This is a genomic window from Methyloversatilis sp. XJ19-13, assembly GCF_024580155.1.
Taxonomy (GTDB): Bacteria; Pseudomonadota; Gammaproteobacteria; order Burkholderiales; family Rhodocyclaceae; genus Methyloversatilis.
Genome location: NZ_JANINH010000018.1, coordinates 1 through 56161, shown reverse-complemented (window position 1 = coordinate 56161; position 56161 = coordinate 1). Strand labels below are relative to the sequence as shown.

Here is a 56161-nt window from a genome sequence, read left to right as displayed (position 1 = left end):
CTCAACCTTCGACCCCGCTGCCTTCGACATCGCCGAAGTCGATCGACGACTCGCAAAGATCAAACTCTGACCGTCAACACGGTGTCGGTCGGACGCTTACGAAGAACGTGGTGGGTTGATTTCACCACGCCAGCAGGTGAGCGCATTAGACACACTACTGGGACTCGGGACCGGCAACAGGCGCAGGAGTACCACGACAAGCTGAGGGCTGAAGCATGGCGTGTGGATAAGCTGGGCGAGCGTCCCGCATACACATGGGATGACGCGGGTTACAAGTTCTTGACCGAAACCCAGCACAAAGCCACTCACCACGAGGATAAGGTGAAGCTCGTTTGGTTACAGCAGTTCCTGCGCGGTAAGCCGCTCGCGGAGATTGATCGGGAGTTGATCGTTTCGATTGGTGCAAAGAAGTTACAGGAGTCCAGCCCTGCTACCGCCAATCGATATCTGGCCCTCATCCGCTCAATCCTGCGCAAGGCGATGAACGATTGGGAATGGATCGATCGTGCTCCGTTCGTGCGCCTCTACAAGGAGGCAAAGCGGCGGGTGCGCTGGATAACTCCGGAACAGGCAGAAAAGCTGCTCGGCGAGCTACCAGAGCACCAGCGGGACATCGTTGTCTTTGCCCTCTCGAGCGGACTCCGGCAGTCCAATGTATTGCGGCTTGAGTGGTCACAGGTCGATCTGACGCGCGGTGTGGCTTGGATTCATCCGGATCAGGCCAAAGCACGCAAGGCGATCCATGTGCCACTGAATTCGCAGGCTGTCGCAGTGCTGAACAGGCAGGCCGGCAAGCATCGCGAGCGCGTCTTTACGTTCAGGGGCAAGCCGATCCGTTGGGCGAATACGCACGCATGGCGTGAAGCATTGAAGCGGGCGGGTATCGAGGAATTCCGCTGGCACGATCTGCGACACACTTGGGCGAGCTGGCTGACACAGCACGGCACACCGTCGAACGTATTGCAGGAGCTTGGGGGTTGGGAGTCTGAATCGATGGTGCGGCGGTATGCGCACCTCGCTCCGGCGCAGTTGCTGGAGCACTCGGAGAAGCTCGCGGGCCTCATTTCTGGCGCGACGGCGGCACAGCTGAAATAAAAAGGGGCTAGCCTTACGGCTAACCCCTTGATATTTGGTGGGTTGTGAGTGGCTCGAACACTCGACCTACGGATTAAGAGTCCGCTGCTCTACCAACTGAGCTAACAACCCGAAACCGGTTCGCAATATCTGTATTTCGGCCCACCGTGTGGTGGGTCGGGCGAGACTCGAACTCGCGACCAACGGATTAAAAGTCCGCTGCTCTACCGACTGAGCTACCGACCCTCGCCTTGCGAAGAGGGCGGATTATAGGAAGCGGGTTTTGATGCGTCAAGGCTTTCCGGCTTCGGCGACGCGCGGGCCCGTTCCGGCTACTCGCGCATCAGCCACCACATGGAGGCCTTCATGGTCAGCGCCGAGCCGGCGATGATGGCGAGCAGCGCGATCGCGGAGCCGAGCGCCAGTGTCGATACGCCGGTGATGCCCTGGCCCACGCTGCAGCCGGAGGCCAGCACGCCGCCGATGGCCATCAGTGCGCCGCCGATGCCGTGGCGCACCAGATCGGCGCTGCTGCGGAACCACTCGATGCGGAATTTCCCTGCCAGGACGGCGTACAGGAAGGCGCCGACGATGACGCCGACCAGCGCCATGACGCCGAAGTTGAGCAGGGCGGTGTTGGTCGGGTCGAGCAGGTAGCGCGCGCTGTCGGCCATCGGGCCGACGAAGGTGTAGGACTGCGCTTCGACGCGGCTGGGCAGCACGTCGGCGAATTCGGCCCACTCCTTCCATGCCGCGGCGCGCGGGCCGGCGGTGAGCCACCAGCCGGCCAGCACGGCCAGACCGAAGCCGATGCCGCCGGCGATGTTGTCCCGGTCGCGCCGGAACTCGGCATTCGCGAAGGCCCAGACGGCGAGCACGCCGGCGATCAGCCAGGCCAGCGCGCGGTTCAGCGTGGCGGCGTCGCCGCCGACGGTGCCGGCGATGACCGAGCCGAGCGCCTGCGAGTCGATGCCGCGCGCATCGAGCGACATCGTGAAGCTGCCCATCCAGCCGAAGGCCAGCGCGTAGAACTCGGTGAAGATCATCAGGTAGGCGAACAGCGCACCGACCGCCAGCACGAACACCGACTTGAGATTGCCGCCGCCGATGCGCACCAGTGTCTTGTTGCCGCAGCCGCTGGCCAGCGTCATGCCAACGCCGAACAGCAGGCCGCCTACCAGATAGCGCAGCCAGGCGAACTGCGGGCTGCGGTACGGCGGATAGGTCGTGATCAGGTCGATGATGCCGGCCGACTCCATGCCGACCAGGCCGGCCATTGCGGTGGCGATGGCGAGCATCCACGAGCGCATGCGGCCGAGGTCGCCGATGTTGATCCAGTCGGACACCGCGCCCATGGTGCAGAAATTGGTGCGCGAGGTCAGCGCGCCGAGCGCGATCGACAGCCCCAGCACGGCGGCCAGCGTTTCGGTGTGGATGTTGAGGTCCATCGTGTTCGGGTCCGGTTGTCGGCCCCTCGCACGGGGGCTTTATCTGTACTGTGTCGGGTCCGCGATGCCCGCGGCGGCGAAGCCTTCACGGCGCAGCCTGCACGAATCGCACACGCCGCAGGCACGGCCGGCGTCGTCGGCCTGGTAGCACGACACGGTAAGACCGTAATCGACACCCAGATCTGCGCCAGCGCGGATGATACCCGCCTTGGTCAATGCAATCAGCGGTGCGTGCACGGTCAGTCGGGCGCCTTCCACCGCCGCCTTCGTGGCCAGATTGGCCATCGCTTCGAAAGCCTTGATGTATTCCGGCCGGCAGTCGGGGTAGCCGGAGTAGTCGACCGCGTTCACGCCGCAGTGGATGTCCTGCGCGCCGAGCACTTCGGCCCAGGCCAGCGCCAGCGACAGCATGATGGTGTTGCGCGCCGGCACATAGGTGACCGGGATGCCGGGCGCCACGCCGTCGACCGGCACGTCGATCGCGCTGTCAGTCAGCGCCGAGCCGCCGAAGGCACGCAGGTCGAGCGTCAGCGTGCGATGGCTGGCAGCGCCCAGCGCCTTCGCCACGCGCGCGGCGGCCACCAGTTCGGCCCGGTGGCGCTGGCCGTAATCGACCGACAGGCAGTGGCAGTCGTGCCCCTGCGCACGCGCCATCGCCAGCACGGTGGCCGAGTCAAGGCCGCCGGACAGCAGCACGACCGCCGGCCGCGAAGAAACCGTACTGCCCATTGCGTGCGCCCCTTCCTACTTCTTCTTCGGCGGCGGAGCCAGTTGCTTCAGGCGCTGACGCGCGACGTCGGCTGCCGGCGTACTGCCGTATTCGGCCACCACGGTGTCCAGCGTCTTCTTCGCGCCCTTGGTGTCGCCCTGGACCTGCTGCGTGTTGGCCAGACCGAGCAGGGCCTCCGGTGCGCGCACGTCGGACGGCCACTGTGCGTGCACTGCCTGGTACAGCTCGGCGGCACGCGGATAATTCTTGGCCTGGAAGCCCGAACTGGCGGCCCAATAGTGCGCCGCAGGCTGGAAGCTGCTCTGCGGCCAGGCGACGATGAAGGCTTCGAACGCGGCTTGCGCGTCGGTAAACTTGCCGCCCTTGAGCAGATTGAGCGCGGCTTCGTAGTCGCGCCCCTCGGCCGCCGGATCTGCGGCCGGTGCCGCTGCAGCTGCGGCGGCAGGAGCGGCTTCGAGCGCTCGCAGGCGGTTGTCCAGATCGAGGTAGAAATCCTTCTGCCGCTTGGTGGCGGCTTCCAGTTCGTAGGTCAGCACCTCGTTCTGGCCGCGCAGCTTGGCGATTTCGGCGCGCAGGGCTTCGATCTGGTTGGTCAGGTCGAGCTGCACGCGCTGCGACTGTTCAACCTGCGCATCGAGCTTGCCCAGCCGGGCCGTCGTTTCCAGCTTGAGCGCTTCGATCCGCTGACGCGCCACGTCGTCATCGAACAGCGCCCACGCCGGGGCGCTGCCGATGGACAACATGGCCAGCGCCGTCGCGATGCCGCGACGGGCCAGCATCAGAACTCACCCGAATAGAGCATTTCCGAGCGGCGGTTCTCGGCATAGGCGGCTTCGTCGCTGCCTTCCATGCGCGGCTTTTCTTCGCCCAGGCTGACCGACTCGATCTGCGCTTCCTGCACGCCCAGCAGCATCAGCGCGCGCTTGACCGCTTCGGCACGCTTCTGGCCGAGAGCCAGGTTGTATTCGCGCGAACCGCGTTCGTCGGTATTGCCCTGGATCAGCATCTTCAGCTTCGGGTTGGCAGCCAGCACCTTGGCGTGCGCCGAAATCAGGCTGGCGTAGCTGTCCTTGATGGCGTAGCTGTCGTAGTCGAAGTAGATGATGCGCTTGGACAGCGGGCTGTTCGGGTCCTTCAGCGACGCCATCAGCGCCTCTTCCGGCGTCATGGTCTTGCCGCTGACGGCGGGCGGGGCGACCGGCGTGCCGCTCGGGCCGGCGGCGGGGGCGACCGGCGTCTTGCTTTCGGTCGGGGCGGCGGGCTGCTCCGGACCGGATGACGAGCAGCCGGCGAGCAGCGCGAGGGTCAGGGTGGCGATGGCGATCTTGCTGGCGGACGTTTGCATGGCGGGGGCCTTTCTTGTGGTCGGAACGGGGAGTGTGACGTGAATCAAAGGTTTGATCTGTGCGGTGTCAGGGTTGATTGAACGGTCCCCAGGCCGGTTCGCGGACGTCGCCGCCGGCCTGCCCGGACAGTTTCTGTTTCACGCGCCCGTCGGACGACACCGCGGACAGCACACCGCGCCCGCCCACTTCGGACGCATAGAGGATGGTGCGGCTGTTGGGCGCGAAGGACGGCGATTCGTCGCGCGACGAATCGGTCAGGATCTGGATCTGCCGGCTGGCCAGGTCCATCACCGTGACCTGGAACCGGCCGCCGTTGCGCGACACGTAGGCGAGCATCTTGCCGTCCGGCGACAGCCGGGGCGACACGTTGTAGCTGCCTTCGAAGGTAACGCGCTCGGCGGTGCCGCCGGTGGCCGCGACGCGGTAGATCTGCGGGCTGCCGCCGCGGTCGGACGTGAAATAGAGGTACTGGCCGTCGGGTGAGAACTGCGGCTCGGTGTCGATGGTGGACGAGCCAGCGATGCGGGTCAGCCCGCTGCCGTCGGCGTTGATGGTGTAGATCTGCGAACTGCCATCCTTGGTCAGCACCACGGCCAGCCGCTTGCCGTCGGGTGACCAGGCGGGCGCCGAATTCGAGCCCTTGAAATTGGCCACGACGGTCTGCGCGCCGGTCGCCAGCGAGTGCACGTAGATGATGGGCTTCTTGGCCTGGAACGACACATAGGCCAGGCGCGTGCCGTCCGGCGACCAGGCGGGCGAAATGATGGGCTCGCTCGAGCGCAGCGCGGTGCGAGGGTTCTGCCCGTCGGCGTCGTCCACCTTCAGTTCGTAGCTCTTGCCGGTCTTGACCACGTAGGCGATGCGGGTCGAATAGATGCCGCGCTCGCCGGTCAGCTTTTCATGGATGAAGTCGGCAATGCGATGGCCTGTCTCGCGCACGGTCGAGGCACCGAACAGGAAAATCATGCCGTCCGGCTTGTTCTGCCGCGCGATGTCGTAGAGGCGCATGCGCACTTCGTAGCGTCCGCCCGGTGCCGGCAGGATGCTGGCCAGCGCCAGCGCGTCGGCGCCGCGGTCCTTCCACTGGTTCAGGTCGATGGCCGCGTTCTCCGGCACCGGCGTGGTGCCCGAATCGACCAGCTTGAACAGGCCGCTGCGCTCCAGATCGGCGCGCACGACGCCGGTCAGCGCCTGCGGCAGCAGGCCGTCGCCGGCAAAATTGGCGATCGCGACCGGAATGCGGTTCGCACCGGCGCCGGTGATTTCGACCGTGAGCTGCGCCTGGGCGGCGGTTGCTGCCAGCAGCAGCGTGGTGGCCATCAGTCTGAATATCTTGAACATCTGATCCTTTCGATGAGAGGTGGTGCGGCGGCGGCTACTGTCCCAGCGGCCGGAACACCAGATCCAGGTTGCGCACGAAGACCGACGGATCGTCCGGCTTCGGCAGCGGTGACGACTTCACGATGGCACGCAGTATCGCGTCATCGAGCGCCGGATTTCCGGTTGATCTTTTCATGCGCGGTTCGCCGACCACCGAACCGTCCGGCAGCAGCGCGATGGCGACCAGCGCTTCCGGGTTGCCGGTGGCGCCCGGCGGCAGCACGATGTTGCCGCGTATCTTGGCGCTGATCTTGTCGCCCCATGCGCTTGCAGCGTTCCTGCGCGCGCCTTCCGCGGCGGCCTGCGCGATCAGGTCCGCTTCACGCGATGCCTCGCGCTTGGCCTGTTCGGCGCTCTCGCGGGCCATGGCTTCCTTGAACATTTTGTCCTGCGCTTCGATCTCGCGCCGCATGTCCGGTGGCGCCGGCTGGGGTTCGGGCTTCTTCTCGACCGGTTTCGGTTCGGGCTTCGGCTTCGGCTCCGGCTTGGGTTCGGGCTTCGGCTCAACCTTGGGAACCGGTTTCGGCTTCGGAGGTTCCTTGAACGCAATGTCCGGCTTGGCCGGCGGCGGAGGCGGGGGCGGCTCGACCACCGGTTCCGGCCGCTTCTCGACCACCGGTTCGGGCGGCGGCGGCGGACGCACCGGCGCTGCCACAGTCGGCATGCTGCTGATCAGCTCCACCTGCACCGCCGCCGGCTTGCTGGTCTGCCAGCGCACGCTGTAGAACAGGAACAGTCCGAGCAGCAGATGCATGCCGGCGGCCAGCACGGCAGACTGCCATTTGCCGGGTTCCGGGCGTTTGAGTGCGTGCTCGCGCATCAGCGGGCCGGTTTCGCAGTCTGGCCGGTGTGCACCAGCAGGCCGATGCGGGTGATGCCGTTGCCTTGCAGCGTGTCCATCACCTTCAGTATTTCTTCGTAGCGTGCCGCCTTGTCGCCGGCCACCACCACGGCGCGGTCGGGTCTGGCGCCCTGCAGGTCGCGGATGCGCGTGACCAGTGCATCGCGCGTGATGGTCTCTTCCTTGCCGCCCTGGTCACGGTCGCGCAGCGCCAGCTTGCCGTCGGCCTTCACGATGACTTCGATCGGCTGCGCCGGTGGCTGCGACGCCTGACCGACGCTGGGCAGTTCGATGCTGCCGGTGGGCGTGGCCTGCGGCGCCACCATGAAGATGACGAGCAGCACCAGCATCACGTCGATGTACGGCACGACGTTGATCTGGTTCATCAGGCGGCGCTGTCTTCTCATTGCGCCTTACCGGGGCCCTGGCGCTGCAGGATGTTGGAAAACTCTTCCATGAAGCTTTCCCAGCGGATGGAAATGCGGTCGATGTCGTGCGCGAAGCGGTTGTAGGCGACCACTGCCGGAATTGCCGCGAACAGGCCGATCGCGGTCGCCACCAGCGCCTCGGCGATGCCCGGTGCGACCTGGGCCAGCGTCGCCTGACCGACGTTCGACAGGCCGCGGAAGGCGTTCATGATGCCCCACACGGTGCCGAACAGGCCGATGTAGGGGCTGACCGAGCCGGTCGAGGCGAGAAAGGCGAGATGCGATTCGAGTTCGTCGACCTCGCGCTGGTAGGTCGCGCGCATGGCGCGCCGGGCGCCATCGACTGCGGTGGCGGTGTCGATGTTCTGCCGCCCCCTGAGCTTGGTGAATTCGCGGTAGCCGGCTTCGAAGATGCGTTCCATGCCGCCCGCGTTGTGGCGGTCGTTGGCCGCGCTCTGGAACAGCGCGTTCAGGTCGCCGCCGGACCAGAATTCCAGCTCGAATTTGTCGGTGCGGCTGCGTGCGCCGCGGATGGCGAAGGATTTGCGGAAAATCCAGTACCAGCTCATGAACGATATGCCGATCAGCAGCGCCATCACCAGCTTGACCAGCAAGCTGGCGTTCATGATGAGCGAAATGATCGAGAGGTCTTCTGATAGGTTCATGGTCAGTTCGTGAGCGGGGGCAGAAGAGGAAGCGTGGATGAAGGGACGAGCCGCGCGCGCAGTGCAGGCGGGATCGACACCGGACGGCCGCGCGCCGGATCGATGCAGATCACCCGCACCAGACCGTCGAACAGCAGCGTGTCGCCGCGGTACAGCCGCTGCGCGAATTCGATGGCGACCCGGCTGACGCCGGCGATCGTGCTGCGCACTTCGAGCGCGTCATTGAAATGCGCCGGCTTCAGGTATTCGCCGCTGACCGAGCGCACGACGAAGCCGTGGCCTTGCGCGGTCATGTCGACCTGATCGAAGCCGAGCGCGCGCAGCCATTCGGTGCGGGCTCGTTCCAGAAAGCGGAAGTAATTTGCGTAGTAGACGACGCCGTAACTGTCTGTGTCTTCGTAGTAGACGCGCACCGGCCACGAAAAACCGTCGGCGTGCGGGCCGTCATCGTGCTGCGCGGATGGAGTCATGGGCCGCGATTTTACCCGAGCGGCCGGCCCGGCTTGCTGCAAGGCATCAAAAAGCCTCGCAAGGGGATGTAACAGGCGGCTGGGTGGCGTGGAGGCGGGCAAGCGGCAGGGTTCAGCGACGGGTGGTCACGACCAGCGCGATGCCACCCAGCGTGGCGGCCGATGCCAGCGCCAGCCGCGCGGTCAGCGGCTCGGCCAGCAGCAGCGCGCCACCGAGCGCGGCGATCACCGGCACGCTCAGCTGCACCGTGGCGGCCTGCGTCGCCGTCAGCCCGCGCAGCGCGCTGTACCAGATGGCGTAGCCAACGCCCGATGCCAGCGCGCCGGACAGCACGGCGTACAACACGCCCGCCGGATCAATCCGGGCGTCGGCCGCCGACACCATCGACAAGCCGATCGCCAGCGGCACGGCGCGCACGAAATTGCCGGCCGTCATGGTCAGCGGCGTGCCGCGAGCCTGCCGCCCGCGCAGCGAATAGACGGCCCAGGCCATTCCGGCCAGCGCCATCAGCAGCGCCGCATCGACCGGCGGCGCACTGACGCCGGGGGCCAGCAGCACGCCCAGCCCGCCCAGTGCGACGCCGAAGCCGGCGATCTGCAGCGGACGGAAGCGCTCGCCCTTGAACAGTCCGGCGGCAATCATGCTCACCTGCACCGTGCCGAACAGCAACAGCGCACCGGTGCCGGTCGACAGCGCGCGATAGGCGAAGGAGAACGCGGCGGCATAGATGAACAGCGCACACGCACCCGGCCAGTCGCCGGCCAGCCGGCTGCCCGACTGGCGGCGCACCAGCGCCCACAGCACCAGCGCACCCGCGGCCAGGCGGATCAGCGTGAAGCTGGCGGCATCAATCGCCGTATCGGCCAGCGCCAGCCGGTTCAGCACCGAATTGGCGGCGAAGGCGCACATCGCCAGCGCGGTCAGCGCGGCGATGCGGCCGGCAGAATGCGGCGCGGTCAAGACCGGTGCGACGGCAAGCCGGTCTTACGGACGGCGCAGCTGCGTCAGGTCGCGCACCGCGCCGGTATCGGCGCTGGTGGTCATCAGTGCGTACGCCTGCAGCGCCTGCGACACCACGCGGTCGCGCTGCTTCGGCGTCCATGCGTCGGCGCCGCGCGCTTCTTCGGCCGCCCGGCGATGCGCCAGTTCGTCGTCCGCGATGACCAGATGGATGGTGCGGTTCGGAATGTCGATCTCGATCACGTCACCGTCCTTCACCAGCGCAATCAGGCCGCCCTGCGCCGCTTCCGGCGAGGCATGGCCGATCGACAGGCCGGAGGTGCCGCCCGAGAAGCGGCCGTCGGTCAGCAGCGCGCACGCCTTGCCCAGATCTTTCGATTTCAGATAGGTCGTCGGGTAAAGCATTTCCTGCATGCCGGGGCCGCCCTTCGGTCCTTCATAGCGGATCACGACCACTTCGCCCGGCTTCACCTCGTCGCCGAGGATGCCGGTCACCGCGTCGTCCTGGCTTTCGTACACCCGGGCGGTGCCCGAGAACTTCAGGATCGAGTCATCGACGCCGGCCGTCTTCACGATGCAGCCGCGCTCGGCGATGTTGCCGTACAGCACGGCGAGACCGCCGTCCTGGCTGAAGGCATGCGCCTTGTTGCGGATGACGCCGTTTTCGCGGTCGAGGTCGAGCGTCGGGTAGCGGCGGTCCTGCGAGAACGCGACCTGGGTCGGGATGCCGCCGGGCGCGGCACGGTAGAAGGTGCGCACCGCTTCGTCTTCGGTGCGCACGATGTCGTACTTGTCGAGTGCTTCGCCCAAGGTGGCGCTGTGCACCGTCGGCAGGTCGCGGTGGATCAGGCCGGCGCGGTCCAGCTCGCCGAGGATGGCCATGATGCCGCCGGCGCGATGCACGTCTTCCATATGCACGTCGGACTTGGCCGGCGCGACCTTGGACAGGCAGGGCACGCCGCGCGAAATGCGATCGATGTCGGCCATCGTGAAATCGACACCGGCTTCGTGCGCCGCGGCCAGCAGGTGCAGCACGGTGTTGGTCGAGCCGCCCATCGACACGTCGAGCGTCATCGCGTTCTCGAATGCCTTGAAGCTGGCGATCGAGCGCGGCAGCACCGATTCGTCGTCGTTCTCGTAATACTTTCGGCACAGCTCCACCGCCAGCTGGCCGGCGCGCAGGAACAGCGCCTTGCGGTCGGCGTGCGTGGCCAGCGTCGAGCCGTTGCCCGGCAGCGACAGGCCGAGCGCCTCGGTCAGGCAGTTCATCGAATTGGCGGTGAACATGCCGGAGCACGATCCGCAGGTCGGACAGGCACTGCGCTCGTAGGCGTCGGACTCCTCGTCCGAGCAGTTGCTGTCGGCGCCCTTGACCATGGCATCGACCAGATCGACCGCGATGATCTTCATGCCGCCCGGGTTGGGCAGCACGACCTTGCCCGCCTCCATCGGCCCGCCGGATACGAACACGGTCGGGATGTTCAGGCGCAGCGCGGCCATCAGCATGCCCGGGGTGATCTTGTCGCAGTTCGAAATGCACACCAGCGCGTCGGCGCAGTGCGCGTTCGCCATGTACTCGACGCTGTCGGCGATCAGTTCGCGGCTGGGCAGCGAATACAGCATGCCGCCGTGGCCCATCGCGATGCCGTCGTCGACCGCGATGGTGTTGAATTCCTTCGCCACGCCGCCGGCCTTCTCGATCTCGCGGGCGACCATCTGGCCAAGATCCTTCAGATGCACATGGCCCGGCACGAACTGCGTGAAGCTGTTCGAAATGGCGATGATGGGCTTGCCGAAATCGCCGTCCTTCATGCCGGTGGCGCGCCACAGCGCGCGGGCGCCGGCCATGTTGCGGCCGTGGGTGGAAGTACGTGAGCGGTAGGCGGGCATGGCGGCTCCTGCTGGAAATCGGGTAAAAACGGGATTCTATCCGTCCCCCGGCCTGCCGGCCCGCATGTTGATGACCCGACCGCGCGTGCTGTTCGTGACCCGCAGCCGCTACTGGCGCGCCGGCAACGGCGAGGCCACCCGTACGCGCACCTTGGTCGAGGCGCTTGCCGGCGTGTGCGAACTGACGGTTTTCTTCCTCGAAGCCGCCGATTCCGACGCGTCAGCCGCGGTGGCGGCCAGCCCGCACCGCTACCGGCTGGCGCATGGCGGTCGCGAAAAGCCCGCGCGTGAAGCGCTGCTGGCAGCCGTGCGACAGCTGTGCGGGCAGACCCGGCCCGACGTCGTGCTGCTGTCGCGTCTGCAACTGGATTTCCTGCGCGAGGCGGTGCCCGCCGGCACCCGCTTGGTGATCGACACCCACGATCTGGTCAGCGACAACGCGGCGTCGCGCCGGCAGCTGGGCGTGGCGGTCGACGAGCCGCTCGATTTCGAGCGCGAGATCGCCTTCCTGCGCCGCTATGACCGGGTGCTGCTGATCCAGCCCGACGATCATGCGAGGGTCGCCGCCGTGCTCGGCGAACGGGCGCTGTGCGTGCCGCATCCGGTCGAGCTGCCGGCGCAGCCGGTGCGCCCGGCGTCACGCGTGCTCGGCTGTGCGGCCAGTCATTCACCGGCCAATCGACATGGTGTGCAGTGGTTCTTCGGCGAGGTATGGCCGCAACTGGCCACTCACCGGGTCGATCTGCAGCTGGCCGGCCCGCTGTCGGCGCTGCTGCCGCAGCCTCTGCCCGCGGGGGTGCGTGCATGCGGTGTCGTGCCGGCGTCCGATGCGCTGTGGGCCGGCGTCGATGTGGCGATCAATCCGGTGCGCTGGGGCTCCGGCCTGAAGATCAAGACGGTCGAGGCACTGGCATCGGGCCTGCCGCTGGTCACCACGCGCGAAGGCGCGCGCGGCATTGAACATCTCGCCGGCGAGGCCTTCCTGCTGGCCGACGATCCCGCCGCCTTCGCCGGCGCCTGCCTGCGGCTGCTCGATGACGTGGACGCGCGTCGCGCGATGTCGGCCGCGGCGCGCCGCTGGGCCGGTGCGAACCTGTCCCCGGCGGTGTGTTTCGGGCCGTTCTTCAGCTGGCTGTCGGGAAATTCATGAATCTGCGCCGGCGGTCGCGCGGCGGCCGGCAGAGCCGGAACCCGGTCTGCGGTCTACAGTCAGGAGTGCGTATGCGACATGTTCAGCGCGGCCTGCGCGTCGCGCGTCAGTCGCATACCGAACCGACCGCCTGACAAGAAAAGGAGATTCGCCATGTCACATCCCGCACTGTCGACTTACCGTTTCGCCGAAGGCACCTGCATCGCCCAGGCCACGCCGCCCGAGGCGGCCCGCGTGTCGCTGGACAGCCCCGCGACCGCCGTCATGACCGATCTGGTGAAGGTGCGCGCCGCCTGCATCGGCCCGCAGGTCTCGCTCGACGCGGCCGAGCAGCGGATGCGCGAAAGCGGCGTCCGCATGCTGTTCGTCATCAGCGACATGCCCTGCGTGGATGGCATCGTCACGCTGTCCGACCTGCAGGGCAGCAAGCCGATCCGGTTGATACAGGCGCAGGGTCTGACCCGTACCGAGCTGACGGTGAAGCATGTGATGCAGGCGCTGAGTGACATCGACGCGGTGGATTTCGAGGCGCTCGGGCGCGCCACCGTAGGCAGCGTCGTGGCGGCGCTGCAGCACTACGGTCATGCCTACCTGCTGGCGGTCGAGGCCGCGACGCGCGGCGCACCACCGCGCATCCGCGGCATTTTTTCGGCGGCGCAGGTCGAGCGCCAGCTCGGCGCGCCGTTGAATTCGGTCGAGGTCGCGGCCACGTTCGCTGAAATCGCGACTGCACTGCGCGGCTGACGACACGGCGCTGGTCGCCGCACTACCGGGGCGGATAACCTGAGGTTATCGAATCATTGGTTGTTCGCCTCTTGAGTTATATGCGACGAACTCGCTATAAAGCAGACTGTTCAACGAATCCGATCATTGCCATGGCCACCGTCGCTCCCGAAAAAGTCCTCAGCGTGCATCACTGGAACGACACGCTGTTCAGCTTCAAGACCACGCGGGACCCGAGCCTGCGTTTCCGCAATGGTCATTTCGTCATGATCGGACTGGACACCGGCGGCAAGCCGCTGCTGCGCGCCTACAGCATCGCCAGCGCCAACTACGAGGAGCATCTGGAGTTCTTCAGCATCAAGGTGCCGGACGGTCCGCTGACGTCGCGCCTGCAGCATCTGAAGGAAGGCGATGAGATCCTGGTCGGGCGCAAGCCGACCGGCACGCTGGTGCTCGACGACCTCAAGCCCGGCAGACATCTTTACCTGTTCGGCACCGGCACCGGGCTGGCGCCCTTCCTGAGCCTGATCCGCGATCCGGAAGCCTACGAGCGCTTCGACAAGGTGATCCTGTTCCATGGTGTGCGCCATGTGAACGAACTGGCCTATCAGGACTACATCGAGCGCGAGTTGCCGGACGACGAATTCCTCGGCGAGTACGTGCGCGACAAGCTGCTGTACTACCCGAGTGTCACGCGCGAGCCCTATCGCAACCGCGGCCGGCTGACCGATCTGATCATCAGCAACAAGATGACCGACGACCTCGGTCTGCCGCCGCTGAATCCGGACACCGACCGCGCGATGATCTGTGGCAGCCCGAGCATGAACAAGGACACCGCCGACCTGCTCGACGCGCGCGGCTTCGTCGTGTCGCCGGGTGTCGGCGAACCGGGCGACTACGTGATCGAACGGGCTTTCGTCGAGCGCTGATCAGCCACGCTGGGCGTCCAGCCAGGCCGGAAACCGCTGCTGCCAGGCGATCGGCAATCGCGCCGCGAGCGTGCCCTGATGTCCGGCATGCCAGCGGCGCAGCCAGTCGGTGACGCCGGCAACCGCCGGTTCGATCACCCGTCCGTCCGGCGTGTGTGGCGCCGACAGCCAGCCGTAGCTCGCCTGCGTGCCGCTGGCCAGCCGCACGCTGCACAGCGTTTCCCGAAAGCGCAGCAAACCTGACGTGTGCAGCGCCAGCTGCACCGGCCACCAGCCACCCGCTTCGGCCATGTCCGCCGGCCAGGGCTGGCCGTCCGGCGCGCCGGCCAATTCGACCAGCAGGTCGCGCCGGAACATGCAGGCCGCCAGCGGTGGCGCGACCCACTGACTCAGCCCGGTCGCGAACGGCGGAATCTGCTGCACCGCCTGTGTCCACGCGCCGCTCTGCGCGAACGCGTTCTGATGCACCAGTTCGCCGCCCGGCGTGATGAGCCGGACGTCGCTGCAGGTCACGCCGACCAGTGCGCCGTACTGGCGATAGAACAGATGGCGTTCGACGAAATCGCGGTCCAGGCGGTCACCCACCGGCAGGAACACGATGGATTCACCCGATGCCGCGCGCGCCGCCGCGACGAGGCGCGTCAGGGCGTCCGCCCCATCCGGGCCGTCGTCGTAGCGGCGGAGGTCTGCGCCGTCGGGCATTGCGGGATAGGACAGCGCGGCGGGCAGCAGCACCTCGCAGGCCGGATACCGCTGGTCGAGTGCGGAGGTGACGCTCGCCGATACGCCGGCGGCGTCGCCGCCACCGATCAGCGCGATGCTGATGCGCGCCGCCGCGACGCCGCGGTCGCCGGTCGGCATGCGCTGCAGCTTTTCCCAGCGCCGGAAGTAGCTGCGGGCACGCGCGTGGTGTGCCGGTTCGAGATCGGCCATGTCCACCCACTGGTCGAGAAAGTGCAGCTGGCGCGGCGTGCGGTCGCGCAGGTCGATGCGCGGCGCATAGCGGCCGTTGCGCAGGCTGCCGAACTCGTTGGCCGAATGGATGCGATAGATGCCCAGGCTCTGGCGCAGGTAGTGAACGCAGCCGCTCCTGATCAGCGCCGCCGGGCACAGCGCACCGTCGGCACCGCGCGGAAACGCCCAGGCCGGAATCGCGGCCAGGCACTCGGTGACCAGCGTGCGCCCGAACACCAGCCCGGTCGGCACCGAGAACGGAAAGAACATCGGCCGGCCGTCGAGGTCGTAGATGTCGTCCAGCTTGTCGATGCCGACGATCTGGAACCAGGTGTCGAGCGCCGATTCGCCGGTGCGTTCGTCGCGCAGGATGAGGTCGTGGCAGAGGAACAGCCGCTCGGTGTCGATCGCCTTCGACGCGATCCAGGCGGCCACGCCCGCCAGCTTGTCCGGCAGGCACAGGTCGTCGGAATCGAGCAGGCACACCAGTTCGCCGGTGGCGGCGCGCACGCCGGCATCGAAGGCGGCCGTCTGGCCACGGTTGGGCTGCTGCACCACCTTCACCTGCGGATGGTCGCGATAGCGCGCCAGCACGGCGAGCGAATCGTCGGTCGACCCGTCATCCACGACGACCACCTCGACCTTGTCGGCCGGATAGCGCTGCGCCAGCGCACTGTCGATCGCCTGACCGACGAACTGCGCGTAGTTGTAATTGCAGATGACGATGGAAAAGGAGGGCGTGCGGGACGGCGTGCTCATCGGTGCGGCTCCAGCAGGGTTTCGCAGCGATCGGCGACTGCCCGGATCGTCTGCTGCTGCTCGTACCCGGTGTGACGCTGCGCGAAGGCGCGCGCGGCCCGACCGAGATCTGCGTTCGAGAGGGCTTTCCTGAACAGCGTCGTAATGGCCGCCGCGGCATCCGGCATCACCACGGCGGCGACACCGAGGGTTTCGAGACGCTTGGCGGTCATGACCTGTTCCATCTGTGACGGCAGCACGACCAGCGGTTTGCCGGCCAGCAACATGGCCGACACCGTGCCGTTGCCGCCATGGCAGACCGCCAGGTCGCAGTCGCGCCGGGCGGTTTCCATGTCCAGCGGCTCGACGCTGACGCGCATCGATGCGCGCGAAAACGTGGCGACGGTCTGCGCCGAGGCGCCCGGCACATGGGCCAACACGCGCGCCGGCAATTTCGCCAGCGCGCCCAGCGCTGCATCGATCGCCGGATAACCGGGTTTCAGATAGGCAAACACGCGCGCGCCGCTGCCCTCCGGCCAGATGGCGTCGCTGCCCTGACCGAGGCTGAACAGCGGTCCGAGCCAGTGCGCGCCCGAGTGATCGGGGTAATGATCGAGTTCGGCAAAGCCCAGCATCAGCGAGGCATCGCAGGCGGTCAGTTCCGACAGGCTTGCCAGCGGTGGCGCGTCCAGCGCGAACAGCACCTCGTTCGCGGTTTTCCACACGTGCGCCTCCGAATCGGCGACACGCTTCATGTTTTCCGGCTGCCACCAGCGGAACGGCGGCATCGGCCGGCCGCCTGGTGGAATGCAGAAGCCGTCGCCCAGATTGACGCGCGGGGTGTCCAGCCCGCGGGTCGCGAGCAGCGCCGTCGGCGCGTGATCCATCACCAGCAGGTCGGGCAGCACGAGGTCGATCATCGCGCGCCAGGCCCGCGCGACACCGGTCAGTGCGCGCGTGTTCAGGAAGCCGAAGCGCATCAGCAGTTCGGCATGACTGATCGGTGGCGGCAGCCCGGTGACCTGGCCGATCCACAGCGGCGCCTGCAGCCAGCGCAGGTGGTGCCGGTGCAGCAGCGCTTCCGCACCCAGCAGGTCGCGCACGGCGAACACCGGTTCGTGCCCGCGATCGCGCAGCGCCAGCGCGATCGGCAGCAGCCGCGACAGGTGACCGTAGTCACCGCCCAGTTCCCAGCAGAAAAGAATGCGCGCCATGGCTGCGATGGTAGCGGCTGCCCAAACAACAACGGCACCCGCAGGTGCCGTTGTGTGAAGGCTGTCGTGAAATCAGCCGGGTTTGCGTCGTCGCGCCGCGGCCAGTCCGGCCAGCGCGAGTCCGGCCAGTGCGAGGGTCGCCGGTTCGGGCACCGTGTTGTCGACCGCTCGTTGAGTGATGGAGAACGGCGTGGCTGCGCCCGATGGGTCAAACGATTTATACGTCGTGTCATCGAACGAGAAGTTGTTGGGGTCGCCGCTACGTGCGATCGCCTGGCCGGGACTGCAGCCGACACCGGGGATCAGGATGGGTTCTTCATCGTCCCCCGTCGCGGCTGCGAGCTGGGGTTGCTGCTCGACGACGTTCGCGAACTGGACTTCACCGCCGTACCCTTCTTGTACGAACTCACCGCCGTACGAGCAGTTTGTACCGCCCAGCATGTTTCCCGACACCGTGGCGATGATGTCGTACTGCAGCGTGAAGTCGCCCGAGCGGATGCCCAGATCGGCCGAGAAGTCCTGCGAGTTCTGCGAGATGCCAGCCAATGCAGAAGGTGGGCATTCGATGTAGCTGTCGAGCTGACCGCTGCCGGCGTCGGTACACGTGATGGTGCCGGTCGAAGCCAGATCGAGACGGATGTCTTCGCGCGTCAGCTCCGTGCCGTCGATGCGGATGACCAGCTCGAGCCGGGCGCTGCCGGTCTGGCCGATGAATGCGTTGTAGAACGCCAGTTCGGTGTTGTCGACGCGGAAGTCAAAGTTGACGGCCTGGGTGCCGGTGACATCCACCAGCGTGCTGTAGCTGACCCGGCTCCATGCGGTGAAGATGCCTTCGCCCGAGGAACGTGCGCCGAAACTGGCCTGACCGTTGCTCTCGTAGCCGTAGGTATGGAAGAACACGGAATTGCCGCCCGGAGTGTCTTTCCACAGGTAGTAATCAACGTTGTTGCCGCTCTGCGATTCCGTTGTCTCCGCGCCGCCGCCGAGGCTGTAACGCGCGTCGACCGAGATCGGGTTGGCCTGCGCCTGCAGGGACAGCGCGCTGAAGGCTGCACCGATTGCCAGGGCGATGGTTTTTGCATTGGGAAGTCCGGCTTCCATGGGCTACTCCGGTGTGGTTGAGGTGTGGAGTCCCCTAAGCAAAAACAAGGCCCAAAAAAACTTATAAAATAATCAATGGCTTGGTTGGTGGTTATTACCAAAGTGTTAAAAAATCTGACGAAGTTACATTAATAGCGTACTAATTAGTGGCGCAAAACATGTTTGCGGTGAAAAGTGCTGCACCGCATAGTCGTGGGCCCGCGCGCCAGTCTGTTCGCGCAGCGCGGCGTCGGCCAGCAGTTCGCGGCAGTGGCGCGCAAAGCCGTCCGCATCGTCGGCCACACGGAAGCGGCGGCCGGCGTCGTCATCCAGTCCGCGCGCGCCTTCGGTCGTCGTGACCAGAGGCACGCCATGGCCGAGCGCCTCGACGTTCTTGATCTTGAGACCGGAGCCCCAGCGCACCGGATTGATGGCGACGTCCACGCTGCCCCAGAGGGCGGTGTAATCCGCAACGAAGCCGTGTGCGATGGCGGTCACCCCGGCGGGCGGTGCCCAGACCCGGCACACCGACCCCCACACATGCAGTTCGGCCGTCACGCCCTCCAGCGCTGGCCAGACCTCATGGGCGAACCAGTCCAGTGCGTCGACATTGCCTTGCCAGCCGCTGGCGACAAAGCCCAGCACGCGGCCCTGTGCCCGCACCGGCTGGCGGGCGAACATCACCGGGTGCGGCACGCACAGCGCCCGCGGCCCGATGGCGGTCGCCACGCGACGTGCATCATCCTGCTGGATCAGCAGTACGTGATCGTAGCGGGCCAGCCGCGCCATCTCCTCGTCGAACGACATATCGACGCCGCCCCAGGGCTCGAGCCCCGCGCGCGCGCGCGACGCCACGTTGTCGCTGACCAGATCATGCGTGTCCAGGATGCGCAGCACGCCGGGCGGCAGCGCGTCTGCCAGAAAGTCGAGCCGTAGCTTGGCAAGGATGCAGGCATGGGCGTCGATCGCGCCGACCAGGTCGGTCAGCTGCGCACTTGCGGCCGGCGGCTCCGCATCGGCGCAGGGATGCAGCGTGGCGGACACGCGCAGGGCTGCGAGCCGCTTGTGGTCGGCCTCGCCGACCGGCGCGAGGCAGAACAGGTGCAGGTCGAACAACTGGCCGAGCATCCATGCCAGCGCCAGATTGCGCGTGCGTTCGCCGCCGCCCAGACGCCAGAACGGGTCGTGGGTGACGAACAGCACCACCCGGCGCTCGCTCATGCCCGGCCGCCGGGCGCGTGACAGGGCGCGTGCGGCGCCCGTATGCTCTGCGCCTGCTTCATGTCATTGCCGGATGAGTCGGACACCATGGAAAACCCCTGCGCGCGGTCGGAACGGACGCGCGATTCTTGCACAGGCTTGTCGCCATGAGCCGCGTGCTGATGGCGTGGGAGCTCGGCGCCAACATGGGCCACCTCGACCGCATGCTGCTGACGGCGCGCGTCCTGCGTCGGCGCGGTCACGAGGTGGTGTTCGCGCTGAAGGATCTGTCGCGTGCGCATGGCCGCGTGGTCGGCGAGGGATTTACAGTCATGCAGTCGCCGATCTGGCTGCCGCGCATGGCCAGACCGCCCGGTCTGGTCAATTTTTCGGCGGTGCTGGCGTCGGCCGGCTGGCTTGATCCGGGCGGGCTGGCGGGGTTGCTGTCCGGCTGGCGCACGCTGTTCGACCTGTGTCGGCCTGATCTGCTGGTGTGCGATCACGCGCCGACCGCGATGCTGGCGGCGCGCGCCTGCCCCTTTCCGGTGGCCGCTGTCGGCAACGGTTTCGAAGTGCCGGCCTTCGGCGACGTGTTCCCGGCGCTGCATTACTGGGATGCGGCCGATACCGCGGCCTGCGCCGGCAGCGACGCCACCGTGCTGCGTGCGGTCAACGCCGCGCTCGCCGCGCTGGGCCAGCCTGCGCTGCCCAGGCTCACCGCCTTGTTTGCCGACGTGCTGTGCATCGTGGCTTCGCTGCCGGAGCTGGCGCATTACCCGGCCTATCCGGATAGCGTGGTGCGGGTCGGCCCGAGTTTCGTCGACGACGCCGGCGCGCAGCCGCAGTGGCCAAAGGTTGAAGGTGAAGGAGGCGGCGAGGGCATCCGCGTGTTCGCCTATCTGTCGCCCGAGCATGCCGATTTCGCGGCGCTGATGGCGGCTCTGCGCCAGCCCGGGCTGCGCAGTGTGGTGCATGCGAAAGGGCTGTCGGCCGCGACGGCGCGCGAACTTGGCGCGCCCAACATCCGATTCGAGCCGGCGCCGGTGCGCATGGACCTGGCCACCGCGCAGGCGCGCATCGTGCTGTCGCACGCCAGCGTCGGCACCGTCAGCGCAGCCGCACTGGCAGGCTGCGTGCAACTGGTGCTGCCCAATCACATGGAGCAGTACATGGTGGGTCGCCGCGTGGTCGAAGCCGGCATCGGGCTGATGGTCGAGCCGGGCAGCCGCGGCACCGACTACCCGGCGCTGCTGCGCAGGCTGATCGACGACGCCGCATTCTCCGTGGCCGCGATGGCGCTGGCCGGGCGCCATGCCGGCGTGCGACCTGAGCATACCGGGGTACAGGTCGTCGACGCGCTGGAGCGTTGCCTCGCGCACGGCGCGGCATGAACGGCAGCGGAACCCCTGCCGCGGCGGGCGTCCAAGGCGCATGACGCCCGCTCACGCAGACCTTCCGCTGCGACGCCTCCTGCTCAAGCTGCCGCTGCTCGCCGCCCTGCCGGCGCTGGCGCACGGCCCGGAATTCGACCCGGTCGTGCGCGGCACGCCCCTCGTGCTGCCGCGCGACCATGGTGCGCACCCGCGCCACCGCATCGAGTGGTGGTACATCACCGGCTGGCTGGAGCGCGATGGCGCAGCGCCGGTCGGCTTCCAGCTCACCTTCTTCCGCGTGCGCCAGCCGGCGCACGACGCCAGTGCAAGCCGTTTCGCACCGGGCCAGATCCTGTTTGCGCATGCCGCGGTGTCGGACGCCGCACGCGGCCGCCTGCTGCATGCGCAGAAGATTGCGCGCGCCGGCTTCGGCCTGGCCGAGGCGTCGATGAGCGATCTGGACGTGCACATCGACGACTGGAGCCTGCGTCGCGACCCTGCGCCGGAGCATCTGACGGCGCGCATCGCGGCGGCCGATTTCGGCTATGCACTCGATTTCACGCCGACCCAGCCGGTGCTGTGGCAGGGCGACGCCGGTTTCAGCCAGAAGGCGGCCGACCCGGCGCACGCCAGTCACTATCTGAGCTGGCCGCAGCTTGCGGTCGCCGGCACGCTGGACATCGGTCGGCGTCGGCAGCGCGTGCGCGGCCGCGCCTGGCTGGACCATGAGTGGTCGAGCGCGCTGATGCCTGACGGTGCCACCGGCTGGGACTGGCTGGGGCTCAATCTGGACGACGGCGGCGCCCTGATGGTGTTCCGCATGCGCGATGGCGAGGGCCGCGCGATGTGGGCATCGGCGACGCTGCGCGACGCGCGGGGCGAGCGGCAGTTCGCGCCGGCCGACATCGAATTCAGCGTGCGGCGCACCTGGCTCAGCCCGCGCACCGCCGGCCGCTATCCGGTCGCGATGACCATCCGCGTCGGTGAGCGCCGGTTCGACCTGCAGCCGCTGATGGACGACCAGGAACTGGACAGTCGCGCCAGCAGCGGCGCCATCTACTGGGAAGGCGCGGTCAGCGCAACGGAGGTGGGTCATCCGGTCGGACGCGGCTATCTGGAGCTGACCGGCTACGCGGGCGCGCTGCGCCTCTGATGCGGGCGGCGACGGCGCTCAGAGCCGCCGCGCAATCGTCACCGCGAACGCCGACCCGCTGCCCACCAGACCACACCAGCTACGCATCAGCCAGCCGTCGGGCAGGTCACCATGCCCCAGCGCTTCGTCGCGATGCGCGCATTCATCGGCCTGACACTCGACCAGCAGCGCGCGCAAGGCCGGGTGGCTGCCGTCGTCCGGCAGACGGTCGATCTGCTGCTGGTAATGACGGTCGACAAAGGTTTCCACTGCGCCGATGGTGCCGAACACCGCGCGCGCGCCGAACAGCGCCGGCAACGCGCCGGTCAGGAAGCCGGCGACACGCCAGCCGGGCAGCAGCACGCTGCGCCGCAACGGTGGCAGCAGCGCCGAAATCCGGTCCAGGTGCTGCTGCTCGGTCACCCCATGGCGCTGCGCGAATTCGCGCACGAGCGGATCGCGCGACACGGCGAGGATGCCGCGGTAGATCCACACCGCACCGGTCTCACCCGCATGGTCCGAGCGCAGTTCGCCGATCAGGTCGTCCGGCACGCCCGGCGTGTCGAGCGCGCGCGCGACGCGCTGCATCGAAGGGCGCACGCGCAGGAAGCCCCGGTAGGCGACTTCGAGCACGCTGGCCACGCCCGGCAGCGCGCCGGCGCGGGCCAGCCAGCGCCAGCCGGGCAGGGCCGCCCACAGTGCGATGAAGGCGCGTGCACCGCTGAGCACTTCGCCGTCGTCGCGCCGCACGTGAAAGCGTGCCAGATAGTCGGCCCGCTCGCCGGTGACCGGCAGGGCGAGCCTGCGGTCGCTGACGTCGACCCAGTGCAGTGGCCGCAGCGGCCGCAAGCCCCGGTAGACGCCGACTTCGCGCCGGCACAGCGGGCAGTCGCCGTCGTACAGCACGGTCAGGCCGGTGGAGGATTCGATGTCGGGCGTGGTCATGGCGAGCAAAGGAAGGGAAAAAAGGCACGGCGAAGGCGCAACGAGGACAACAAGCACGCCGCTCAGACGCGGCGGAACCGCAATTGTTCAACCCGGCTGCGGCACGGTCTCTGCCGACCTTTCGTGCTAACGTCACGCCCCGCCCCCGGACCGACAACCCGTACAGCATCATGGAAGCCTTCATCGTGTCGACCGGCGTGGTCGCACTGGCCGAAATCGGCGACAAGACCCAGTTGCTGGCCTTCATTCTGGCCGCACGCTTCAGGAAGCCCCTGCCCATCATCGCCGGCATCCTGTGCGCGACGCTCGTCAACCACGGTCTGGCGGGCGCGCTGGGCGGCTGGATCACCTCGGTGCTGAGCCCGGAGGTGTTGCGCTGGGTGCTCGGCCTGTCCTTCATCGGCATGGCCATCTGGACGCTGATTCCGGACAAGATCGAGGATGAGGAAACGAAGGTCGCGGCGCGCCTCGGCGTGTTCGGGGCCACGCTGGTCACCTTCTTCCTGGCCGAAATGGGCGACAAGACGCAGATCGCCACCATCGCCATGGCGGCGCACTACGCCAGTCCGCTGCTGGTCGTCATGGGAACCACGCTGGGCATGCTGATCGCCGATGTGCCGGCGGTGTTTGTCGGTGACCGTTTCGGCGCGAAGATTCCGATGAAGCTGGTGCATGGCATTGCCGCCGCGATCTTCGCCGCACTCGGTCTGCTGACCCTGCTCGGTGTCGACCGGCTGCTCGGGTAGCGCCCTGTCCAGCCGCCCACCCGCGTTCAAGCACGCGTGAATCTGGCCGATTGCCGCAACATCGGCGCATCCTCCGTGGCGCAAGCTTCTAGCCGTGTACCGCATTGCCGACGAGCCGCATTGGAGGCAACTGGCTTGGAGGCAACGGGCGCATGGCGCAGATGATCGACGCGCTGAGCGCCATGCTGCGCCGATCGATAGTTGCCGCAGGACCCTGAGCACCTGACTGGAGAAGCCCGTTCAGGAGCCAGTCTCGGGGGCAGGGTACAGACCGAGTTCGGCAAGTCTTTCAAGCACCTGCTTTTTCTGTTCGCCGTCGGGTAGCGCCATCAGGCACGCGCGGGCGTCTTCCACAAAAACGGCTGGCGCGCTGCGATCCACCTCCGCGAGGCGTTCCAGGGCGTCGACCAGTTCGACTGCAGGCTCCGCAACGGCCTGGGTACTGCGCGTCACCTGCAGCAATACGCTCACCGATTCGCTCAACGCAGCCAGCGCCTCATCACGCCCGCCACGTTCGCGGGCCACATCTCCCACGTTGTTCAGCGACACCGACAGGTCGCGCAGCGATTCCGGCGTCGCACCCAGCCTCTCCACCAGTTGCCGCCTCAGGTCCAGACTTTCCCGATACACCGCCTCGGCCTGCGACCAGTCGCCCTGTGCCTGCGCCACCGCCCCCACGTTGTTCAGCGACACCGACATGTCGCGCAGCGATTCCGGCGTAGTACCCAGCGTCTCCACCCGTTGCCGGCGTATCGCCAGGCTTTCCCGATACACCGCTTCGGCCTGCGACCAGTCTCCCTGTGCCTGCGCCACCGCCCCCACCTTATCCAGCGACACCGACAGGTCGCGCAGCGACTCCGGCGTCGCACCCAGCCTCTCCACCAGTTGCCGCGCGAGGCCCAGACTTTCCCGATACCCCGCCTCGGCCTCCGCCCAGTCGCCCCGCGCCCGCGCCACATCCCCCCCCTTCTGCAGCGACACCGACAGGTCGCGCAGCGAGTCCGGCGTCGCACCCAGCCTCTCCACCAGTTGCCGCGCGAGGCCCAGACTTTCCCGATACACCGCCTCGGCCTGCGACCAGTCGCCCTGCGCCCGCGCCACCGCCCCCACCTTATTCAGCGACACCGACAAGTCGCGCAGCGATTCCGGCGTAGTACCCAGCCTCTCCACCAGTTGCCGCGCGAGGCCCAGGCTTTCCCGATACACCGCCTCGGCCTGCGACCAGTCACCCTGCGCCCGCGCCACATCCCCCACCTTATCCAGCGACACCAACAGGTCGCGCAGCGATTCCGGCGTAGTACCCAGCCTCTCCACCAGTTGCCGTGCGAGGCCCATACTTTCCCGATACACCGCCTCGGCCTGCGACCAGTCGCCCTGTGCCTGCGCCACCGCCCCCACCTTATCCAGCGACACCGACAGGTCGCGCAGCGATTCCGGCGTCGCACCCAGCCTCTCCACCAGTTGCCGCGCGAGGCCCAGACTTTCCCGATACACCGCCTCGGCCTGCGACCAGTCGCCCTGCGCCCGCGCCACCGCCCCCACCTGAGCCAGCGACACCGACACGTCGCGCAGCGATTCCGGCGTAGTACCCAGCCTCTCCACCAGGTGCCGCGCGAGGCCCAGTCTTTCCCGATACACCGCTTCGGCCTGCGACCAGTCTCCCTGCGCCCGCGCCGCATCCCCCACCCTATCCAGCGACACCGACAGGTCGCGCAGCGATTCAGGCGTATCCGACCGACTGCGAACGCGCGTCACGTCCAGAGCCTGTTGCGCAACACGGCGCGCGCTGGGCACACGACCGTGCGCCAGCAGTGCATCGATGGCCGCCGACGACAGCGGCAGGTACACCCGCTCAACCTCTCCTCCGGCACGCGCCAACGCGTCGGCCCAAGCCTGTTCTTCCTGCAGGGGTTCTTCCGGGCGAATATCGAGCATGGTCGGGACCCGCCCCGTTTCGCGTGTCGGCTCCGGCGCCGGCTGCCCGGAAGCGCTTAGCCGGATGTCGAAACTGATCGCCCGCACATGCCACAGATCGGGGGCAATGCGCCGGGCCGTCGCTTTGTAACCATGGGGCAGCAGCAGCAGCAGAGCCGATTTCATGCGGGTTTCGAGCAGATGGCGGCGTTCGTTCAGCCGCGCCATGAAGCGGGAACGTGCGTCGTTCCACAGCGGGTCTGCCGGGTAAGCGAGCAGCGTCAGCGCCACCGGCGCGTATCCAACGAGCCCGGATTCTATGGAACCAGCGAGGTAGTCCAGCCACGCCTCGGGGCGAGCCTCGAAGTCGGCACCCGCGTCCACTCTCGTGAGGTCCACACCTTCGACCGCGAGTCTGCGCGACAGCCAGTCCAGCAAGGCATGCGCCGGGCCGATGTCAGCGAACAGGAATACGATGGAAAAGCGGTCGCGCTCCCATTCCAGGTGACGCAGAAGCGCCACCGCGCTGGCTTCGTCGATGCCGTCCGGAAGCAGTTCGCCGGCAGCCGCCATATCAGGTCGCGGCGCTATCGACCACGTCGCGGATCAGCGGGTGCACGTCATACCAGTCGCTGCCGTTGCGGTAATTCATGACCAGCCGGTTGTCCAGAAAGTGGGCCAGCAGCGGTAAATCCTCTTCCTTCTGCAGGCAGGTGTCATGCGTGTCCGCTATCCGCTTCAACCACTGTTTCTGGTCTTCCGGTATCGGCAGCATTTCATTGCGCGCGACGTTCTCGACGTGCCGGACGCTGGCGGGCGGCAAGGGCAGATCGGCGTCGTCCTGCACCGCCGGCAGGCACTGCCTGAGCAGCCGGAAGTATTCGCGCAGGTCGCCGCCCGAACTGAGCGCCAGCCTGTCCAGCGTGTCCTGCGTGTACACCCGATCCCAGGACGGATAACGCTTCTGCACGATGTCGCGCATGGTGGCGAGGCCCGCCGGATCCGGCTCTCGACTGCGGTCCTGGAACACATGCGTGCTCACGAGCCGACGTACGACGGCGCCGCCCATCAGGCTGCCCGCGCCGGACGCGAGCACCGACAGGTAGGGCGGCACGGTGTAGACCACGTGCAGCATCGGGATGCGCAGATGTTCGGCATGAGCGAAAAACAGATTGCGCACGCTTTCGAACACCTCCATCGATTCCGAACCGACTCCGCGTATGCGCTCGATGGAATCGACGATGAGCACGACCTTGCGGTCCTTGTCGTTCAATTGCTCCCGGATGAAGCCGATGGCATCCCGGAAATAGGCGTGTGCATCGCCCACCAGTTGCGCGATATGGCCGCGCGCGGCCTGCTGTATGCGCTGCTTGAAATCCGGGTCGTTCTTCAGCGACGCCTTGATCTGAGCTACATCGCCGACCGGCAGGCTGATTTCCTCGAACTCGACCTTGGTATCGAGGAAGCCGACCAGACGCTCCCAGTAGGAACGATGCGCGGGCGACTTGCCGAATCGCGGATCGGCTTCGATGCTTTCGGACAGCGCGCCTGCCATTGAAATCAGGAAATCGCTGATTTCAATGTTCTTGCTCAGCAGGACGTATTCCGCCATGTCGACGTAGAAGGCGACGATGCCCAGATCGGTCAGCCGGCGTTGCAGCCGCCTCAGTTCCGTGCTTTTGCCGGTGCCGCGCTGGCCGGTGAACAGGCAGACACCACCGCCTTCCTGCCAGTCGATTTCGGTGGCAATCTCCTCCACCGGGTCTGCGCCGGACGGGCCGGTACCATTGACTTCTTTCACATAGACCGGGTCGCCGGGCTCCAGAACGCGATCAGCCAGGGCGTTATAAAGGGTCTTCAATTCGGAACGCGTGGTGCTCGATAGCGGCATGCGGCCGGAACTCCTGTGTGCAGTCGTTGCAAGATGTGATGATGATCGCACCTGAAAAGCAAGAGTACAAACGTCGGAAACCGTGCACTTGCGCGCTGTTTGCTATCGCGCGGCCCTCGGAGCTCGCAAGTGAGGACGTCTCTCGCGGCTCAAGGGGTGCGCCTGACAAGGACGCCACCCACAGATCGCCCGGTCCCCTCCGCAAGGGCGATTGCGTCCTTGCACGCCCACGCGCAGCATGCGTCCAATCCACTGCCTGCGGAACTCCCGTGAAATCCACCATTGCCGTTGCGCTGTTTGTCTTCGCCATGCCCACCGCCCACGCCCTCGAATTGCTGGTACCGGCCTACTTCTATCCGGTGGATGATGGCGTCACCTATTGGCAGACGCTGACCGAGGCCGCGCCGGACGTGGCCATCACCGCCATCCTGAACCCCGACAGCGGCCCCGGTGCGGCCTTTGACAGCGACTACGCAGCGGTAGCGAATGCCTTTCAGGCGGCCGGCGGTCGCCTGATCGGCTATGTGTACACTGGCTACGGCGCGCGCAGCGAAGCGCTGGTGAAGGCCGAGATCGACCGCTACTACGCACAGTACGGCGTGGACGGCATCTTTCTCGACGAGGTGTCGAATCTCGCGCAGCACCTTGGCTACTACCAGTCGCTGCACGCCTACATCAAGGGTGGCTTCGAAAGGAACCACATCGTTGCCAATCCGGGCACGCAGACGCCCGAAGCCTGGCTGGCGACGGCCGACGTGCTGGTCACCTTCGAAAGCCCGGCTGCCGAATACGCCGGCTACGCGCCGGACCCGTGGACCGCGGCGCAGGACGCCACGCGTTTCGCGCATCTGGTCTACGACGTGGCGGATGCCGACGCGATGCGCACCATCATCGACACGGCGCGGGCGCACAACGTCGGCCACGTTTACGTCACGGACGACCGCGGCGACAACCCTTGGGACACGCTGCCGACCTACTGGGGAGCCGAAGCCGCCTACGCCGCGGCGGTGCCGGAACCATCGGCATGGGCCGGCTTCGTCGCCGGGCTCGCGCTGCTCGTCGCACGCCTGCGCCGGCGCCCGCGCTGACGCTGGACAGGCACCCGCAGCGCAGCCGACAATGTCGTCATGAGCATTTCCGGCGCCATCCCGTGCCACTGACACCGACCCGTCGCTGGGTCGTCCGGCAGCGCGCCGCCCGCTGGCGCCCCTCTCCGCACATCGCATGGCACTCACTATCGATGCGGAGATTTCATGAACATCCAGTTCCGACCCAAGCTGTTTGACACGCTGCGCGGCTATGACCGCGGGCAGTTTTCCGGCGACCTCTCGGCCGGCATTACGGTTGGCGTGCTCGCGCTGCCGCTGGCCATGGCGTTCGCAATCGCCAGCGGCATGTCGCCGACCGCCGGCATCTGGACCGCCATCGTCGCCGGCTTCCTGATTTCCGCGCTGGGCGGCTCGCGGGTGCAGATCGGCGGCCCGACCGGCGCCTTCATCCCCATCATCTACGCCATCGTCGTCGACTACGGCGTGCAGAACCTGCTGATCGCCACGATGATGTCCGGCGTCATGCTGCTCGCCATGGGCGCGTTCCGGCTCGGCAGCATGATCCGCTTCATCCCGCTGTCGGTCGTCATCGGCTTCACCAACGGCATCGCGGTGGTCATCTTCATATCGCAGATCAAGGACTTCCTCGGTCTGCGTGTCGACAGCCTGCCGGGCGAGTTCTTCGGCAAGATGGAAGCGCTGTACCAGGCGCTGCCGACGCTCGACAGTGCCACGCTCGCGCTGTCGTGCGCGTCGCTCGCGGTGCTGCTGGGCTGGAACCGGCTGGCGAAGCAGGTGGCGTGGATGCGACGCCTGCCCGGCCCGCTGGCGGTGCTGGTCATCGCGACCGCGGTGAATGCCTTCATCCAGTTGCCGGTCGACACGATAGGCAGCCGCTTCGGCGGCATTCCACGCGAGCTGCCGGACATCGGCCTGCCGGCGCTGTCGTTCGGCCTGCTCGGCAAGCTGATCGCACCCGCACTGACCATCGCGCTGCTGGGTGCCATCGAATCGCTGCTGTCGGCGCGCATCGCCGACAGCCAGATCGACGACCGCCACGACCCGAACCAGGAACTGATGGCGCAGGGCATCGCCAATATCGCCGCGCCGCTGTTCGGCGGCTTCGCCGCCACCGGCGCCATTGCGCGCACCGCGACCAATGTGCGCACTGGCGGCCGCACGCCGGTGGCCGGCATCATCCACGCCAGCGTGCTGCTGACCATCGTGCTGGCGCTGGCGCCGCTGGCCAGCCACATTCCGCTCGCCACGCTGTCGGCCATCGTCGTCGTCGTGGCGGTCAACATGGGCGAATGGCACGCCTTCGCGCCGAAGGAACTGGCGCGCTACTCGACCGCCTACCGCACCATCCTGCTGGCCACCTTCTTCGTCACCGTGGTGTTCGACCTGACGCTGGCGGTCGAACTGGGCATGGCGCTGGCCAGCCTGTTCTTCATCTACCGCATGTCCGACCTGACGCGCATCGAGCGCCTGCCGCTGGAAGACTTCTACGGCGTCGAGGCGCTTGCCCGGCCCGATGGCACGCCGCGCATCCTGGCCTACCGGCTGACCGGCTCGCTGTTCTTCGGCGCCGCCAACAAGCTGGAAAACCTGCTGCTGATGCAGGACGGCCACCCGGACGCGGTCATCCTCGACCTGGAAAAGGTGATCAGCATCGACACGACCGGACTGGACATCCTGCAGACGCTGCAGCGCAACCTGGCCCGGCGCGGCGCCACGCTCATCCTGTGCGACCTGAACGAACAGCCGGGTTCGCTGATCCGCCGCTCCGGCTTCGCCGACCGGCTGGGCGAGGAGAACATCGCCGGCAACATCACCGACGCCCTGCTGCGGGCGCAGACGGTGCGCCCGCGCGAGCCGGGGGTGTCCTACGTCTGACGGCGCGTGCGCTCGGATCGGGCTGGCCGGCAAGCGGTCTGTCGCGCGTGGGACAGAGCTTCGTGACCGGGGCGTCCGTCGTTGATCGACNTGTCCTACGTCTGACGGCGCGTGCGCTCGGATCGGGCTGGCCGGCAAGCGGTCTGTCGCGCGTGGGACAGAGCTTCGTGACCGGGGCGTCCGTCGTTGATCGACATCCTTGTCTGGGGGGCGTGCTGTTGGGCATCGCTGCGCTCACCCCAACCTACGGTCTTGCGACGACGACGAGCAAAAGCAGAACGAGGGGGGCACGTAGGTTGGGGTGAGCGCAGCGATGCCCAACAACTGCAAAGCCCGCACCCCCATGTCGCTGATGACGGGCTTCACCATGGAGGGCGTGCCGCCCGATACGTCAATCGACGTATTGGCGCGCGACGCTCCGTTCGCACAATGGACAGTCGATTCCATTCTGCCAGCGAGGATTTCATGCATCACGGAGACATTTCGAGCAGCAAGGACACGGTTGGCGTCGCGGTCGTCAATTACAAGATGCCGCGCCTGCATACCAAGGCGGAAGTACTGGACAACGCACGCAAGATCGGCGAAATGCTGATCGGCATGAAGGCCGGCCTGCCTGGTCTCGATCTGGTCATCTTCCCGGAATACAGCACGCACGGGATCATGTACGACTCGAAGGAAATGTATGACACGGCGACCACCGTGCCCGGCGACGAGACGGCGATCTTTGCCGACGCCTGCCGCAAGGCCAAGGTGTGGGGCGTGTTTTCGCTGACCGGCGAACAGCACGAGGAACACCCGAACAAGGCGCCGTACAACACGCTCATCCTGATGAACGATCAGGGCGAGGTGGTGCAGAAGTACCGCAAGATCATGCCCTGGGTGCCGATCGAGGGCTGGTACCCGGGCGACTGCACCTATGTGTCCGAAGGCCCCAAGGGTCTGAAGGTCAGCCTGATCATCTGCGACGACGGCAACTACCCGGAAATCTGGCGCGACTGCGCGATGAAGGGCGCCGAACTGATCGTGCGCTGCCAGGGCTACATGTATCCGGCCAAGGAACAGCAGATCATGATTTCGAAGGCCATGGCCTTCGCCAACAACGTCTATGTCGCGGTATCGAACGCGGCCGGCTTCGATGGCGTGTACTCCTACTTCGGCCACTCGGCCATCATCGGATTCGATGGCCGCACGCTGGGCGAATGCGGTGAAGAAGAGATGGGTCTGCAGTACGCCGCACTGTCCAAGAGCCTGATCCGCGACTTCCGCAAGAACGGGCAGTCGGAGAATCACCTGTTCAAGCTGCTGCACCGCGGCTACACCGGCCTGATCAATTCGCGCGACGGCGACAAGGGTGTGGCGGCCTGCCCGTACGACTTCTACTCGAAGTGGATCAATGATCCGGAAGGTACGCGCAAGGCGGTCGAAGCCTTCACGCGCGACACCGTCGGCACGGAGGAATGTCCGATCGAAGGGCTGCCCAATCCGGCCACTGTCGGCCACAAGTGATCGCGCCCGCGACCGCCGACCTGCGGCAGGCGGTCGGCGTGGCGGGCGCAGACCCGCTGGCAGACTGGCGAGTCGCAGGTGAGCCTTACTACACGGCCGCCAGCGATGAGGTTGGGGCCTTCGAGGCGGCGCATGCGCGCCACCTGCCGGTCATGCTCAAGGGTCCGACCGGCTGCGGCAAGACGCGCTTCGTCGAGTACATGGCGTGGAAGCTCGGTCTGCCGCTGATCACGGTCGCCTGCCACGAAGACCTGACCGCCGGCGACCTGATCGGACGTTTCCTGCTCGATGCCTCGGGTACGCGCTGGCAGGACGGCCCGCTGACGCGCGCGGTACGCTTCGGCGCGATCTGCTATCTCGACGAAGTCGTCGAAGCGCGTGCCGACACCACGGTGCTGATCCATCCGCTGACCGACGCTCGGCGCCAGCTGCCGCTGGCCGCCACCGGCGAACTGCTGCACGCGCACCCCGATTTCCGGCTGGTCGTGTCGTACAACCCGGGCTATCACGGGCTGCACAAGACGCTCAAGCCGTCGACCCGACAGCGCTTCACCGCGCTCGAATTCGGCTATCCGGACGCCGATCACGAGTGCGCCATCGTCATGCACGAAAGCGGCATCGACGAAGCCACCGCGCGCCAGCTGGTGGCGCTCGCCGAGCGCACGCGCCGGCTGGCTGGTGACGGACTGGACGAGGGCGCCAGCACGCGCATGCTGATCCACGCTGGCGCGCTGATCGCGCAGGGCCTGTCGGCGCGCTCTGCCTGCCGGCAGGCGGTTGCCGGCCCGCTGACCGACGACCGCGAAGTCGCGGCGGCGCTGATCGCGGCCATCGATGCCTGTTTCGCCTGACCCCGCCGGTGCGCGCGCGCTGTCGCTGTATCTGCGCGCGCTGTGGGATGTGGCGCCCCGGCTGACCACGTTGCCGGCCGCCAACGACGCGGCGCGCACGATACTGGGCATCGAAGGCAGCCGGCCGGTGCTGCATCTGCCGGCGCTCGGCGACGCGGCGCTGCAGCGCGCCCGCGCTGCGCATGCGGCCGCCCACCTGAGTTTCGGGGGGGCGCCGTTCGAGCGCGCCCGATTGAAGCCGGTGCAGCGCGCCCTGCTCGAAATACTGGAAGACGCGCGCGTCGAATGGCTGGCCATGCAGGCGCTGCCCGGTCTGCGCCGGCTGTGGGCGCCGCACCACGTTGCCGACGCGAGCTGGGGCAATGGCGCCGAAGCGCTGCTGGCGCGTCTGTCGCGCTGCCTGTTCGACCCGGCGCACGAGGATGGCCACGCCTGGATGGCGAAGGTGCGCGGGCTGTTCTTCACGCCGCACGGTGCGCTGGCGCTCGCAACACCGGCGCAGTTGCGTGACGTCGCGTCGAGGCTGGGCAACGACGTCGGCCAGATGCGGCTGCGCCTGAACCCGGGTGGCTGGCAGGTCGAACCTGTCGATTATCGCGATGACAATCACCATCTGTGGATGCGCGACGAACAACTGCCGCCGTCAGCGACGCCCCTCGAGCAGGAACTGCCCGACGCGAACGGTGCGTCGGGCGATGACGACGCCGACATGAGCTTCGAACGTCCGCCGCCGCAGGGCACGCCGGACAGCGATGCCGGCGACGCGGCGGCGAGCGTGCTGCAGATCGAATCGTCGCTGCGTACCGTGACCTATCCGGAGTGGGATCGCCTGATCGGCCGCGCCCGGCCGGACTGGTGCACCGTGATCGAGGCGCGTGCACCCCGGTCGGACGCCGCAGCCGTGCGCGCCGGACTGGAGCGACACCTCGCCCGCACGGTGCGCCTGCTGCAGGCGGCGGCCGTGTCGGATCGCCGGCCGACACAGGGGCGCAGCAAGGACGGCGATCTGCTGCACACCGGCGCGCTGATTGATGCCGGCATCGCGTTGCGCGCCGGACACGACCCGGAGCGCCGGCTGTACCGCGACAGCGCGGCCCGCGTCGAGGTGATCGACGTGCTGCTGTTGATCGATACGTCGGCGTCAACCGCGCTGGCGCTGCCGTCAGGCCGCACGGTGCTGGAGGCGCTGCGCGAGGCGGCGTTGCTCGCCGCCGCGGCACTGGAGGCCACCGGACATCGCTGCACCGTTCAAGCCTTCGCATCCGACACGCGCCACAGAGTGCGCGTGCAGCGCGTCAAGGATCGCGAGGAAAAGGCCTGCGCAGACACGGTGCTGGCGCGCGCCGGCGGTCTGGTCAGCGCCGGCTCGACCCGCATGGGCGCGGCACTGCGCCACGCCATGGCACAGCTGCCGGCACGGTCGCGCAGTCTCATCCTGCTGCTGACCGACGGCGAGCCGCACGACGTCGACATCCATGATCCGCGCTACCTGACCGAAGACCTGGCGCATGCACTGGCCGACGCGCGTCGCGCGGGCATCGCGGTCGCCTGCCTGCACAGCGCGCCCGACGGCGTCTCGTCGGCGTTGCGCCGGGTGTTCCCACCCGGCAGTTACGTGGCGCTGCCCGGCTCCGGACATCTGCCGCACCTGCTCATCCGCCAACTGCAGACCGCAAGCGGCAAGTTCTGACCTTGCACTTTGAATCTCATTCGTTGGCCGCCTGGAAGTGGTCGATGAACACGCGCAGCCGTGCCGGCATCTGTGCGCGGCTCGGAAAATACAGATGGAAGGCGGACAGCGGCATTTCGAAGCGTTCGAGCACGCGCACCAGCCGGCCGCCGGCCAGATCGGCGGCGACCAGCGATTCGAGTGATTGCGCCAGCCCGAAGCCGCGGCAGGCGAGATCGATTTCGGCCTCCGCGTCATTGACGATGAAGCGGCCGCCAACTTCGACTTCCAGCGTGCGGTCGTCGCGCTGGAACACCCAGCGCGCCGTGCGCCCGCTCGACAGGTAGCGATAGCGCACGCACTCGTGTGCGGCGAGGTCTTCCGGCGTGCGCGGTGCCGGGCGCCGGGCGAGGTAATCCGGTGCGGCGACGGTGATCATGCGTTGTGCCCCGCCGATGCGTACCGCCACCATGTCGGCTTCGATGCTTTCGCCCAGCCGCATGCCGGCGTCGAAGCGCGCGGCGACGATGTCGGCCAGCCCGTCGTCGAGCGCGAATTCGAGCCCGACCTCGGGGTGGTGCACCGCGAAGCTGGCCAGATGCGGCGCGATCAGCAGGCCGTAGGCGACGCGCGGCATGTTGATGCGCACGGTGCCCGTGGCCTGGCCGCGGGATTGCGCCAGCAGTTCGAGTGCGCTGCCCAGTTCGTCGAGGCCCACGCGCACGCCGTCGTAGAAGCGTTCGCCCTCCTCGGTCAGCGCGACGCGGCGCGTGGTGCGGGTGAGCAGGCGCACGCCCAGCCGCTGTTCCAGCCCGCGCACCGACTGCGACAGCGCCGACGCCGACACGCCCAGTTCGGCCGCCGCGCGCGAAAAGCTGGCATGCCGTGCGACGCATTCGAAGGCCGTAAGCGCGGGCAGGATGGCGGCGTCGATCTTTAAGTCTTGCTTCATAGGTCTTGCAAGATTAACCAGTCGACCTAATAAAACAAAGCGGATACCGTGCAGTCCATTGCATACCGCTGCGTCATTCGCGTGCGTCTGCGGCGCAGCGTTGCCGCTGCTGCTGCCTTTCCCGGAGGATTCCCATGGCAAAGATCAACCTCAATGGCCGCGACGTCGCGGTCGACCTGCCCGACGACACGCCGCTGCTGTGGGCGCTGCGCGACGGCCTCGACATGACCGGCACCAAGTACGGCTGCGGCATCGCCATGTGCGGCGCCTGTACGGTGCATGTCGATGGCCAGCCCACGCGCTCCTGTGTCACGCCGCTGTCGGCCTTAGCCGGCAAGAAGATCACCACCATCGAGGCGGTCGGCGAAGCGAAGGTCGGTGCCGCTGTGCAGGCCGCCTGGCAGAAGCTGGACGTGGTGCAGTGCGGCTACTGCCAGTCCGGCCAGATCATGTCGGCCACTGCGCTGCTGGCGACCAATCCGAAGCCGAGCGACGCCGACATCGACGCCGCGATGAGCGGCAACGTGTGTCGCTGCGCCACCTATGTCCGCATCCGTGCGGCCATCCACGAAGCCGCCAAGACACTGGCTTGAGGAGCGCACCCATGAATTTCAGGATCGAAAATGCATTCCAGACGACCCGTCGCGGTTTTCTGAAGGGCGGCGCCGGCCTGGCGCTGGCCATCGTCACGCCGGTCATGGCCGGATCGAATTCGAACGCGCCGGCTGCAGGTCCAGGTCTGGCCGGCAGCACCATGGTCGACGGCGAGTTCTCGCCCAGTGCCTTCATCCGCATCGGCACTGACGGCATGGTGACCATCGTGTCCAAGCACCTCGAAATGGGTCAGGGCGTCTATACGGGGCTGGCCACGCTGGTGGCCGAAGAGCTGGACGCCGACTGGTCGAAGGTGAAGGTCGAAGGCGCGCCGGCCGATGCCAAACGCTACAACAACCTGTTCTGGGGTCCGGCACAGGGCACCGGCGGCAGCACCGCGATCGCCAATTCGTTCGAACAGATGCGCCGCGCCGGTGCCACCGCGCGCGCCATGCTGGTGGCGGCGGCCGCCGAGCAGTGGAAAGTGCCGGCCAGCCAGATCAGCGTGAAGGCGAGCGTCGTGTCGCACGCGGCCAGCGGCAGGAAGGCCGGCTTCGGCGAACTGGCGGAAGCAGCCGGCCGGCAGGCGGTGCCGGCCGAGGTGAAGCTGAAGGACGCGAAGGACTTCACGCTGATCGGTCGCTCGGCACCGCGCGTCGACAGCGTATCCAAGACCACCGGCCGCGCCATCTTCACGCAGGACGTGAAGCTGCCCGGCATGCTGACCGCCGTGGTCGCCCACCCGCCGCGCTTCGGCGGCAGGGTTGCGTCGGTCGACGACAAGGCGGCGCGTGCCATCGCGGGCGTGACCGACGTGGTCACGATTCCGAATGGCGTGGCCGTGCTGGCGAAGGATTTCTGGAGCGCCAAGAAGGGCCGCGACGCGCTGAAGATCGAGTGGGACGAATCCGCCGCCTACCGCGGGAGCAGCGACGCCATCGTCGCCCGCTACCGCGAACTGGCGCAGACACCCGGTCTGGCCGCGCGCAAGGACGGCGACGCCGAAGCGGCGCTGGGTGCCGCCGGCAAGGTGATCGAGGCGGAATTCGCCTTCCCCTTCCTGGCCCATGCGTCGATGGAGCCGTTGAACTGCGTCATGAAGCTCGACGCCTCCGGCTGCGAGGTGTGGAACGGCGAACAGCTGCACACCGGCGACCAGTTCGCGCTGGCGAAGATGTTCGGCCTGAAGCTCGAGCAGGTGAAGCTCAACATGGTGTATGCCGGTGGCAGTTTCGGCCGGCGCGCCAATCCGCAGTCCGACTACCTGCTCGAAACCGCGCAGATCGTGCAGGCCATCAAGGGCCGGGCACCGGTCAAGCTGGTGTGGACGCGCGAAGATGACACACGCGGCGGCTACTACCGGCCGATCTACCTGCACCGGGTGCGCGCCGCGCTCGACGCGAAAGGCATGCCGGTCGCCTGGCAGCAGCGCATCGTCGGCCAGTCGATCGCCGCCGGTTCGCCGTTCGAAGGCATGCTGGTCAAGGAAGGCATCGACATGCTGTCGGTCGAGGGCGCGTCCACGCTGCCGTATGCCATTCCCAATCTGAATGTCGACCTGCACACCACCAATGGCGAAGTGAAGGTGCCGGTGCAGTGGTGGCGTTCGGTCGGTTCGACCCACACCGGTTTCGCGACCGAAGTGTTCATCGACGAACTGGCCGGCGCCGCCGGCAAGGACCCGGTGGCTTACCGCATGGCACTGCTCGACAAGCATCCGCGCCATGCCGGCGTGCTCAGGCTGGCGGCCGAGAAGGCCGGCTGGAACAAGCCGCTGGCGCCCTCGAAGGACGGCGCGAAGCGCGGCCGCGGCGTGGCGGTGCATGAATCGTTCAACAGCTTCGTCGCCCAGGTGGTCGAGGTGACGGTGCAGAAGGACGGCACGTTCAAGGTCGACCGCGTGGTGTGCGCGATCGATTGCGGCATCGCGGTCAATCCGGACGTGATCGAGGCGCAGATGGAAGGCGGCATCGGCTACGCGCTGGCGGCCGCACTGACCGGCTCGATCACGCTGAAGGACGGCGTGGTCGAACAGTCGAACTTCAACGACTACCCGGTGCTGCGCATCAACGAAATGCCGAAGGTCGAGGTGCACATCATGAAGTCGGCCGCCAAGCCCACCGGCGTCGGCGAGCCGGGTGTGCCGCCGCTGGCGCCGGCGCTGGTGAATGCACTGCACGCCGCAACCGGCAAGCGCATCCGCACGCTGCCGATCGGCGAGCAGTTGCAGACGGCATAGGCAGAAGGAGTCGGGTGCGGCGTGGGGTGTTGGGCATCGCTGCGCTCACCCCAACCTACGTTGCATTTCGCACTGTTCAGCCCGTAGGTTGGGGTGAGCGCAGCGATGCCCAACATCACGACCAACGAGAAAGCGCACGACACGCAGGTTGGGGTGAGCGCAGCGATGCCCAACACCACGACCCACGGCAAGACGCACGAAACGTAGGTTGGGGTGAGCGCAGCGATGCCCAACATCACCCCCGACAGGAAAGCTCCGGATAAGCCATGGACAGTCTCGATCTCGAAGTTCTGACCCGCGCGCGCGACTGGCTGCGTGCCGGTCACCGCGTCATGCTGGCCACCGTGGTGCGCACCTGGGGTTCGTCGCCGCGCCCGCCCGGCGCGCTGCTGGCACTGCGCGACGACGGCCGTGCGGTGGGTTCGGTGTCCGGCGGCTGCATCGAGGACGACCTCATGTTCCGGCTGCGGCGCGACGGCCTGCCGAGCGCGGCGCACGTCGTGAGCTACGGCGTCACCGCCGACGAGGCGCGCCGCTTCGGTCTGCCCTGCGGTGGCACGCTGCAGCTGGTGCTGGAACCGCTGATCGAAGCCGCAGCGCTCGACGAACTGCTGACCCGACTGGGACGCGGCGATCTGCTGACGCGCCGGCTCGATCTGGCCAGCGGTCGCGCCACGCTGCACGCCGGTCACGCCGACCAGGCGCTGCATTTCGACGGCCAGACGCTGATCAGCGTGTTCGGCCCGCGCTACCGGCTATTGCTGATCGGCGCCGGCCAGCTGTCGGCCAGTCTGGCGCGCATCGCGCAGTCGCTCGATTTCGCGGTCACCGTGTGCGATCCGCGTGAGGAATACAGCGACGAGTGGGCCGTGCCCGGCAGCACGCTGTCGCGCGACATGCCGGACGATCTGGTGATCGCCATGCAGCCGGATGCCCGCATGGCGGTCATCGCGCTGACGCACGATCCGAAGCTGGATGACCTGGCACTGATGGAGGCGCTGAAGACGCCCGCCTTCTATGTCGCCGCCCTGGGCTCGCGCCGCAACAACGACGCGCGGCGCGAGCGGCTGAAGGAATTCGACGTCAGCGACGCGCAACTCGATCGTCTGCGCGGCCCGGCCGGTCTGTACATCGGCAGCCGCACGCCAGCCGAAATCGCGGTGTCAATCGCGGCCGAACTGGTGGCGATGAAGAACGGCGCTGCCGCCGACACATTACTGAACGTGCGCGACGCCAAGTCCGCACTCGACATCGCCGCCGACACGCTCACGTCGTGCGCGGCGGGTCGAGATTGAGTTCCGCTCCGATGGGTGCGCGCAGGCCCGGTATCCGGCCGCCCGTCGCGACGCTCTCCCCTCCGCTGCGCGCCTGGCTGGCTGACGCGCCGTGGCCCGGGCGTGCCCGTCGGACGCGGAACATCTTCTGATGCAGGGCATCCTGCTCGCCGCCGGCTACGGCCGACGCTTCGACCCGACTGGCCAGACCAGCAAGCTGCTGGCGCGCCTGCCGGACGGTCAGATCGTTGCCGCGCAGGCAGCGCGCACGCTGTGCGCGGCGCTGCCCGGCAGCATTGCGGTGATCCGGCCGGGTCAGACCGATCTGGCCGCGCAACTGCGCGACGCCGGCTGTCACATTCTCGAAAGCAGTGAAGCCGAAGGTGGCATGGGCAGCGCGCTGGCGCATGCGGTGCGCGACACGCGGGGCGCCGCTGGATGGCTGGTCGCGCTGGCCGACATGCCGTGGGTGCCCGCCGCGGCCATCCGCGCCGTGGCCGCCGCCATCGACACCCCGGATCGCATCGCTGCTGCGTCATTCGATGGCCAACGCGGCCACCCGGTCGCCTTCGGTGCGCATTGGGCGCCGGAACTGGCCGCCCTCAGCGGCGACCGCGGCGCCCGCGACCTGCTGCGCGGCACCGACCTGTGGCTGATCGACACCGGCACACCCGACGTGCTGCGCGACATCGACCTTCCCGTCCAGCTTCTCCGCTGACAGCGCACGCGCGTGATACCCGTGTGACGATGCCCTTGAGGTATTCCGACCGTCGTTGCCGGCGCGCCCGGGCCCGCAAAGGTTCATAATCGCGGTACTCGTTTCGTCAGGTATGCGCGATGCCGAACGTCGATTCGTCCGAAGCCCCTGCCGGTGATCCCGGTACATCGCTGACCGAGCAGATGCGCTGGCTGCATGCCCGGGTGCGTCATCATCATCCGCAGGTGCACCGCATCGCCATCGCCTTGTACGACAGCCGGCACGACACGCTGAAGACCTATGTCGACAGCAGCGACGTGGCCGACCGACTGGCCCTGTACGAGCGCCCGCTGGCCGACGTCCCTTCGCTGTTCGAGCTGGCGCACAACCATTCCGCGCGCGTGATTGACGACATGGTGAAGTTGCAGCCGCCGCACGGCGAACACACCTTGTGGCTGCTGGCGCATGGCTATCGCAGCAGCTATACGGTGCCGCTCTACCTGTCGGCGAAGCTGCTCGGCTTCCTGTTCTTCGATTCGCGCAGACAGGGCCTCTTCGACAGCCGCTTGCTGCATGAGCTGCAGATCTACGTGCAGTGGTGCCGGCTGTCGGTGTTCAACATGTTCAACCTGTCGCTGGCGGTCGCAGGGCTCGCCACGAGCGCGGGCGCAAGGGCGCACCTGCGCGACATCGAAACCGGTCGTCACCTCGACCGCATGTCGAGCTACAGCCGCCTCATCGCGAAAGCCGTCGCGCCGCAGTTCGGGCGCGATGACGAATTCATCGAACACGTGTATCTGTTTTCCCCTCTGCATGACGTCGGCAAGGTGGGTGTCGCCGACAACTTGCTGCTGAAGCCCGGGCGGTTGACCGACGAACAGCGCCTCGCCATGCAGGAACATGTCGCTCTGGGTGAGCGGCTCATCGAAGAAATGATGCTGGAGGGTGGCATTGTCTCAACGCCGTATTTCCAGGTGCTGAAGAACATCGTTCGCTTCCACCACGAATTCCTGGATGGCAGCGGCTACCCGCAACACGTGGCGGGAGATGCGGTGCCGCTGGAAGCGCGCATCGTTGCGACCGCCGACATATTCGACGCGCTGACGTCAATACGCCCTTACCGCACGCCGTGCAGCAACGACGAAGCCCTGCTCGAACTGAAGCGCATGGCCGACGCCGGACAGATCGATCCGCGCTGCGTATCGGCACTCGCCCGCTCGCGTGGCAGCGTGACGAGCATCCAGCAGAAATTCGGCCTGACCGCCTGACGGGACGCAGGCCCTACTGCGAGCCCGTCTCGATCCAGCCTTCGCAGGCCGGTCGGTCGACACTGCGCACCTGCATCCAGCGCTTGAGCGCGCCACCCCGCTCGCGCGGCCAGCGGGTTTCGCGGTAGTCGAGCACCGTGAACACTTCCTTGTCGCCCTGGCGGCCGCGCAGCGCCCGGATCTGTTCGCGGTTGTAGGCGCAGACCGATGCCTGCATCTGCTGGATCGACCGGGTGAGGCTGTGACGTTGCTGCACCGTTTCGCTGCCGGTTTCCGGCTGCGGAAACAGCGGCACCTTGACCGTGATGACGCCGTCGATGCCCTCGAACGGCAGCGTCACGGTGTCGCCGACGGCGGAGTTTGCGGCCTGGGCGGCTGTCAAGCAGGCGAGTGCAGCGAGGGCAAGCAGGTGTTTCGGGGTCATCGGTCGTCGGCTCGGCTGGGTACGGCGCCGATGGTACCCAACATTCAGCCGCCGCCCTGTGCCCGCGCAAGTTCGAGCATGTCGCGCGCCTCAACCGAGTCCGGCTGCGCCATCAACCAGCCGCGGCAGTGGCGCGCCAGTTCGTCCCAGCGCCCCTCATGCTCGAACTGCACCGCCTGAAGGAAAGGCGCGCGCGTGGCATCCGCTTCGGCCCAGAACGGCGTCTGATCGGGCAGGCGGGGCTTGATGCCGGCCGCCAGTACCTCGGGTACCCAGTCGGCCGGGATGGCAAAGAACATGCTCTTGTCCGGACTGAGCTTGTAGAAGGTCAGGATGCCGATGAGCCGTCCCTCGTGGTCGAACAGCCCGCCGCCTGACGCGCCGGCGGCAAAGGCGGCGCTGCCGCGCAGCACGCGGCTGCCCTCCATCACATACAGCTGCTTCACCTCCCCCACGTCGTAGGCGAATCGCCCGGCGGTGAAGCCGAGGCTGAACACCACGTCGCGCTTGCTGACCTGGCTGGACGGAATCAGCGGCGCGGCGCGCGTGCCGATCTGGTCGGATTTGAGGATGCACAGGTCGCGCCGGTAATCGGCCGCGACCAGATCGACGGTGAGCGCCTCGCCGGTCTGCACCACGACGCCATGCGTCGCGTCGCCGAGCACATGGCAGCTGGTCGCCAGCAGACCCGAGCCGACCATGACCGCCGATCCGCTCGAGGTACCGCGCGCACTTTTCGCGTACAGCTGGAACACCGTGCGGGCCGCGCCCGGCACGCGTTCGTACAGGGCGTCGTTCGACACCGTCGCGTCATCGGCCGGGGCCCATGCACACAGCGCGCTGAGACAGACTGCTGCAGACAATCGCTTCATGGAGCCCCCGGGAGTGTCTGGATCGGATCACAAGCGCTTGGTGTCGCCAATCGGTCAACGGTTCCGTTGCCGCCCTCGCTGCGAACAGTCGTTTACCATCAGCCGATGGACGCAACGCCGATGACCGCTTCGATGGCACCTCTCTTACCGCAGCATGCCCCGGCCGGCTGGCAGGCCCGCATCGCGCTCGACTACCGCTTCTCCGGCGGCCGCAGCGTGCTCGCGCGGCGCGAACACGTCGGTCCGCTGCGTGTGCAGAAGGCGCTCTATCCGGAAGGCGACGCGGTGTGCCACACCCTGCTGCTGCATCCGCCGGGCGGCATCGCCGGTGGTGACGCGCTGCAGACGGACATCGCCGCCGCCGACGGCGCGCATGCGCTGATAACCACGCCGGGCGCGACCAAGTGGTATCGCAGCGCCGGGCCGCTGGCGCAGTCCGGCCTGTCGATGCACATCGGCGCCGGTGCCTGCGTCGAATGGCTGCCGCAGGAAGCCATCGTGTTCGACGGCGCGCGGGCGCACATCGCCAGCCGCATCGAGCTCGACGCTGGCGCGCATTTCATCGGTCTGGATCTCTACTGCCTCGGCCGCACGGCCAGCGGCGAGCGCTTTTCCCGCGGCGAACTGAAGCTCGACACGCGCATCACGCGTGCCGGCAGGACGCTGTGGCTGGAACAGGCGCGGCTGGATGGCGATTCGCCGCTGCTGCAGTCGGCCGCCGGACTGGCCGGTGCGCCGGTGTTCGGTACGCTGCTGTGTGCAGGATTCGACGCCGACGACGCCTTGCTGGCGGCCTGCCGTGCACTGCCCTGCGCCCGGGGTGAGGGCGGCGTCACCCGCTTGCCCGGCCTGCTGGTGGCGCGTTACCGCGGGGCCTGCAGCCAGTCGGCACGGGCATGGTTCGTGCATCTGTGGTCGTTGGTGCGACCGGCAATGACCGGGCGAGCGGCGCAGCCGCCCCGGATCTGGGCGACCTGAAGGTCGATGGACAAGCTGTTCGACACACCTGAAAGCGGAAGAAAAGAACAACGATGGAACTGACGCCACGCGAAAAAGACAAGCTGCTCATCTTCACCGCGGCCCTGCTCGCCGAACGCCGCCGTGCGCGCGGACTGAAGCTGAACTACCCGGAAGCGGTGGCGCTGATCACCGCCGCCATCATGGAAGGCGCGCGCGACGGACGCAGCGTCGCCGAACTGATGAGCTTCGGCACCACCCTGCTCGGCCGTGACGACGTCATGGAGGGCGTGCCGGAAATGATTCCGGACATACAGGTGGAGGCCACATTCCCCGACGGCACCAAGCTGGTGACCGTCCACCAACCCATACAGTGAGGCGCTTCGGTGAGCGATGAGGAAGTCGAACTGGCCCGTCGTCTGGCGCGCTTCAAGCTGAGCGTGCGGCGAACGCTCGGCGTGTCGGTCAATCTCGACGCGCTGCTGGTCGACCTCGATTACCGCACCCGAACCCTGTCCGAGATCGAAGAACTGACCGACGACGAAGAACTGCTGGTGAACCTGCTGCTGGTGCGCGACCTGCTGTCGAAGAAGCACGACAGCGCAGACGACGAAGCGGGCACCAAGCCCGTGCGCGATTACCGTTTTGGTGCGCGCTCGGGGTGAGGCGACGGATGCACAAGCCTTGTGTCGCGGCCAGCACGCCGTCGTTGTTGGGCATCGCTGAGCTCACCCCAACCTACGAAACCCGTCGCGTACGGCGAGAACCCGTAGGTTGGGGTGAGCGCAGCGATGCCCAACATCCCCGCCTGCAAAACCGCACGACAGATATGAAGCCAGTCAGGAACAACACATGATTCCCGGACAGATGCAGGTCGCCGACGGCGACATCGAACTCAACGCCGGCCGCGCGACGATCACGCTCGACGTGCGCAACACCGGCGACCGGCCGGTACAGGTCGGTTCGCACTACCACTTTGCCGAAACCAACGACGGGCTCGATTTCGATCGGGCCGCGGCGCGTGGTTTCCGGCTGGACATCGCAGCCGGGACCGCGGTGCGTTTCGAACCCGGCCAGCTGCGCACCGTGCAGCTGGTCGCACTGGCCGGCGACCGCCGGGTTTTCGGATTTCAGGGCCGCGTTCAGGGCCCGCTTGACCCCCTTGGAGACAGGACATGACCAGAACGACAGTGGTGCTTGTGGCGCTGTGGAGCAGTGCGGCCTCGGCACACGATGGCGAATATCACGGCAGCCTGCTTGCCACGCTGATGCATCTGGTCAGCCAGCCCGACCATGTTGCGATGATTGCCGCTGCGGCCATCCTCGGCGGCGTCGGTGCGCTGGTGATGCGCCAGCGTGCCCGTGCGGCGCGCCCCATGTTCGGCAAGCCGTGAGCCGGTGATCGCGTTCCGATGAGCACACGGATCAGCCGGCAGGCCTATGCGGAAATGTTCGGCCCGACCACCGGTGACCGCGTCCGGCTGGCCGACACCGGACTGTGGATCGAGGTCGAACGCGACTACACGATCTACGGCGAAGAGGTGAAGTTCGGCGGCGGCAAGGTGATCCGCGACGGCATGGGCCAGAGCCAGCGCCTCAGCGCCGACGTGATGGATACCGTCATCACCAACGCGCTGATCGTCGACCACTGGGGCATCGTGAAGGCCGACATCGGCCTGAAGAACGGCTTCATCGCGGCGATCGGCAAGGCCGGCAATCCGGACATCCAGCCCGGTGTCGGCATCGTCATCGGCCCGGGCACCGAAATCATCGCCGGCGAAGGCATGATCGTCACCGCCGGCGGCATCGACAGCCACATCCACTTCATCTGTCCGCAGCAGATCGAGGAGGCGCTGATGTCCGGCGTCACGACGATGCTGGGCGGCGGCACCGGACCGGCCACCGGCACCTATGCCACCACGTGCACGCCGGGTCCGTGGCACATCCACTCGATGCTGGCAGCGGCCGAAGCGTTTCCGATGAACCTCGGCTTTCTCGGCAAGGGCAATGCCTCGCTGCCCGGCCCGCTACGCGAACAGGTCGAAGCGGGCGTGATCGGGCTCAAGCTGCACGAGGACTGGGGCACCACGCCGGCCGCCATCGACAATTGCCTGTCGGTGGCCGAGGACATGGACGTGCAGGTCGCCATCCATACCGACACGCTGAACGAATCCGGCTTCGTCGAAACCACCATCGCCGCGTTCAAGGACCGCACCATCCACACCTTCCACACCGAAGGCGCGGGCGGCGGTCACGCGCCGGACATCCTGCGCGCGGCGTCGATGCCGAACGTGCTGCCGTCATCGACCAACCCGACGATGCCCTATACGGTCAACACCATCGACGAGCATCTCGACATGCTGATGGTGTGCCACCACCTCGACGCCGCCATCGCCGAAGACGTCGCCTTCGCCGAAAGCCGCATCCGGCGCGAGACGATTGCCGCCGAAGACATCCTGCACGACCTCGGCGCTTTCTCGATGATGTCGTCCGACTCGCAGGCCATGGGCCGGGTCGGCGAAGTGATCATCCGCACCTGGCAGACCGCGCACAAGATGAAGCTGCAGCGCGGCACCCTGAACGATGCGTCCGGCGCGTCGCCGGCGGCCGACAATTTCCGCGTGCGTCGCTACGTCGCGAAGTACACGATCAACCCGGCCATCACGCACGGCATCGGCCACATCGTCGGCTCGATCGAAACCGGCAAGCTGGCCGATCTGGTGCTGTGGAAGCCGGCTTTCTTCGGCGTCAAGCCCAGTCTGATCCTGAAGGGCGGCATGATTGCCGCGGCCGCGATGGGCGATCCGAACGCGTCGATCCCGACACCGCAGCCGGTGCACTACCGGCCGATGTTCGGCAGCTTCGGGGGCGGCCTGCGCACCTCGCTCACCTTCGTGTCGCAGGCGGCGCTGCACAACCCGCGCGTGGCCGCACTGGGACTCGCGAAACGGCTCGAACCGGTGCGCAACACGCGTACGATCCGCAAGTCCGACATGGTGCTCAACAGCTGGCAGCCGCAGATCGACGTCGATCCGGAAACCTACGCCGTGCGCGCCGACGGCGAACTGCTGGTGTGCGAGCCGGCCGAGGAGCTGCCGATGGCGCAGCGCTATTTCCTGTTCTGATGCGGATGGTTTTCTTGCCGCGACATCCGCGGTAGACACACACATGCTGCTGATCGAATCCTTCGCGCCGGCCGACGCCGTGCCGGCCGGAACACTGACGCTGTCGTTCGAGCTGCGCGCCAAATGCCGGCTGCGCACCCACCTCGATTCGGGCGAAGAGGTCGGCCTGTTCCTGCCGCGTGGCACGATAATGCGCAGCGGCGACCGGTTGGCCGGCAACGATGGCCGCGTCCTGCAGGTCGTCGCGGCCGCGGAAACGGTGACCGAGGCGCGCAGCGCCGATGCGCTGCTCGTCGCGCGGGCGGCCTATCACCTCGGCAATCGCCATGTCGCGGTCGAAGTGCAGCCCGGCCTGCTGCGGCTGGCGGCTGACCATGTGCTGGCGCAGATGCTGGCGGGTCTGGGTCTGGAGGTGACCGAAGCCCGCGCCCCCTTCGAACCGGAGGCCGGCGCCTATGGCGGCCAGCCGGCGCATCACACGCACGCCCATGCCGAGGAAACCGGCGCGAAACTGCATCTGTTCGGTGGCGCTGCGTGACACCCCTGGCGCTCGTCCGCCTGCTGCATCTGGCCAGCCCGACGCTGCCGGTCGGCGCGTTCAGCTATTCGCAGGGGCTGGAGTGGCAGGTGGATGGCGGCGCCATCCGAACCGAAGCGGACGCCGGCGCCTGGATACGGGCCGTGCTCGACGCCGGTGTCGCGCGCTTCGAACTGCCGCTGCTGGCGACGCTCATGCGCGCGTGGTCAGCCGCCGATCACGCGGTGCTCGCATCACTCAATGATGATTATCTGGCCAGTCGAGAGGCGGCCGAACTGCGCGCCGAAACGGTGCAGATGGGCTATTCGTGCACGCAGTTGCTGAAGGCGCTCGACGCCTGCCGCGGCGTCGCCGATGTGCTGGCGGACATTTGCGAACCCGCGTTTCCGACCGCCTGGTCAGGCGCTGCGGTGGCGCTCGATGTACCGGTCGGGCCTGCGCTGACCGCCTGGGCCTGGGCCTGGGCGGAGAACCAGGTGATGGCGGCGATCAAGGTGGTGCCGCTCGGCCAGACCGCCGGCCAGCGCCTGCTGATGATGCTGGGCGAAGCCATTCCGTCGCGCGTCGACGCCGCCATCGACCTGCCGCGGGCGGACTGGAGCAACTTCGCGCCGGGCCTCGCCATCGCCAGTTGCCGGCACGAAACGCAGTATTCGAGGCTGTTCAGATCATGAAGGCCCCTGTGGGAGCGGCGGCCTGTGGGAGCGGCGGCCTCGCCGCGATCGAGCAGCGATGGTCGCTGATCAGAGTGACGATCGCGGCGAGGCCGCCGCTCCCACAGTGACAGCTCCCACAGTGACAGCTCCCACAGTGACAGCCCCCACAGTGACAGCCCCCACAGGTGGCGCTCCCCCGGGTGAGCGCCACCGCCGCTTTTGAAGAAAGGACGACCTCATGACTTCACCCACTCCCCGCCCGCCGCTGCGCGTGGGCATCGGCGGCCCGGTCGGTTCGGGCAAGACGGCGCTGACGCTGGCGCTGTGCCTCGCACTGCGCGCCCGCTACAACATCGCGGCGGTGACCAACGACATCTACACCGAGGAAGACGCGCAGTTCCTGGTGCGCAACCAGGCGCTGCCGCCGGAACGCATCATCGGCGTGGAAACCGGCGGCTGCCCGCACACCGCGATCCGCGAGGACGCGTCGATCAATCTCGAGGCCGTGGCGCGGTTGAATGCGCGCTTTTCCGGGCTTGACGTGATCCTGATCGAATCCGGCGGCGACAACCTCGCGGCCACCTTCAGTCCGGAACTGTCCGACCTCACGCTTTACGTGATCGACGTGGCGGCCGGCGACAAGATCCCGCGCAAGGGCGGGCCGGGCATCTGCAAGTCCGACCTGCTGATCATCAACAAGATCGATCTCGCGCCCATGGTCGGCGCGTCGCTCGACGTGATGGAACGCGACGCGAAGAAGATGCGCGGCGAACGACCGTTCGTGTTTTCGAACATGAAAACCGGTCACAACCTCGACTTCATCATCGCGTTCATCGAGCGCGAAGGCATGCTGGGCGGCGTTTGAATCGCGAGTGAAACCTGAATGAAAGCCGGCTGAACGCCGCACTGCTGCACCGCAACAGCCGTGTTGCCGCTACACTCGCGCAACTTTTTCGCGAGGTGGGCGCGTGAAGATCATCATTCTCGGTGCGGGCCAGGTCGGTTCGTCGGTGGCCGAAAACCTGGTGTCGGAAGCGAACGACATCACCGTTGTCGATACCGACGTCGAACGCCTGCAGGCGATGCAGGACAGGCTCGACCTGCGTGTGGTCGTCGGCAACGGCGCCAGTCCGCAGGTCATGCGCCAGGCGGGCGCCGAAGATGCCGACCTGCTGATCGCGGTCACCGCGTCCGACCAGACCAATCTGTGCGCCTGTCGCATCGCGCAGACATTGTTCAACCTGCCCACCCGCATCGCCCGGCTGCGTTCGCTCGACTACGCCGACTACCCGCAGCTGCTCGACGACGACAACTTCGCGGTCGACTTCTCGATCTGTCCCGAACAGGAAGTCACCGACTATCTGGAACGGCTGATTGCCTTTCCGGAAGCGCTGCAGGTGATCGAATTCGGCAAGGGCCGGGTGACGATGGTGGCAGTGCGCGCCGTCGGCGGCGGGCCGCTGGTGGGCCTTCAGGTCAAGGCGATGCGGGAGCATCTGGCGGGCATCGATGCACGCATCGCGGCCATCTACCGGCGCAACAACGCGATCATTCCGGACGGCAATACGGTGATCGAACCGGGCGACGAGGTGTTCTGTCTGGCCGCCACCGAACACATCCGCGCCGTGACCGCCGAACTGCGCCGGCTCGACAAGCCGATGCGCCGCATCATGATCGCCGGCGGCGGCAACATCGGTTACCGGCTCGCCAGTTCGCTCGAATCGCGCTACGAGCTCAAGCTGATCGAACATTCGCGGCTGCGCGCCGAGTTCCTGTCCAGCCATCTGCACAAGACGCTGGTGCTGGCCGGCGACACGACCGACGAAATGTTGCTGGAGGCCGAGAACATCGACGACATGGATCTGTATCTCGCGCTGACCAACGACGACGAGAACAACATCATGTCCAGCCTGATGGCCAAGCGCATGGGTGCGCGCCGCGTGGTGGCGCTGATCAACCGCAAGGCCTACGTCGATCTGGTGCAGGCGGGCGCCATCGACATCGCCATTTCGCCGGCCCAGGTGTCGATCGGTTCGCTGCTCGCCCACGTGCGCCGCGGTGACGTGGTCGCCGTGCACAGCCTGCGCCGCGGTGCGGCCGAGGCGCTCGAACTGGTGGTGCATGGCGACCGCAAGACGTCGAAGGTGATCGGCCGGCGGATCGAGGAAATCGGTCTGCCCGAAGGCGCGCTGATTGCGGCCATCGTGCGCCGCTCGGAAAAGCCGGTGACGATCGCCCTTTCGGAACAGACGGTGCGCGAAACGCACGACATGGTGATCATTCCGCACCACGACACGGTGATTGAGCCGGAAGACCACGTGATCGTGTTCTGTTGCAGCAAGCGTCTGGTCGCCCGGGTCGAGCGGCTGTTCCAGGTCGGTTTCGGGTTCCTGTGATGCTGCATGTCGTCAATGTGCTGGGCCGCCTGCTGGTGGTGTTCAGCATCACCTACCTCGTGCCGATCACCTGTTCGTTGATCTTCCACGACGGCATGCTGTGGCATTTCATAGACGGCATGGCGATCAGCGCCGCCGGCGGCGCCCTGCTGTATCTGGCGACGCGCCGGCATTACCGCGAACTGAAGCCGCGCGACGGCTTCCTGCTGGTCACCCTGTCGTGGGTGCTGATGGCCGCCATCGCGTCCGTTCCGCTGATGCTGGCCTATGACGGCATGAGTTTCACCGACGCCTATTTCGAAATGATTTCGGGCCTCACGACCACCGGCGCCACCGTCATGATCGGGCTCGACCTCGCGCCGCAGTCGATCAACATCTGGCGCCATCTGATGAACTGGATCGGTGGCATGGGCATCATCGTGTTTGCCGTTGCCATCCTGCCGCTGCTGGGCGTCGGCGGGATGCAGCTGTACAAGGCGGAAACGCCGGGCCCGATGAAGGACAGCAAGCTTACCGCGCGCATCGCCGACACCGCCAAGGCGCTTTATCTCGTCTATGTCGGCATGACCATCGTCTGCGTTCTGGCGCTGTGGCTCGCCGGAATGAGCTGGTTCGATGCGATCTGTCACGCTTTCTCGGCGCTTGGACTGGGCGGTTTCTCGACCCGCGATGCCAGTGTCGGCGCCTTCGATTCCGTGGTCATCGAAGCGGTGCTCAGCTTTTTCATGCTGCTCGCCGGCATCAACTTTGCGACCCATTTTCTCGCGGTACGCCGTCTTTCGTGGGGACCTTACCTGCGGGATACGGAAGCCAGGGCCTACCTGCTGATCATGGGATTGGCTTTTGTCGGCCTGACGTCCTATCTGATTTTCCAGGGCGTGTATGAAGATGCCGGCCGGTCAGCGCGCATGGTCATGTTCAATCTGGTGTCGATCGGCACCGGCAGCGGCTACGCCAGCACCGACTACGCGCAATGGCCAATCTTCGCGCCGCTGCTGATGCTGTTCCTCGGTGGCATCATCCCCTGTGCCGGTTCGACCGGTGGCGGCATCAAGATGGTGCGCACGCTGGTGCTGTTCGGCCAGAGTCAGCGCGAGATTCTCAAGCTCATCCACCCGGCGGCCGTACGACCGCTGATGATCGGGCGCAACGCGGTGTCGGAGCGGGTCGCGCAGTCGGTGCTCGGCTTCATCTTCCTGTATTTCATGAGTGCGGCGCTGATGATTTTCGTGCTGCTGCTTTCCGGGCTGGACTTCCTGACCGCATTCAGCGCCATCATCGCGTGCATCAACAATATCGGTCCGGGACTCGGTGACGTCGGTCCCTCAGGGAACTATCAGGCGCTCAACGACTTCCAGACTTGGGTGTGTGCATTCGCGATGCTGCTTGGCCGGCTGGAAATCTTCGCCGTGCTGGTCATTTTCACACCGGGCTTCTGGCGCAAGTAGTCCCGTCGCGCCGACCGGCGGCCGCATCGGCTATCCTTGCTGCCTGCGAAAACCGCTCGAACCAACCCTCCGGGACTCACCATGGCCGCTCCCCGCAACGACTCTTTCCTGCGCGCACTGCTGCGCCAGCCGACCGATCACACGCCGATCTGGCTGATGCGGCAGGCGGGGCGCTACCTGCCGGAATACTGCGCGACGCGCCGTCGCGCCGGCAGTTTCCTGCAACTGTGCAAGTCGCCGGCCATGGCCTGCGAAGTCACACTGCAGCCGCTGGAGCGTTTCCCGCTCGACGCCGCCATCCTGTTTTCCGACATCCTGACCGTGCCCGACGCGATGGGGCTCGGGCTTTACTTTGCCGATGGCGAAGGCCCGAAGTTCGAACGTCCGGTGCGCTCGGAAGCCGCCATCCATGCGCTGCGCGCGCCCGATCCGCACGACGAGCTACGCTATGTGGTCGATGCAGTCAGCGAAATCCGCCGCGCGCTCGACAACTCGGTACCGCTGATCGGCTTTTCGGGCAGTCCGTGGACACTGGCCAGCTATATGGTCGAAGGCGGCGCATCGGATGACTACCGTCACCTGAAGACGCTGATGCTGGACCGCCCCGATCTGCTGCACCACCTGCTGGGCGTCACCGCGCAGGCGGTCACCGACTACCTGAATGCACAGATCGAAGCCGGTGCGCAGGCGGTCATGATTTTCGATTCCTGGGGCGGTGCCCTGTCGGCGCACGGCTATCTCGAATTCTCGCTGGCCTACATGCAGCGCATCATCGCCGGTCTCAAGCGCGAGCACGACGGCGAGCGCGTGCCGGTCATCATGTTCACCAAGGGTGGTGGCCAGTGGCTGGAGGCGCAGGCCGAGGCCGGCGCCGATGCGCTCGGGCTGGACTGGACGACCGACATCGGTCTGGCGCGTCAGCGCGTGGGACACAAGGTCGCGCTGCAGGGCAATTTCGACCCCACCGCGCTTTTCGCGCAGCCGGCATCGATCGCGCGCGAAGCCGAACGCATTCTCGACAGCTTCGGCCCACACCCGGGTCATGTGTTCAATCTGGGCCACGGCATTTCGCAACACACGCCCCCGGAGCACGTTTCCGCGCTGGTGGAAGCCGTACACCGCCACAGCCGGTCGATTCGCGCAGCTGCAGGCGTATAAACCGCGTCCTGCGGCGCTTTGCGCAAGGCGTGCAAAAGTGCCGCAGGGGTTGACTTATGCACAGTCAGCCGCTCAGGGCGCCGGCACGCCACAGATGGACAAGCGATTTATTCCTTGACAGCCAAGCTATTGGTTTTAATGAACAATTTTTTTTCTTGACGCCTGTTCAAAAATTTGGTGGAAATACCGTCCGGTCAAGTCACTGATTGCAACGAAGTTTCCCACAAAGTTATCCACAGCCTTTCCGCGCCTCAAACCCGTGTCGCCTGAGTGGCTTGCGGCCCGGACCGATCAGTCTTCTTGAACGATATGCCGCAAGTGACTGAATCCATTGATAGCGCCCGACAGGCCTTGGATAGCGCGGCGCCGTCACCGTCCGGTTCCTTGTTGCAGGTGGCGCTGGCGCGCCCGATTCCGACGTTGTTCGACTATGACGCATCGGCCTTCCCGCAGGTCGAACCCGGCTGCCGTGTCCGGGTACCGTTCGGCCGCAGCGAAGTCTGGGGTATCGCCTGGGGCTGGCGTGCCGACACCGAACTCGACCCGTCGCGCATCAAGCCGCTGCTCGCCGTCGACACGCGCAGCGTGCCGCTTCCGGCCAGCTGGCGCGCTCTGGTCGATTTCGTCGCCCACTATTACCAGCAGCCGATCGGAGAAGTCGCCGCGATGGCAGCACCACCGGCGATCAGCGCCACGCGCGCGCAACGCGCGATGCGCCGGCTGCGCGTCACCGACGCCGGCCGCGCCGCACTCGACGCCCTGCCTGTACGCGACGTCGGCCGCAAGCTCATCACCGCGCTGATCAGTGCCGGCTCGCTGAACGAGGGCGAACTGCGTGCGCTGTCGGCGCGCGCCGGTGCGGTGATGCAAGGCCTGCTCGAACGCGGCCTGATCGAAATCGCACTGGCTGATGTGCCGGCCGAAGCGGCGCACGCGCTCGGCACCGATCAGGCCCGTGCGCTGGCCGCACTGCTGGAGCACCCCGGCTACGCGGTCAGCCTGCTGCACGGGGTGACCGGCAGCGGCAAGACCGAGGTCTACCTCCGGTTGATCGAGACGCAGATCGCCGCCGGCCGGCAAAGCCTTCTGCTGGTCCCCGAAATCGCGCTGACGCCACAGCTGCAGGCGCGTGTCGCGGCGCGTTTTCCGCGCGCCTGCCTGCATGTGATGCACAGCGAAATGAGCGACGGCGCGCGCGCCATGGCCTGGGCCGCTGCGCAGTCAGGCGAGGCGGACATCGTGCTCGGCACGCGGCTGGCGGTGTTTGTACCGCTGCCGCGTCTGGGCTGCGTCGTGCTCGACGAAGAGCATGACGCGTCGTTCCGGCAGACCGAAGGCGTGCGCTATTCGGCGCGCGACGTCGCGATCTGGCGTGCGCGCGCGGAAAACGTGCCCATCGTGCTGGGCAGCGCCACGCCGTCGCTGGAATCGTTGCGTCACGCCATCGACGGCCGCTACCGCTGGCTGCGCCTCACCACGCGCGCCGGCGAGGCCAGCCTGCCCGTGGTGACACTCATCGACACGCGCGTGCAGCGCGCCGAAGAAGGCCTCAGCGCACCGATGCTTCAGGCCGTCGAACAGCGGCTCGAACGTGGCGAACAGAGTCTGCTGTTCATCAACCGACGCGGTTACGCGCCGGTGCTGAGTTGCCCGGCGTGCGGCTGGGCGGCGAGCTGCACCCAGTGTTCCGCCCATCTGGTGCTGCATGCGGTGGATCGCAGGCTGCGCTGTCACCACTGCGGCGCCGAAGGCCCGGTGCCGCGCGCCTGTCCGACCTGTGGCAACCAGGACATCCAGGGTTATGGTCGCGGCACCCAGCGCCTCGAGGAAACGCTGGCCAGCCGCTTTCCGGCGGCGCGCCTGCTGCGCATCGATCGCGACAACGTGCGCGGACGCGAACACTGGCAGCAGCAGCTCGACCTGATCCGCACGGGCGCGGTCGATCTGGTGGTCGGCACGCAGCTGCTCGCCAAGGGGCATGACTTCCCGGGCATCACGCTGGTTGGCGTCATCGGCGCCGATGCGTCGCTGCATGCCGCCGACTTCCGTGCGCAGGAGCGGCTGTTCGCGCAACTGATGCAGGTCGGCGGTCGCGCCGGCCGGGCCGGAACCGCCGGCGAGGTCCTGATCCAGACGGCGCAGCCCGATCACCCGCTGTTCGCTGCGCTGCGCGCGCACGACTTCGACGGCTTCGCGCGCAGCCAGCTGGCCGAACGTGCCCAGCTCGGTCTGCCACCGCACGGCTTCCAGATCATGCTGAGCGCCGACGCGCCCGAGCTGGCACTGGCCACCGAATTCCTCGCCGCCGCCCGCCGCGCCGCGCTGGCGCTCGACGTCGAGGGTGTGCGGGTGTACGACGTGGTTCCGATGCGCATGGTGCGCCGGGCCGGGCGCGAGCGCGCACAGCTGGTGGTCGAATCGCGCAGCCGTCCGCCGCTGCGCGCGCTGCTCATTCCGTGGCTCGACAACCTGTACCGCCTGCGCCTCGCGCGCGGCCTGCGCTGGCACATCGACGTCGACCCGCTGGAGGTGTAGTCACGGCGCGAGCTTGCTTGCGGATGGTGGGCGAATGNGCTCCCGTGAGCCGTGCCGGCTGTGTGGCGCGGCCCTTGTGGGCGTTATCCCTATGAGGGCTGCTCCTGTGGGGAGTGCCCCTGTGGGGAGTGCCCCTGTGGGGAGTGCCCCTGTGGGGAGTGCCCCTGTGGGAGCGGCGGCCTCGCCGCGATTGATGCCGCGATGATCGTTGATCAACGCGCCGATCGCGGCGAGGCCGCCGCTCCCACAGCCGCCGCTCCCACAAAACCGGCGCCGCGCCTACTGGTGGCCGCGCGCGATCAACGTGCGGTGTCGGTGATCTGTGGCGTCTCGGCGGGCGGGTCCTTTGGCGGCCAGAAGAAATCGCGTGGGCGGGTCAGAAAGCGCCGGGCGAGCTTCACTGACAGTCCGCGCGTGTCTTCCGGCTGGATGCCGCGCGAGCGCAGTGCCACCCGCATCGCGAGGCTGAAGCTCACGGTCAGGTTGGTCAGGCCGATCAGCACCACACCGAGCGCGCCGATGGCGATGGCGTGCCAGTCCACATCGAAGCTCAGTGCTTCGAGACCGTAAGCGAGGTTGGCCGACGCGAACGCGACGTGGCGGATGTCCAGCGGCAGTCCGAGCAGCGTACCGATGACCGGCGTGCTGCCCAGCATGCAGCCGAACAGGAAGTTGCCGGCCAGCGCGCCCAGATTGAGCTCGATATAGCGTGCGAAGCGTGCCAGCCGGGCTTCGCCGAGCAGAGTGCGCAGCCACTTCACGCGCAGCAGGCGTTCCGGCACGCGGTGGTAAAGCGACTGGTTGTCGTAATAACCGGAAATCAGGCCGCTGAGGA

General features: G+C 67.1%; 51 protein-coding genes, 2 tRNA genes and 1 pseudogene. 30 read left to right on the top strand and 24 right to left on the bottom strand.

What is annotated here, in order from left to right; genetic code table 11:
- The first annotated feature begins 81 nt into the window (after nt 1–81).
- Nucleotides 82–1095 (top strand): tyrosine-type recombinase/integrase, encoded by a 1014-nt coding sequence (locus NMQ14_RS17380; RefSeq protein WP_373457205.1) that lies wholly within the window; start codon nt 82–84, stop codon nt 1093–1095.
- Between the two features lie 35 nt (nt 1096–1130).
- Here the strand turns inward: NMQ14_RS17380 and NMQ14_RS17375 are convergent.
- The 13 genes from NMQ14_RS17375 to ilvD form a co-directional block, all read right to left on the bottom strand.
- Nucleotides 1131–1206 (bottom strand) — tRNA-Lys (locus NMQ14_RS17375).
- A 38-nt stretch (nt 1207–1244) separates the two neighbouring features.
- Nucleotides 1245–1320: transfer RNA gene (locus NMQ14_RS17370), tRNA-Lys, on the bottom strand.
- Between the two features lie 86 nt (nt 1321–1406).
- A complete protein-coding gene (locus tag NMQ14_RS17365) occupies nt 1407–2522 on the bottom strand; it encodes a YeeE/YedE family protein (RefSeq protein ID WP_257098138.1) in 1116 nt (371 codons plus the stop codon).
- A 39-nt stretch (nt 2523–2561) separates the two neighbouring features.
- Complete coding sequence (gene queC / locus NMQ14_RS17360; protein ID WP_257098137.1) at nt 2562–3251, bottom strand: 7-cyano-7-deazaguanine synthase QueC; 690 nt, start codon at nt 3249–3251, stop codon at nt 2562–2564.
- Between the two features lie 15 nt (nt 3252–3266).
- Nucleotides 3267–4031, bottom strand: coding sequence for a tol-pal system protein YbgF (gene ybgF, locus NMQ14_RS17355; RefSeq protein ID WP_257098136.1), 765 nt, complete (start codon nt 4029–4031; stop codon nt 3267–3269).
- Complete coding sequence (gene pal / locus NMQ14_RS17350; RefSeq protein ID WP_257098135.1) at nt 4031–4597, bottom strand: peptidoglycan-associated lipoprotein Pal; 567 nt, start codon at nt 4595–4597, stop codon at nt 4031–4033. The genes ybgF and pal overlap by 1 nt, the downstream gene beginning before the upstream one ends.
- Before the next feature lie 67 nt (nt 4598–4664).
- On the bottom strand, nt 4665–5939 hold the full coding sequence (gene tolB / locus NMQ14_RS17345) for a Tol-Pal system beta propeller repeat protein TolB (protein ID WP_257098134.1): 1275 nt from the start codon (nt 5937–5939) through the stop codon (nt 4665–4667).
- Nucleotides 5940–5973: 34 nt separating this feature from the next.
- Complete coding sequence (locus NMQ14_RS17340; protein ID WP_257098133.1) at nt 5974–6798, bottom strand: energy transducer TonB; 825 nt, start codon at nt 6796–6798, stop codon at nt 5974–5976.
- Entirely contained in the window at nt 6798–7208 is a 411-nt protein-coding gene (locus NMQ14_RS17335; RefSeq protein ID WP_257098140.1) for an ExbD/TolR family protein, read from the bottom strand. Before NMQ14_RS17335 ends, NMQ14_RS17340 begins: the two co-directional genes overlap by 1 nt.
- Before the next feature lie 14 nt (nt 7209–7222).
- A complete protein-coding gene (tolQ, locus tag NMQ14_RS17330) occupies nt 7223–7912 on the bottom strand; it encodes a protein TolQ (RefSeq protein ID WP_069039064.1) in 690 nt (229 codons plus the stop codon).
- 2 nt (nt 7913–7914) lie between these two features.
- Nucleotides 7915–8382: a tol-pal system-associated acyl-CoA thioesterase gene (gene ybgC / locus NMQ14_RS17325; protein ID WP_257098132.1), complete on the bottom strand. Its 468-nt coding sequence runs from the start codon at nt 8380–8382 to the stop codon at nt 7915–7917.
- Between the two features lie 112 nt (nt 8383–8494).
- Complete coding sequence (locus NMQ14_RS17320; protein WP_373457204.1) at nt 8495–9292, bottom strand: DMT family transporter; 798 nt, start codon at nt 9290–9292, stop codon at nt 8495–8497.
- 75 nt (nt 9293–9367) lie between these two features.
- Nucleotides 9368–11233, bottom strand: coding sequence for a dihydroxy-acid dehydratase (gene ilvD / locus NMQ14_RS17315; RefSeq protein WP_257098130.1), 1866 nt, complete (start codon nt 11231–11233; stop codon nt 9368–9370).
- A 70-nt stretch (nt 11234–11303) separates the two neighbouring features.
- On the opposite strand from ilvD, the gene NMQ14_RS17310 reads away from it, so the two are divergent.
- The 3 genes from NMQ14_RS17310 to NMQ14_RS17300 all read left to right on the top strand — a co-directional run bounded on the left by NMQ14_RS17310 (nt 11304) and on the right by NMQ14_RS17300 (nt 14035).
- A complete protein-coding gene (locus tag NMQ14_RS17310) occupies nt 11304–12383 on the top strand; it encodes a glycosyltransferase (protein WP_257098129.1) in 1080 nt (359 codons plus the stop codon).
- A gap of 153 nt (nt 12384–12536) precedes the next feature.
- Nucleotides 12537–13127 carry a hypothetical protein gene (locus NMQ14_RS17305; RefSeq protein ID WP_257098127.1) on the top strand — a complete coding sequence of 197 codons (591 nt, stop codon included), beginning with the start codon at nt 12537–12539 and terminating at the stop codon, nt 13125–13127.
- Between the two features lie 131 nt (nt 13128–13258).
- Nucleotides 13259–14035, top strand: coding sequence for a ferredoxin--NADP reductase (locus NMQ14_RS17300; RefSeq protein ID WP_257098125.1), 777 nt, complete (start codon nt 13259–13261; stop codon nt 14033–14035).
- On the opposite strand, the gene NMQ14_RS17295 is transcribed toward NMQ14_RS17300, so the two are convergent.
- The 4 genes from NMQ14_RS17295 to NMQ14_RS17280 form a co-directional block, all read right to left on the bottom strand.
- Nucleotides 14036–15748, bottom strand: a complete 1713-nt coding sequence (locus NMQ14_RS17295; RefSeq protein WP_257098123.1) for a glycosyltransferase family 2 protein — start codon at nt 15746–15748, stop codon at nt 14036–14038. It abuts the gene before it with no gap.
- Nucleotides 15745–16941 carry a glycosyltransferase gene (locus tag NMQ14_RS17290; protein WP_257098120.1) on the bottom strand — a complete coding sequence of 399 codons (1197 nt, stop codon included), beginning with the start codon at nt 16939–16941 and terminating at the stop codon, nt 15745–15747. The genes NMQ14_RS17295 and NMQ14_RS17290 overlap by 4 nt, the downstream gene beginning before the upstream one ends.
- 72 nt (nt 16942–17013) lie before the next feature.
- Nucleotides 17014–18042, bottom strand: coding sequence for a PEP-CTERM sorting domain-containing protein (locus NMQ14_RS17285; protein WP_257098118.1), 1029 nt, complete (start codon nt 18040–18042; stop codon nt 17014–17016).
- Between the two features lie 123 nt (nt 18043–18165).
- Entirely contained in the window at nt 18166–19242 is a 1077-nt protein-coding gene (locus tag NMQ14_RS17280; protein WP_257098116.1) for a glycosyltransferase family 4 protein, read from the bottom strand.
- 146 nt (nt 19243–19388) lie between these two features.
- Here NMQ14_RS17280 and NMQ14_RS17275 point away from each other — a divergent pair, with 146 nt between their 5' ends.
- Nucleotides 19389–20612 (top strand): glycosyltransferase, encoded by a 1224-nt coding sequence (locus NMQ14_RS17275; protein ID WP_257098114.1) that lies wholly within the window; start codon nt 19389–19391, stop codon nt 20610–20612.
- A gap of 40 nt (nt 20613–20652) precedes the next feature.
- Nucleotides 20653–21747, top strand: coding sequence for a lipocalin-like domain-containing protein (locus tag NMQ14_RS17270; RefSeq protein ID WP_257098112.1), 1095 nt, complete (start codon nt 20653–20655; stop codon nt 21745–21747).
- 18 nt (nt 21748–21765) lie between these two features.
- Here the strand turns inward: NMQ14_RS17270 and NMQ14_RS17265 are convergent, their stop codons facing one another.
- Entirely contained in the window at nt 21766–22671 is a 906-nt protein-coding gene (locus tag NMQ14_RS17265; RefSeq protein WP_257098110.1) for a demethoxyubiquinone hydroxylase family protein, read from the bottom strand.
- 170 nt (nt 22672–22841) lie between these two features.
- On the opposite strand from NMQ14_RS17265, the gene NMQ14_RS17260 reads away from it, so the two are divergent.
- Complete coding sequence (locus NMQ14_RS17260; RefSeq protein WP_257098108.1) at nt 22842–23417, top strand: TMEM165/GDT1 family protein; 576 nt, start codon at nt 22842–22844, stop codon at nt 23415–23417.
- A 240-nt stretch (nt 23418–23657) separates the two neighbouring features.
- Here the strand turns inward: NMQ14_RS17260 and NMQ14_RS17255 are convergent, their stop codons facing one another.
- Nucleotides 23658–25904, bottom strand: coding sequence for a tetratricopeptide repeat protein (locus NMQ14_RS17255; RefSeq protein WP_257098106.1), 2247 nt, complete (start codon nt 25902–25904; stop codon nt 23658–23660).
- Nucleotide 25905: 1 nt separating this feature from the next.
- Complete coding sequence (locus NMQ14_RS17250) at nt 25906–27222, bottom strand: AAA family ATPase (RefSeq protein WP_257098105.1); 1317 nt, start codon at nt 27220–27222, stop codon at nt 25906–25908.
- Nucleotides 27223–27491: 269 nt separating this feature from the next.
- Between NMQ14_RS17250 and NMQ14_RS17245 the strand changes: the two genes are divergently transcribed.
- From NMQ14_RS17245 to NMQ14_RS17225, 5 genes are all read left to right on the top strand, one after another.
- A complete protein-coding gene (locus NMQ14_RS17245; protein WP_257098103.1) occupies nt 27492–28310 on the top strand; it encodes a spherulation-specific family 4 protein in 819 nt (272 codons plus the stop codon).
- Between the two features lie 165 nt (nt 28311–28475).
- On the top strand, nt 28476–30167 hold the full coding sequence (locus tag NMQ14_RS17240) for a SulP family inorganic anion transporter (RefSeq protein ID WP_257098100.1): 1692 nt from the start codon (nt 28476–28478) through the stop codon (nt 30165–30167).
- A 465-nt stretch (nt 30168–30632) separates the two neighbouring features.
- The gene (locus tag NMQ14_RS17235) at nt 30633–31673 is read left to right on the top strand and encodes an aliphatic amidase (protein WP_257098098.1); all 1041 of its coding nucleotides are present in this window, start codon (nt 30633–30635) and stop codon (nt 31671–31673) included.
- A gap of 20 nt (nt 31674–31693) precedes the next feature.
- Nucleotides 31694–32524 (top strand): CbbQ/NirQ/NorQ/GpvN family protein, encoded by an 831-nt coding sequence (locus tag NMQ14_RS17230; protein ID WP_306441313.1) that lies wholly within the window; start codon nt 31694–31696, stop codon nt 32522–32524.
- A complete protein-coding gene (locus tag NMQ14_RS17225) occupies nt 32508–34214 on the top strand; it encodes a nitric oxide reductase activation protein NorD (RefSeq protein ID WP_257098094.1) in 1707 nt (568 codons plus the stop codon). Before NMQ14_RS17230 ends, NMQ14_RS17225 begins: the two co-directional genes overlap by 17 nt.
- Nucleotides 34215–34230: 16 nt before the next feature.
- Here the strand turns inward: NMQ14_RS17225 and NMQ14_RS17220 are convergent, their stop codons facing one another.
- On the bottom strand, nt 34231–35145 hold the full coding sequence (locus NMQ14_RS17220; protein ID WP_257098092.1) for a LysR family transcriptional regulator: 915 nt from the start codon (nt 35143–35145) through the stop codon (nt 34231–34233).
- Between the two features lie 134 nt (nt 35146–35279).
- Here NMQ14_RS17220 and NMQ14_RS17215 point away from each other — a divergent pair, with 134 nt between their 5' ends.
- The 5 genes from NMQ14_RS17215 (at nt 35280) to NMQ14_RS17195 (ending at nt 41217) form a co-directional block, all read left to right on the top strand.
- A complete protein-coding gene (locus NMQ14_RS17215; RefSeq protein ID WP_257098090.1) occupies nt 35280–35738 on the top strand; it encodes a (2Fe-2S)-binding protein in 459 nt (152 codons plus the stop codon).
- Nucleotides 35739–35749: 11 nt separating this feature from the next.
- Nucleotides 35750–37978, top strand: a complete 2229-nt coding sequence (locus tag NMQ14_RS17210) for a xanthine dehydrogenase family protein molybdopterin-binding subunit (protein WP_257098088.1) — start codon at nt 35750–35752, stop codon at nt 37976–37978.
- Nucleotides 37979–38244: 266 nt separating this feature from the next.
- Nucleotides 38245–39273 (top strand): XdhC family protein, encoded by a 1029-nt coding sequence (locus tag NMQ14_RS17205; protein WP_257098086.1) that lies wholly within the window; start codon nt 38245–38247, stop codon nt 39271–39273.
- Nucleotides 39274–39403: 130 nt separating this feature from the next.
- Entirely contained in the window at nt 39404–39970 is a 567-nt protein-coding gene (locus NMQ14_RS17200; protein WP_257098084.1) for an NTP transferase domain-containing protein, read from the top strand.
- 119 nt (nt 39971–40089) lie between these two features.
- A complete protein-coding gene (locus NMQ14_RS17195) occupies nt 40090–41217 on the top strand; it encodes an HD-GYP domain-containing protein (RefSeq protein WP_257098082.1) in 1128 nt (375 codons plus the stop codon).
- 13 nt (nt 41218–41230) lie between these two features.
- Here the strand turns inward: NMQ14_RS17195 and NMQ14_RS17190 are convergent, their stop codons facing one another.
- Nucleotides 41231–41641 carry a hypothetical protein gene (locus NMQ14_RS17190; protein ID WP_257098080.1) on the bottom strand — a complete coding sequence of 137 codons (411 nt, stop codon included), beginning with the start codon at nt 41639–41641 and terminating at the stop codon, nt 41231–41233.
- Nucleotides 41642–41685: 44 nt separating this feature from the next.
- A complete protein-coding gene (locus NMQ14_RS17185) occupies nt 41686–42513 on the bottom strand; it encodes a serine protease (protein ID WP_257098079.1) in 828 nt (275 codons plus the stop codon).
- Nucleotides 42514–42645: 132 nt separating this feature from the next.
- Here NMQ14_RS17185 and NMQ14_RS17180 point away from each other — a divergent pair, with 132 nt between their 5' ends.
- The 13 genes from NMQ14_RS17180 to NMQ14_RS17120 all read left to right on the top strand — a co-directional run bounded on the left by NMQ14_RS17180 (nt 42646) and on the right by NMQ14_RS17120 (nt 55326).
- Entirely contained in the window at nt 42646–43491 is an 846-nt protein-coding gene (locus tag NMQ14_RS17180; RefSeq protein ID WP_257098078.1) for an urease accessory protein UreD, read from the top strand.
- A 53-nt stretch (nt 43492–43544) separates the two neighbouring features.
- Nucleotides 43545–43847, top strand: a complete 303-nt coding sequence (locus NMQ14_RS17175) for an urease subunit gamma (protein ID WP_257079829.1) — start codon at nt 43545–43547, stop codon at nt 43845–43847.
- 9 nt (nt 43848–43856) lie between these two features.
- Nucleotides 43857–44135 carry a hypothetical protein gene (locus tag NMQ14_RS17170; protein ID WP_257079830.1) on the top strand — a complete coding sequence of 93 codons (279 nt, stop codon included), beginning with the start codon at nt 43857–43859 and terminating at the stop codon, nt 44133–44135.
- 187 nt (nt 44136–44322) lie between these two features.
- Complete coding sequence (locus tag NMQ14_RS17165) at nt 44323–44649, top strand: urease subunit beta (RefSeq protein ID WP_257098077.1); 327 nt, start codon at nt 44323–44325, stop codon at nt 44647–44649.
- Entirely contained in the window at nt 44646–44864 is a 219-nt protein-coding gene (locus NMQ14_RS17160; protein WP_257098076.1) for a hypothetical protein, read from the top strand. The genes NMQ14_RS17165 and NMQ14_RS17160 overlap by 4 nt, the downstream gene beginning before the upstream one ends.
- Nucleotides 44865–44882: 18 nt before the next feature.
- Nucleotides 44883–46595 carry an urease subunit alpha gene (ureC, locus tag NMQ14_RS17155; protein ID WP_257098075.1) on the top strand — a complete coding sequence of 571 codons (1713 nt, stop codon included), beginning with the start codon at nt 44883–44885 and terminating at the stop codon, nt 46593–46595.
- Between the two features lie 43 nt (nt 46596–46638).
- Entirely contained in the window at nt 46639–47133 is a 495-nt protein-coding gene (gene ureE / locus NMQ14_RS17150) for an urease accessory protein UreE (protein WP_257098074.1), read from the top strand.
- Nucleotides 47130–47807 carry an urease accessory UreF family protein gene (locus tag NMQ14_RS17145; RefSeq protein ID WP_257098073.1) on the top strand — a complete coding sequence of 226 codons (678 nt, stop codon included), beginning with the start codon at nt 47130–47132 and terminating at the stop codon, nt 47805–47807. Before ureE ends, NMQ14_RS17145 begins: the two co-directional genes overlap by 4 nt.
- A 220-nt stretch (nt 47808–48027) precedes the next feature.
- The gene (ureG, locus tag NMQ14_RS17140) at nt 48028–48654 is read left to right on the top strand and encodes an urease accessory protein UreG (protein ID WP_257098072.1); all 627 of its coding nucleotides are present in this window, start codon (nt 48028–48030) and stop codon (nt 48652–48654) included.
- Between the two features lie 103 nt (nt 48655–48757).
- Nucleotides 48758–50185: a Trk system potassium transporter TrkA gene (gene trkA / locus NMQ14_RS17135; protein ID WP_257098070.1), complete on the top strand. Its 1428-nt coding sequence runs from the start codon at nt 48758–48760 to the stop codon at nt 50183–50185.
- On the top strand, nt 50185–51633 hold the full coding sequence (locus NMQ14_RS17130) for a TrkH family potassium uptake protein (protein ID WP_257098069.1): 1449 nt from the start codon (nt 50185–50187) through the stop codon (nt 51631–51633). The genes trkA and NMQ14_RS17130 overlap by 1 nt, the downstream gene beginning before the upstream one ends.
- 81 nt (nt 51634–51714) lie before the next feature.
- On the top strand, nt 51715–52791 hold the full coding sequence (hemE, locus tag NMQ14_RS17125; RefSeq protein ID WP_257098067.1) for a uroporphyrinogen decarboxylase: 1077 nt from the start codon (nt 51715–51717) through the stop codon (nt 52789–52791).
- A gap of 309 nt (nt 52792–53100) precedes the next feature.
- Nucleotides 53101–55326 (top strand): primosomal protein N', encoded by a 2226-nt coding sequence (locus NMQ14_RS17120; protein ID WP_257098065.1) that lies wholly within the window; start codon nt 53101–53103, stop codon nt 55324–55326.
- A 299-nt stretch (nt 55327–55625) separates the two neighbouring features.
- On the opposite strand, the pseudogene NMQ14_RS17115 reads toward NMQ14_RS17120, so the two are convergent.
- Nucleotides 55626–56161 (bottom strand): annotated as a pseudogene (locus NMQ14_RS17115) (site-specific recombinase); the annotation flags it as partial.

Excerpts from the sequence above, each read along its gene's own strand:
- NMQ14_RS17160 (WP_257098076.1), top strand. The coding sequence starts at position 44,646 with ATGACCAGAACGACAGTGGTGCTTGTGGCGCTGTGGAGCAGTGCGGCC.
- NMQ14_RS17300 (WP_257098125.1), top strand. The coding sequence starts at position 13,259 with ATGGCCACCGTCGCTCCCGAAAAAGTCCTCAGCGTGCATCACTGGAAC.
- NMQ14_RS17185 (WP_257098079.1), bottom strand. The coding sequence starts at position 42,513 with ATGAAGCGATTGTCTGCAGCAGTCTGTCTCAGCGCGCTGTGTGCATGG.
- NMQ14_RS17340 (WP_257098133.1), bottom strand. The coding sequence starts at position 6,798 with ATGCGCGAGCACGCACTCAAACGCCCGGAACCCGGCAAATGGCAGTCT.
- NMQ14_RS17365 (WP_257098138.1), bottom strand. The coding sequence starts at position 2,522 with ATGGACCTCAACATCCACACCGAAACGCTGGCCGCCGTGCTGGGGCTG.
- NMQ14_RS17320 (WP_373457204.1), bottom strand. The coding sequence starts at position 9,292 with ATGTGCGCCTTCGCCGCCAATTCGGTGCTGAACCGGCTGGCGCTGGCC.
- NMQ14_RS17260 (WP_257098108.1), top strand. The coding sequence starts at position 22,842 with ATGGAAGCCTTCATCGTGTCGACCGGCGTGGTCGCACTGGCCGAAATC.
- ilvD (WP_257098130.1), bottom strand. The coding sequence starts at position 11,233 with ATGCCCGCCTACCGCTCACGTACTTCCACCCACGGCCGCAACATGGCC.
- queC (WP_257098137.1), bottom strand. The coding sequence starts at position 3,251 with ATGGGCAGTACGGTTTCTTCGCGGCCGGCGGTCGTGCTGCTGTCCGGC.
- NMQ14_RS17265 (WP_257098110.1), bottom strand. The coding sequence starts at position 22,671 with ATGACCACGCCCGACATCGAATCCTCCACCGGCCTGACCGTGCTGTAC.
- NMQ14_RS17120 (WP_257098065.1), top strand. The coding sequence starts at position 53,101 with ATGCCGCAAGTGACTGAATCCATTGATAGCGCCCGACAGGCCTTGGAT.
- NMQ14_RS17255 (WP_257098106.1), bottom strand. The coding sequence starts at position 25,904 with ATGGCGGCTGCCGGCGAACTGCTTCCGGACGGCATCGACGAAGCCAGC.
- tolQ (WP_069039064.1), bottom strand. The coding sequence starts at position 7,912 with ATGAACCTATCAGAAGACCTCTCGATCATTTCGCTCATCATGAACGCC.
- hemE (WP_257098067.1), top strand. The coding sequence starts at position 51,715 with ATGGCCGCTCCCCGCAACGACTCTTTCCTGCGCGCACTGCTGCGCCAG.
- NMQ14_RS17175 (WP_257079829.1), top strand. The coding sequence starts at position 43,545 with ATGGAACTGACGCCACGCGAAAAAGACAAGCTGCTCATCTTCACCGCG.
- tolB (WP_257098134.1), bottom strand. The coding sequence starts at position 5,939 with ATGTTCAAGATATTCAGACTGATGGCCACCACGCTGCTGCTGGCAGCA.
- NMQ14_RS17195 (WP_257098082.1), top strand. The coding sequence starts at position 40,090 with ATGCCGAACGTCGATTCGTCCGAAGCCCCTGCCGGTGATCCCGGTACA.
- NMQ14_RS17235 (WP_257098098.1), top strand. The coding sequence starts at position 30,633 with ATGCATCACGGAGACATTTCGAGCAGCAAGGACACGGTTGGCGTCGCG.
- NMQ14_RS17250 (WP_257098105.1), bottom strand. The coding sequence starts at position 27,222 with ATGCCGCTATCGAGCACCACGCGTTCCGAATTGAAGACCCTTTATAAC.
- NMQ14_RS17305 (WP_257098127.1), top strand. The coding sequence starts at position 12,537 with ATGTCACATCCCGCACTGTCGACTTACCGTTTCGCCGAAGGCACCTGC.
- NMQ14_RS17240 (WP_257098100.1), top strand. The coding sequence starts at position 28,476 with ATGAACATCCAGTTCCGACCCAAGCTGTTTGACACGCTGCGCGGCTAT.
- NMQ14_RS17190 (WP_257098080.1), bottom strand. The coding sequence starts at position 41,641 with ATGACCCCGAAACACCTGCTTGCCCTCGCTGCACTCGCCTGCTTGACA.
- NMQ14_RS17275 (WP_257098114.1), top strand. The coding sequence starts at position 19,389 with ATGAGCCGCGTGCTGATGGCGTGGGAGCTCGGCGCCAACATGGGCCAC.
- NMQ14_RS17310 (WP_257098129.1), top strand. The coding sequence starts at position 11,304 with ATGACCCGACCGCGCGTGCTGTTCGTGACCCGCAGCCGCTACTGGCGC.
- NMQ14_RS17215 (WP_257098090.1), top strand. The coding sequence starts at position 35,280 with ATGGCAAAGATCAACCTCAATGGCCGCGACGTCGCGGTCGACCTGCCC.
- pal (WP_257098135.1), bottom strand. The coding sequence starts at position 4,597 with ATGCAAACGTCCGCCAGCAAGATCGCCATCGCCACCCTGACCCTCGCG.
- ybgC (WP_257098132.1), bottom strand. The coding sequence starts at position 8,382 with ATGACTCCATCCGCGCAGCACGATGACGGCCCGCACGCCGACGGTTTT.
- NMQ14_RS17290 (WP_257098120.1), bottom strand. The coding sequence starts at position 16,941 with ATGGCGCGCATTCTTTTCTGCTGGGAACTGGGCGGTGACTACGGTCAC.
- NMQ14_RS17130 (WP_257098069.1), top strand. The coding sequence starts at position 50,185 with ATGCTGCATGTCGTCAATGTGCTGGGCCGCCTGCTGGTGGTGTTCAGC.
- ybgF (WP_257098136.1), bottom strand. The coding sequence starts at position 4,031 with ATGCTGGCCCGTCGCGGCATCGCGACGGCGCTGGCCATGTTGTCCATC.
- NMQ14_RS17205 (WP_257098086.1), top strand. The coding sequence starts at position 38,245 with ATGGACAGTCTCGATCTCGAAGTTCTGACCCGCGCGCGCGACTGGCTG.
- NMQ14_RS17285 (WP_257098118.1), bottom strand. The coding sequence starts at position 18,042 with ATGGAAGCCGGACTTCCCAATGCAAAAACCATCGCCCTGGCAATCGGT.
- NMQ14_RS17180 (WP_257098078.1), top strand. The coding sequence starts at position 42,646 with ATGGCACCTCTCTTACCGCAGCATGCCCCGGCCGGCTGGCAGGCCCGC.
- NMQ14_RS17225 (WP_257098094.1), top strand. The coding sequence starts at position 32,508 with ATGCCTGTTTCGCCTGACCCCGCCGGTGCGCGCGCGCTGTCGCTGTAT.
- NMQ14_RS17210 (WP_257098088.1), top strand. The coding sequence starts at position 35,750 with ATGAATTTCAGGATCGAAAATGCATTCCAGACGACCCGTCGCGGTTTT.
- NMQ14_RS17295 (WP_257098123.1), bottom strand. The coding sequence starts at position 15,748 with ATGAGCACGCCGTCCCGCACGCCCTCCTTTTCCATCGTCATCTGCAAT.
- NMQ14_RS17280 (WP_257098116.1), bottom strand. The coding sequence starts at position 19,242 with ATGAGCGAGCGCCGGGTGGTGCTGTTCGTCACCCACGACCCGTTCTGG.
- NMQ14_RS17200 (WP_257098084.1), top strand. The coding sequence starts at position 39,404 with ATGCAGGGCATCCTGCTCGCCGCCGGCTACGGCCGACGCTTCGACCCG.
- ureC (WP_257098075.1), top strand. The coding sequence starts at position 44,883 with ATGAGCACACGGATCAGCCGGCAGGCCTATGCGGAAATGTTCGGCCCG.
- NMQ14_RS17270 (WP_257098112.1), top strand. The coding sequence starts at position 20,653 with ATGACGCCCGCTCACGCAGACCTTCCGCTGCGACGCCTCCTGCTCAAG.
- ureE (WP_257098074.1), top strand. The coding sequence starts at position 46,639 with ATGCTGCTGATCGAATCCTTCGCGCCGGCCGACGCCGTGCCGGCCGGA.
- ureG (WP_257098072.1), top strand. The coding sequence starts at position 48,028 with ATGACTTCACCCACTCCCCGCCCGCCGCTGCGCGTGGGCATCGGCGGC.
- NMQ14_RS17165 (WP_257098077.1), top strand. The coding sequence starts at position 44,323 with ATGATTCCCGGACAGATGCAGGTCGCCGACGGCGACATCGAACTCAAC.
- NMQ14_RS17220 (WP_257098092.1), bottom strand. The coding sequence starts at position 35,145 with ATGAAGCAAGACTTAAAGATCGACGCCGCCATCCTGCCCGCGCTTACG.